The organism is Paenibacillus nicotianae (assembly GCF_042681745.1).
GTDB lineage: Bacteria > Bacillota > Bacilli > Paenibacillales > Paenibacillaceae > Saccharibacillus > Saccharibacillus nicotianae.
Genome location: NZ_JBHUGF010000010.1, coordinates 1,672,469 through 1,730,139, shown reverse-complemented (window position 1 = coordinate 1,730,139; position 57,671 = coordinate 1,672,469). Strand labels below are relative to the sequence as shown.

The window sequence follows — 57,671 nt, the reverse complement described above, 5'->3', positions numbered from 1 at the left end:
GATGAAAGGTGTTGCTTATAAACCAATGAGCTCTACCAAATTGTTACGTCGCAATTTGTTTATCTATGGATTCGGTGGCGTCGTTGTTCCATTTGTCGGTATTAAATGTATTGACTTGATTATGCAGACTTTTTTATAAGAGCGAAATGATGTCTATAAATGCGAATACGTTACTACTCAGAACCGAAGGGAAAGAACAGGTATGAAAATGGTATGGATCACTTTGCGAACAAGCGCGATATTATTTCTGCTCTGCTGTGTTATCTATCAACTAGCAGTCACAGGAATTGCACAAGCTTTTATGTCCAAGCAAGCAGATGGAAGTCTTATTTATAATAGTAATCATCAGGTTGTGGGTTCAGAGTTAGTAGGACAAGCATTTACTGAACCTCAATATTTTCAAGGACGGATATCGAGTATAGATTACAACGCAAATGGATCAGGATCGCCGAACTTTGCTCCATCCAATCCAGAATTGTTGAAACGTCTACAAGAATCTGTCAGCACATGGCAAAAGCAAAATCCAGACGTTCCTGTATCATCGTTACCTGTTGATCTTATTACCAATTCAGGCTCAGGACTTGATCCTGATATCAGCCCTGAAGCAGCAACTGCCCAAATACCAAGAATCAGTAATCTGACCGGGGTATCCGCAGAGCAGCTTCAAACATTGGTGCAACAAAATACAATATCCAGACAATTAGGAATATTCGGTGAACCGGCTGTTAATGTACTAAAATTGAATATGGCTCTTCAAAAAGAGTTGTCTCAATCATGAGTACGTTTCGTCGTAAAACGCCTGAAGAATTGTTACAAATGATCACCAAATTAAAGCAAGGACGTTTGAAGGTATATATCGGAGCCGTAAGTGGCTCCGGTAAAACGTACCATATGCTTCGTGATGGTCAGATGCTCCGTCAAGAAGGGATTGATGTGGTGATATGTGCAGTATCTACATTACAACGCCCGGAAACGATGCAACAATTAGGCGATCTAGAACGCATCCCGAGTATTCATTGGCTTAAAGAAGATAAGCAAGGACAGACATGGGAACAAAAAGACCTGAATCTGGAAAAAATTATTGAGCGCAATCCAGAAGTGGTATTAGTCGATCATCTTGCTCATATCAATCGACCTGAAGCACAGCACCGGACACGCTGGGAAGATATTCGTTATTTATTGGAACATGGAATCAGTGTAATGGTTACTGTCAATGTCTATGAGCTAGAAGGTTCTGCTCAATTGGCGCAACAATATATCGGTCGTGAAGTTGAATGTACTGTACCTTCGGATACGCTACATCAAGCAGATGAAGTTCGATTAATTGATGTTACACCAGAAGTGATTTTGCAACGTTATTCTGCGGGTCTTTTGGATAATAGCAGTGATCGTGCTTTTTTTGAACGTGGAAATCTAGCGGTATTGCGTGAGTTGGCATTACGTACAGTCGCTGAAGGGGTTGGCGGAACACTCGAAAAGCATCGTGCAGAACAAGGGCTTACCGGACCGACAGGAACAGCAGAGCGAATTATGGTGTCTGTACAGTATCACTGGAATGGATCCATTTATATTCGGCGCGGACAACAGATTGCCCGGCGATTAAGTGGAGACTTGTTAGTCGTTTCTTTTCAAAATAAAGCACGCAAACTCAATCGAGAAGAAGAAACATTCAAACGTTCTATTCGCGAGTTATCTACACAAGTAGGAGGAGTATTTGAAGAAGTTGCGATGATCTCCAAGCGTAGATTACCAAGACAGGTTGTTCGTTATGCGAAAGAACATCAGGTTACACGAATTGTGTTAGGACATTCACGTCAAAATCGCTGGCAAGAATGGATCAATCGCTCTGTGATTAATGGAGTATTGTTAATGACACGCGATATTGATATTTTTTTGATGGCAGATCGTGCCGAGCAAGAAGGCGAACGTATTTTACCTGCCAAAACAACCAAAGTACCTCCTATCAAAAAAGAAGACTCCTATCGCCGTTTACCTTCAGAAGAAATTGCTCGTCAAATCGATCATATTCGGCAGGGAACATTCAAAGTCTATGTAGGAGCTGCGCCAGGAGTAGGCAAAACGTACACTATGTTACGGGAAGGTAATGAACTACGCCGTCAAGGGATCGATGTAGTGATTGGATTACTTGAAACGCATGGACGGCAAGAAACCGCAGATCAAGCAGCATCTTTGCCTTTACTTTCCAGACAAATCATCAAATACGGTGATCATCATTTAGAAGAATTGGATGTAGAGCAAATCATCAAACGTAATCCAGAAGTGGTGTTAGTAGACGAACTGGCTCATACCAATGTACCGGGGAGTCGTAATAGCAAACGATATGAAGATATTACAGAGTTACTAGCAGCAGGGATATCTGTAATTTCTACTGTAAATATTCAGCATCTAGAAAGTCTGAACGATGCAGTTGAACAAATCACAGGGATTCGTGTAAGGGAGACGGTACCGGATTCAATTTTGCATTTGGCTGATGAAGTGGAGTTGATTGATGTGACACCACAGACGTTACGCCAGCGACTGCAAGAAGGCAAGATTTACGCCGCATCCAAAGTTGAACAAGCACTAAGTAACTTTTTTAAAATGGGAAATCTAATCGCATTGCGTGAATTGGCTCTGCGAGAAGTAGCAGATGATGTAGATGAACGATTAGAATCGTGGGAACGCAAAGATTCATTACGTGGACCCTGGCAAAGAGAAGAAATTATTTTTGTAGGTGTCAAATTAGATCATGAAGCAGAGCGTCTAATTCGGCGAGGGTTCCGTATTGCTTATCGGCTCAAAGCTAAATTAATTGTTTCCTATATTCATCTGGGTAGCGAGTTCTCACTGGCAGGTGCAATAGCAGACAAAGCAGATAAATTGCATCATTTAACAGTACGTCTAGGCGGGGAATTTGAGATTCGATATCAACCGCTACGTCAACGTCTAGCCCAGTCTATTGTAGAAGAAGCTCAATCGTATCATGCCACACAAATGATTCTTGGACAGACAAGTACCCCACCTTGGAAAAGATGGGGCAGAGATTCGTTATTAAAAAAAGTATTACGACATGCACGCAATATGGATATTCTGGTGGTCGCAGATCGAGAAACTTAACAGCAGAGATAAATACAGATAAATACGTATATAACTAATTTTCCAATCATTTATCTATTATAATAATTGCTACTTACTGAATCTCAATATCACCAGAAGAAGTATTTGCTTTGATGATATACGAACTGTTTGTACGATTTGGTGGAACTTCAACATCGCCCGAGTTGGTATGTGCTTCATAAGAACCTTCAAATTGATTATTGGTATGAATCTCAATATCACCTGATTGAGCAGAAGCTTCTATATTACGTGCTCCTTTTTGAAGAGTGATTAATATATCACCTGATTGCGAATCAATATGACCTTCGCCACCTAATTGCTGAATTTCAATATCGCCTGAACTGGCTGTCGTATTGACATCTCCATCCAAGCGCTGAGCGTAAATTTCGCCAGAGCCTGATGATAAATCTAAAGTAGAACCCTTCCAGTGCTCTAAGCGAATATCGCCTGAAGACGTACTTAATTGTGTTTTTCCTTTTAAATCATAAGCTTTGACATCGCCTGAACTGGTCTGAAGTTGTATGTTAGTAGCTTCTACATTTTTGAGTGTCGTATGAGCAGAAGAGACTTCCATATTGAATTGTTGTAATTGAGCAGGATCGGTTAAAGCAACTGTGATATGTTGAATAGCAGGAGTGATATCCCACTGAAAGAAGTGAAATCCAGAAGTAGCTTCTTCTAAAGAAAGATTGAGCGAGTTGTTCTGAATGGTAGTTTGTTGCAGTTGCTTCAAGATCGGTCGATCTAGCTTACCTTCAAATTGAACAGTATCCTTACCATTTGTACTTGCTACAAAATCCACCTGAACATCATAAGCCGAGTTAATATGTAATGTTTTCAATTGACCTACAGGTAATTCCCACATCTGTTTATGTACGATTGAATCTGGCTTGCCGCCTAATCCTAGATGATTAGCGTTTAAGCCAATAATACCAGCAATAATACAAATCAGACCAATAACGACACGTTTTTTGGTTCTTGTTTTCATATTCTTTTCCTCCATATTCTTCGTTTTGATCCTTTTGCGTATATTCATTGTTGTGTACATGAATAATAATTATGTATAGTTAAATAACTATTTTCCATATATTTACTCGTCCATACAAATAGTACAGTACTTTTTATCAAACAGTCAAAAATTATACATGTAAAAAGTAAATAACACCAAAAGAGCAGAAAAAAACTCCCTATCCGTAGAAGGGAGTTCATTTATTTGTATAAGATTGTATTTAGAAGTATAACTTAGTACGTATTACGAACACCAACATTACTGAACATAGCGTCAGTCCATTGACCTTTTACTGCGTAGTTGATAGAAGTAACGTTTGGAGTGCTTGTACGAATACCACTATAAATATTTTGTACATTAGCTGTATTCAATTCAACATTGAACGAAGGAATAAGAGCTGGTGTCACTTTTTCTTCAGTAGTTGTTTTTGTAGTTGCAGATGTTGTAGCTAATTTAGCTTCTGTAGCTTTCAAAATACCATTATCGCTATATACCCAATCAGCAGAGTAACCTAATGTTTGGAAATCAGCGATAGGAAGAATAAAGTCTACACTATCTTTAAATAATGAAATATCTTGGCTTGTACCTGTTAATGTAGGAGATACAGTGAATACACCAAGTGCTAGATCAGGTTTGATCGTTGCGATATCTTCGTTAACATTTTTTACATAAGTCGCTAGTTGTTCTGCTTTCCAAGTGTTCCAAGTGTTTAATTTGTTACTGTTATTTTTCGTAAAATCAATCGTGTCTGGATCGAATCCATTCGCAGATTGGAATGCGTTACGAGTAGAAGTATTCATATCTACACGATCTGTATCAAAATCAAGACCGCTTAATACAACGCCATCTACATTATAGTTGGTTACCACTTCTTTGATAATAGAACGTTCATACGTTTGTACATCAGGTTCAAAAGGATTTACATAGTACGTACTTCCGTTCATACCTGTGTAAGCGGAAACTCTTCCTTTATCATTGATCGTACGCATTTGCCAAGATGAGTTTTTGTCTATAGCAGCTTTATCTTGGAATTGTGGAACAACCGCATTGACTTTGATGCCGTATTGGTGAGCTTCGTCAATCACATCAGCTAGCGCATTAAATTCTGTAAATCCAGTAGCTTCTTTAACCAATTCACTATTATAGAAAGCATAACCAGATGATCCATTCACATCGCTATCTTGTTTAACTGTCATGTTGATCACAGATACATGATTACGAACCGCTTGTTTGATAAAACTATCCACTGTTGCTGCATTCGTGAAGTTAGCTTCAGTTTGTACAGTAATTTCAGTTGTAAAAGGAGTCACAGGAGCGACAGCTTCTTCAGCACTAGCTGTAGATGCTTGCCAAGGAATAATTGTAAGAGCTAATAAAGCAGCAGATAAAGAATAAGTAATTTTTTTCATAATAATTTAGATCCTCTCTGAAATACATGTGTATTTTTGCTGAAAGTAAGTTATTGTCAGTTATAAATAATGAACAGCTTCTCAATTCAATTATTTTCCTACACGCTCTTATCTTTCGTAACTATACCATTATAATATGAATAACCGATGAACAACACCATGAGAAGTCTATGTCAATTGTCGCAATTAGACGAAAAACAGACATAAAGGTGAAAAACATTCTCTGTTTTCCATGAGAATAATGAATTTTAGCCAAAATTGAAACAATTTGATTAGGTATACTATATAATACGTAACCTACACGTAAAAAGTTTCACATTTTAATGATATTTTTCAAAATAATTTTAGAAATCTTAATTATAGATCCAAATAAGATAGTTTCTACATATAGAAAAGATCATAAATTCAACGCAAAAAAACCTTTATAAGTTCACCGAAGTCTGCAAGCACTTCAATTCTTATAAAGGCTTTTGATAGAAAGACTATAGCGTGGAGATTATTCTTGAATCTCAATAAGCTCCAAATGAACATTAACGGTATCTTCTTCTGTAGTCAGCTTTGGTACAGAAGTGGAATAGTTATGAATACTTCCTTTGAAATGAAGATCGTGAGAAGGCACTTTAACATCAAACGTCTGCCCGTATAAATGGGAAGTGACATCATGATACTCTTGATTGCCAGTAATCACAAAGTCCAACGTAATCAGGTGACGACTCTTTTCTTGAAGAGAGTGACTGACTTGTTCATGCTGGAACTGTAAAGCGTTCAATTGCAATGTGTCTAAATAGACAGGAATCGTTTCTGTAGAACGAATAGTCATAGTGTGCCAATTCCTTTCTAGTAGTTAAGTCTTAAGGTTTAAGAGGATACTCTCCAATACAACAGATAATAAAGTTGAGTGCTAAAAAAGGTTGCATATTATTGTGAGGTTGACCGCCACCTGCATATTGTACCATAAGTGGATCCATAGGAACTGTAGAATTAGGTACACCGTATAGATTAATTTGTGATTGAGAAGGGCCTACTTTTGGAGATTGCGACCAAAGAGCATTACTTGGAGAAGTAGTATTGCCTGGAATAGCTTTTGCTTGTGGAATATGATTATGAATAGGCATTTGTAGAGTTGATAATGTTACTGTTTCAGTACCTACTGTGCTACCAATAGCACGAGGAGTCAGTGTTGGATTAGCACCTGTACCTTGATGCATAGGAACATTGCCTTGCAAATTTGGTAATTTAAAAGTATTTTGGCTACTGCTTACACCATAATTATTGCCTATAATACTATATAGTGCTTGATAAGCCAGTATACTAACTTCTTGTCCCTGACAAAAAAGCCAGTCTTGTGGTGCGAAATTTCCAGCAAACATTCGAATTTCTCCTGTAAATGGATCAGCCATAGTAAATACCTCCATTAATAATATAATGATTGCTTTTGCTAAACGTATACATATTAAACGTTATATCGATGTTAAGGACGAGGAGGATAAAGTCCGGTAGTGGCAATACAGATGGTCAATGCCAAAAAAGGTTGCATATTGTTATGACCTGTTCCTGTTCCTGCGTCACTAAGAGCATTAGGTGGTAGTGTTACGGGTGTTGCACCTGCAGAAGGTTTGTAAGTATTTGGTGCTGGTGCTGACCAAGCATTATTTGTTGGTGTTTTGGAAGAGGCTGTCGCAGAAGATGCATTTACATTATGATTATGTTGAGGCATTTCATTAATAGTGAGTGAATGATTGGCTTCGCCAGCTTTTTGTCCTAATGTATATGTTTTTGTAGATGCTGCCATGCCTGTGCCGAGTGGAACTTGTCCTTGTAAATTAGGTAGACCGAATGTTGTTTTTCCATCTCCGCCATATGTTTGTCCCAATAATGAAGCTAGAGCAGCATTCTGATTGATAGATAATATTTGTCCATTACAAGCTAGCCATCCTTTAGGAATAAAACCATAAGGAAATATTCGAAGTTCACCTAAAAATGGTTCCATAGCATAATCCTCCTCAAAATAGTGAATTAGGGTCTTGGTGGATAAGTTCCGAATAAACTGATAATGAATGAAATAGTGAGAGACGGCATCATATTATTATGTGGTTGACTACCGCCGCTATTAGAGACTACTGTTGAATCCATAGGGGTTAAATCAGTTGTCGTGACATTAGAGTAGAGATTGGTTGCTGTTGAAGCCCATGTATTATTTGCAGGCGTATTGACAGTAGCCGTATCTGATGTAGCTTTGACGGAGTGAGTATGTGCGGGTAATTCACTCGTTTGTAGAGTATTTGTTTCTGAGCCTAATTTTTGTCCTAAAGTGTAGGTAGTACCAGCATTTGTTCCAATATGAATAGGGACACGACCACGTAAATCAGGCACAGCAAAATTAGTCTGTCCATTTCCACCATAAGTTGTTCCTAATAATGTAAATAAAGCTTGATAGTCATTGATACTAAGTAATTGTCCATCGCAAAAAGCCCAATTTTCAGGTGCATAATTGCCAGAAAACATTCGAATTTCACCTACGAAAGCTTCACTCATCGTATTCACTCCTAGCATTTAGATTAGCAAGATATAGTTGATTGAGAAGAAGACGGTATCCATTCCATAGATAGATAAACTTGATCAGATTGATAAATGTTAAATCCTAACCGTTCGTATAAACGTTGTGCTGGATTACCAATAGCTACTTGTAAACGAAGAGGAATCTTTTGTTGTTGTGCTTCTAGTTGTAATTGTTTGAAAAGGAGTGTACCAATACTAAGATTACGGAAAGATGAGGAGATAAGAATATCAATCATGTGTATTTCTTGAGGTGTGTAATGGATCATGCAAGAACCTACAGCTTGTTCTTCATATAAAATAACAAATGTTTGAAGATCAGGAAAGCGATGAAGATAACTTTGATTTTTAGAATTCCATTGCATAGAGATAATACTGTTTTTAAAGTGAATATCTACATTATCTAAGCCTAATTCTGCTGTTTTCTGTGCTTCAAATAATGTAAACAAAAAGCTCGCATCCTGCTCTGTTGCGGCTTTTAAATTCATGTTTTATTCTCTCCTTTCTTCAAGTTATCCTCATTCTAATCAAAAGTTCAAAAATATTCCACTAATCACAGAATATATTTTATTTTTCCACAAAAACCCTATTCTTTTTTTGTTAAAAATAAACTATGTTATATATAAGATTATTTGTGCTTCTGCTATTTAAAATATAGGCACTCATGATTCACACATAGAAGGGGGTAAGACATTGATAAAATCTATTTATTTTAACAGGTATAAAAGATTTTTCTGTACGATGTTATCCTTGATTTTAGTACTGACTTCTATAGGGTTGTCAGGTAACAACGTAGCATCTGCTGCTACGACATGGACTACTGTCACATCTAATACAACTCAACCGATTTATAAAGTCGCCTATGGAAATGGAATGTGGGTAGGTGTAGGATTAGATGGATCAGATACTAACAATATAAAAGGGTTAGTTCTGACTTCTACTGATGGAGCTACATGGACTAAAAGTAATCTTGGAACTCAGTCTCTCAACAATGTTATTTATGCAGGAGGTAAATGGGTAATTATTGGTGATAACCGCAGCACTTTTACATCTAACGATGGTAGTACATGGACAGCACAAACCCTTCCAAGTGATCCAAATAATAATGTTGTTAATTTAAGTGGTATCAGCTATGGAAATTCAAAACATGTAATTGCAGGTAATTTTGGTAATATTTATTATTCTTCAGATGCTATCACATGGACGAATACAAAACCTGCTTCAGATGATTTTTTAGGAGTTGCTTATGGTAATAGCATTTTTGTAGCAGTAGGTGCTAATGGAATAGCCTATAGTTCGCCAGATGGTGCGACTTGGACAAACAGAGGACCTATTGCAGGAAGTAGCTCTGTATATTCGGTCAGATTTTTAAATGGTTCTTTTTATGCAACATCAGATGGGAAAATAGTAACATCTACGAACGGTACAAGTTGGAATACTGCTCAGACGATTTCTGGAGCATCTGGAGCTGTCTTTTATGATATTACTTATAGTGCCGGTAAATATGTAATTGTTGGAGACTTGAATGGTAATTTTACCAACGGAGTTATTTTGGCTTCAACTGATGGTACATCATGGACTACAGAAACACCGAATTCAACGCCAGTTTTGTATGGAATCGCAGCAAATAGCAATCAATTTACAGCTGTAGGTGATTCAGGAGCTATTAGAACGCAAGCTATTGCAGCAGCAAGTACAGATGCAACGCTTAGTGCTCTAACTATCGATCAAGGAACACTATACCCAACCTTTGCTTCAGGCACTACCAGTTATAGCGCAAGTGTTGCTTATACAGTAACAAGCGTTAACATCACTCCAACCGTCAATCAAGCGAACGCTACTGTCAAAGTAAACGGAACGACAACCACAAGCGGAAGTGCTCAAGCAGTATCGCTAAGTGTAGGGAGTAACTCGATTCCAGTGGTCGTTACCGCACAGGATGCTAGTACAACCAAAACATATACTATTAATGTGACACGAGCAGCTGCAAGCACCGATGCCAATTTAAGTAATTTTACAATAAGTGCAGGAACATTATCTCCAACATTTGCCTCGGGAACAACCAGCTATACCGCAAGTGTACCCAATAATGTAACTAGTCTTACCGTTACACCAACGACTTCAAGTACTAATTCTACGGTAACCATAAATGGCACAACAGTTACCAGTGGAAGTGCATCAGGTAGCATTTCATTAGCTGTAGGAAACAATACGATAAGTACAGTCGTCACTGCACAAGATGGATCGACAACCAAGACGTATACACTAACGGTTACTCGTGCAACAGCTTTGAGTACCGATGCTACGCTTAGTAATCTTGCTATCAATCAGGGAACATTAAATCCAACATTTGCTTCAGGAACCACAAGTTACTCTGCAAGTGTAGCGTATACAGTAACTAGCATTAATGTAACGCCAACTGTGAATCAAGCGAATGCTACAGTAACAGTTAATGGAACAACCACCACAAGTGGAAATGCGCAATCTGTGTCTCTGAGCGTAGGAAGTAACTCAATTCCAGTCGTAGTCACTGCGCAAGATGGATCAACGACCAAGACGTATACCCTCGTAGTTACACGTGCAGCAGCAAGTACCGATGCGAATCTAAGTGGACTTGCCATTAGTCAAGGAACGCTTACGCCAACATTTGCTTCAGGAACTACAAGTTATACAGCTAGTGTATCTAATAGTGTAACTAGCCTTACCGTTACACCTACAACTTCAAATAGCAACGCTACAGTTACCGTAAATGGTACAACCGTTACAAGTGGGAGTGCATCAGGTAGTATTGCTCTAGCTGTAGGTGATAATACCATTACAACAAGAGTCACTGCGCAAGATGGATCAACGACTAAAGATTATACAATTACGGTGACTCGTGCTGCCGCAGCAAGTACGAATGCCAATCTAAGCAACTTATCATTAAGTGCAGGGACGTTAGCGCCAACCTTTGCATCAGGAACCACGAGTTATAGCGCTAATGTTTCTAACGCAACCACAAGTATCACCCTAACTCCAACTGTAGCAGATAGCACAGCAACAGTGACTGTGAACGGTATTGCAGTTACAAGCGGGAATGCGTCAGGCAGTATTGCATTGGCAGTAGGAAGTAACACCATTAATACTACAGTGACAGCACAAGATGGTACAACAACTAAAAGTTATGTGGTTACAGTCAATAGAGAAGCTAGTTCTAATGCGAATTTAAGCGACTTGATTATCAGTCAAGGAAAATTAAGTCCAGCATTTGATGCTACAGTAACTTCTTATAATGCATCTGTTGATTATTCAGTAGGCAGCATTGATATTACATCAACAGTTGAAGATTCTAATTCCATATTGACTGTAAACGGTAACGCAGTAACAAGTGGGAATGCGTTCACAGTAGCTTTAAATACAGGAAATAATACGGTCACTATTCAAGTCACTGCTCAAAATGGTTCAACCAAAACGTATACTATTAATATTACCCGTTTACAAAATCCAAACTTGAGTAATTTAACAATAAGTGCAGGCACATTAACACCAGTATTTGATACGAATCAAACACAATATAACGCAACAGTAGATTATTCTTCATCGACTATTCAAGTGACTCCAACTGCAATTGGAACCCCACAAGGAATCACAGTTGCAGGTACAAATGCAACCAATGGAAGTGCGACAACTGTTCCATTATCTGTAGGGAGTAATACGATTCTTATCGTTACAACAATGACAGATGGAGCGACTCAGACGTATAGCATCAAAGTTACTCGTAACGATATTAGTGATCAGGATGCTGTTACTGCAGCGTATGATGCTTTAGTTATTGGTTATGCTACAGGAGATAACAATAATTCTGTTACCCAAAATCTAACTTTACCGCTGACAGGAACGAATGGAACGATAGTGAATTGGGCGACCAGTAATTCAAGTGTTATTCAAAATAATGGGGTAGTTACGCGTCCATCTTATCCTAATCCTGATGTGACCGTCACTCTCAATGCATTAATTCAAAAAAATGCAGCTTTATCGATTAAAACCTTTACCGTAGTGGTCAAATCGCTTCCAATTACAGATGAACAAGCGGTAGCGCAAGATATTGAAGCTTTGCAAATTCAGTATGCAAATGGAGATAGTGCCAATTCAGTCACTCAAAATGTAGGGCTTGCTCAAGCAGGAAGCAACAATACGGTGATTACATGGGAATCAAGCAATCCACAACGAGTGAGTTCAGCAGGTACAGTGACACGTAGCACATATAGTGAAGGCGATCAGGCCGTTCGCTTAACTGCTCAAGTCCAACGTGGAAGTGTTATAAATACCAAAACATTTGATCTGATTATCAAAGCCAAATCAGCTTCAAGTGGAAGTAATCTCAAAGGATTAACTGTCAATGGACTTATATTGAGTCCAGCATTTAATCCAGAAATTAATAATTATAATCTGAGTGTAAGTAATTCCACGAATACCGTTACAGTGACAGCATCGGTATATGATCCAGAGGCAACCATAACTGTGAATGGTAAGCCACTCGCAGATGCGGGTACTTCTGATCCAATCGCATTATCTGTAGGTAATAATGTAGTGACTATTATTGTGACTGCGCAAAATGGAACGACACAAGCTTACACTATCACCATTAAACGTGATAAAAAATCAGATTCAGATTCAGGTAGCGGATCAGGAAATTCTGGTGATGGTACAACCCCGGGTACTACACCTGAAACAACAGAACCTACTACACCTAACACACCTACTACAAGTGGTTTTGAAATTATCGTCAATGGACGACAAGTCGAACAAATTGCTACAGGGGTTCTTAATCAACAAAATGGTCAATCTGTATTCACAGCTACTGTAGATACAGACAAACTGGGTAATCTGTTAGCAAATGAAGGAAATGCACCGCAAGTGATTATTCCTGTAAGAGCAAGTGCAGACAAAGTAAATACAGTGCTCACAGGAGAAGCTGTACAAATCCTGGCAGGTGCACAAGCCACTTTACGGATTGAGACGGTTCTAGGTAATTACACCTTACCTTCTACTCAATTACGTATTCAACAATTAGCAGGAGAGTTAGGCAATGATGCGAATTCAGCTCAGTTGCAAGTGAATATAACGATTAACCGTAGTACAAATGATGTCACAACAGCATTTAGCAATCGCGCTAGTCGTGATGGATTTGCAGTAGCGATGGCTCCAGTAGATTTTAATATTACAGCTTCTTACAATAATCAGACTTCAGCCGTAAATGAATTTACCACTTATGTCAAACGCGAACTACCAATTCCAGCAAATTATGATCCAAATCGGATCACGACAGCAGTTGTTGTGGACGCTCAAGGAAATATACATCATGTACCGACAGCGGTCGCTTTGCAAGGAAATACGTATTATGCAGTGGTGAACAGTTTAACTAATAGTGATTATGGTCTGATCTGGAATCCAAAAGAATTCCCGGATGTAGCTAATCATTGGTCAAAATCAGCTGTCAACGATATGGCTTCCCGTCTCGTTGTTAATGGAGTGGACGCTACTCATTTCAATCCAAATAATAACGTGACAAGAGCAGAATTTGCAGCGATTCTTGTACGTGCTCTCGGTCTATCCGATACAGGTACATCTTCCAAATTCTCTGATGTATCCGCATCTGATTGGTATATGGGAGCGGTAACTGTAGCGAATGAATACAATTTGATTGATGGATATGAAAATGGTACATTCCGTCCTAATCAGACGATTTCTCGTCAAGAAGCATTTGTGATCCTGAATCGTGCGATAGCAATCGTCAAATTGCAACAAGCGACAGGTAGTATGACACTAAGCAGTTATTCTGATCAAAGTAAAGTGGCTACTTGGGCGCAGACAGCAACACAAGCGGTATTGTCATCCGGCGTTGTTCAGGGCAATGGCAAACTGCTACATCCAACAGGTCAAATGAGTAGAGCAGAGACAGCTACAGTGATGCAACGCCTGCTGAAATTAGCTAAATTGATCTAAGATATTCAGACGATCAATCTGTGCAACGTAATATATGTACAAAAAAGAATCCTTTAGGCAATACGCTAAAGGATTCTTTTTCTTTTCCAGATAGATGGATAGACCAGATAGATGGATAGATAAGAAGAGTAGAAAAAAGTTTCAAAAGGAGATTTTTGTTCATTTTGAACAATAGCAATAGATTTGGAATTAGTATCTACTTCAATAATATCTACTTCAACAATATTTACTTGATTAAGACTTATTACTATTTTGCTGATCAATATTTGAAATAATTTCTTCTATAGAAAGAACACCTAGATCTGCGCCACCATGTTGACGAACAGAAGCACTATGAGCATTTTTCTCATTTTCACCAAGTACCAAAATATAAGGTACTTTTTCCATTTGAGCTTCACGCATTTTGTAACCTAATTTTTCATTACGAATATCCATCTGAACGCGAATACCCGCTTGAATCAATTGTTGTTTTACTTGCAATCCATAATCAATATAGTTCTCAGATACAGGCAATAACTTGATCTGTACAGGAGCCAGCCAGACAGGGAAAGCACCGGAGTAATGTTCTGTGAGAATACCTAGAAAACGATCAATCGAACCATAGATCGCACGATGAATTACAACCGGACGATGCTTGAGATTATCTTCACCAATATAAGTCAGATCGAATTTTTCAGGCATTTGAAAATCAAGCTGAATTGTACCGCATTGCCAGCTACGTTTGAGTGCATCCAGAATATGAAAGTCGATTTTGGGACCATAAAAGGCACCATCGCCTTCATTTAGTGTATACTCAATTCCGCGATGATCGAGAACATTGCTTAGTGCTTGTTCAGCCTGATCCCATAACTCATCTGCACCCATATAATCTGCTGGACGAGTCGATAATTCGATTTTGTATTCAAATCCAAATACTTTATACATATCATCAAGAAGTGTCATCGCTTGGTGGATCTCATCTTCTATCTGGTGTGGCATAGCATAAATATGTGCATCATCCTGACAGAAAGTACGTACACGCATCATACCGTTAAGCGCACCAGAGAATTCATGACGATGCACCTGACCAAATTCCATCATCCGAATCGGAAGTTCACGATAAGAATGAAGATCGTTTTTGTAAATCAACATATGTCCCGGACAGTTCATCGGTTTGAGTGCAAATGCTTCTGCATCCACAGGAGCAAAATACATATTGTCTTTGTAGTGATCCCAGTGACCGGATTGTTCCCACAGCCGTTGATTCATCATTAGTGGTGTACGTACTTCTTGATAACCGTTTTTCAATTGCATTTCGCGTGAAAAGTTCTCCAATTCTGTCCGCAAAGCCATTCCTTTGGGTAAATAGAAAGGCATACCTGGCGCTTCTTCTGAAAACATAAACAAATCAAGTTCTTTACCTAATTTGCGGTGATCCCGTTTTTTGGCTTCTTCCAGTACATGTAGATGTTCGTCTAATTGTGCTTTTTTCGGAAAAGCTGTGCCATAGATACGCTGTAGCATTTTCTGATTGGAATCACCACGCCAGTACGCACCGGCAACATGTAGCAATTTGAAAACTTTAATTTTTCCAGTAGAAGGAAGATGAGGGCCACGACAAAGATCGAAAAATTCACCTTGTTCATAAATCGAAATTTCTGCATCTAGCGGTAGATCTTGAATCAGTTCTAACTTATAAGGGTCATCAATCTCTGTAAAAATAGCCAATGCTTCTGCACGACTAACAACTTTACGGATAATAGGCAAGTTCTCATTGATAATCTTGTTCATTTCTTTTTCAATATCACGTAATTGTTCTACAGACAAAGGGTTAGCAATATCAATATCATAATAAAATCCATCTGCAATCACAGGGCCAATGCCTAGCTTCACCTGTTGATCGCCGTATAGACGCTTAATGGCTTGTGCCATAAGGTGAGCAGTACTGTGACGATAAATAGCCACACCTTCTGGATCATCCAGAGTAATAATCTGGGCAGCACTATCTTGATCAATAATAGTATTCAGATCAACCAGCTTGTGATTGATCTTGCCTGCGATCGCTTGTTTGCCAAGACTTGTGCTGATCGAAGAAGCAAGTTCAGCAATTGATACAGGTGAATCTACAGAACGGATTGAACCATCGGGTAAAGAAATGTGAATAGACATAATAGATTCCCTCCAATAATTAGAATGTAAGCGCAAAAAAGCACACTGTCCCAGAAAGGGACGAGTGCGCTTGGCTCGTGGTTCCACCCTAATTTGACCTCTCTGTAGAAATAGCTAATACACTATGATCATGCAGAGAAAAGTCCTCATTGGAATCCATTAACGGGGATTAGGCGGTACTATCTAGTAAGACGATCACAACGTATCATCTGTTCAATACTACGGCTACAAAGGGGTAATTTCACATTTGTCGACTGAAAAAGCTCTCAGCAATCGCTTTTCTCTCTGGGCAGCGCAGAACGTGAATCATGTCTTTGGTCAAAGCCTGATATTTATTTGGGATGTGTTATTGATTCCTGATTATAGGAGCCTAATCGTAAAAGGTCAAGCACAAAATAATAAAAGTAATAGTTTGAGAATAATTTCAGTGATAGTTAGACTACACTTAAAAAAGCTAAATATATAAATGATAATTTATATACATGAAAAATTCATAATAATAAAGTAGAAATATGAATTAGAAAAAGAAAGTCTGAAAAAGGTAGTGGTATGTTATATTAGAAAGAATTAATTTATCTATTCACCTAGCTTATTTTACACAATAAACCATTAACCAAAGGAGCACCTACGATGAAGCTGAACTGTGCCATTCTTGATGATTACCAGCATGTTGCCGAGAAGATGGCAGATTGGTCAGTAATCGAATCGCAAGTCAATATTGATAGTTATCATGAATATTTTGAAGATCGCAATGAATTGATTGAAGCGATTCAGGATTATGAAATTATAGTTATTATGCGTGAACGCACTAAATTTCCAGAAGATGTACTTCGTAAATTACCGAATCTTAAATTACTAATTACTACAGGCATGCGCAATGCTTCGATCGATCTCAAAGCAGCAGGTAAGTTAGGAATTACTGTTTGCGGAACAAGAGGCAAAGGGGCGGCGCCTACTGAATTGACATGGGCACTTATTTTAGGATTATCCCGTCATTTGACCCAAGAAAATGAATCGTTTCGCAACAATGGAGCATGGCAAAGTACGATCGGAATCGGATTGCAAGGGAAAACCTTAGGCTTATTAGGATTGGGTAAAATCGGTCAACAAATGGCTACGATCGGGCAAGCGATGGGGATGAATATTTTGGCATGGAGCGAAAATCTAACAAGCGAGCGAGCAGAAGCTGCCAATGTACAATTGGCGACTTCTAAAGAGCAGTTGTTAGCTGAAAGTGACTTTCTATCGATTCATCTTGTGCTTAGCGATCGCACACGCCGAATCATTGGACAATCAGAATTGGCTTTGATGAAGCCTTCAGCATACCTGATTAATACCTCACGCGCAGGCATTGTGGATCAGACCGCTATGATCGAAGCATTACAACAAGGACTGATCGCAGGCGCTGGATTAGATGTATTCGATACAGAACCTTTACCGCAAGATCATATATTACGCAAATTACCAAATGTATTAGGCACACCACATATCGGTTATGTATCAGATGATAATTACAAATGCTTTTATCAAGATGCTGTAGACAATATTGTAGGATATCTTAATAACGATATACAGCGAGAACTAATCTATGTGCGAACATAATGATATATCAGATCAAAATGTATACCATTTCAAACATGTAGCAAGAAATAGCATGGTTTTAATACTTATTTTATAGCAGAATTTGAGCAATAAACTTATGAATAGCGAATGATGATATATAAAAAGTCTACGATTACAGATATCAATTTGCTCGTTAAAAAGTGATATTTATAATTTTAGGCTTTTTTAGTATGAAAAGATGTACAAAATCAATCAATAACAACTTTATAGGATAAATAACTTGTTTACACATAATTTATATTGTTTCACTATATGAAAAATTCATAATAGAAAGATCAAAATAATACCACCCGAGGTACTTAATATAGGTGAGTTACTATTACACTCCTGCACGTATCAAAAGCTAACTAATCTTAGCGATAAAAGCAAATAAAAAACTGCCACATGATTGATTAATCATAAGTGGCAGTTTTTGGATTAAAAAATATAGCATGAATGACACGTTATATTCTACGATACTCAAAGAATGATTAGTGGAACGTATCACTAAACGTAAAAACGTTAATTATTTAGAGTCGCCGTTCAAATAATTAAAGAAAGGCACATCTACCCAGAACTGATAACTATCGACTTTGAGAGAAGGATCAAGTGCTTTGAAGCCAGCAGCAACCTCAGCAGATTTTTCTTTCAAAGAGAATGATTGTACATAGTAATTGCCTTGAGTGATTTTGTTATTACTAATTACATCATAGTCTTTAATAGCTGTCTGAGAATAGTACAACGGTTGCCACCATGAGCTATAGATCAGACCTTTTTGATCTTCGCTATCTTTTTTAGCATAGGCTAGAATTACTTTTTGAAATTTATTTTTGTCAGCCGTATTCGCAAATTCAAAAGCAAGATCGTATTCTTTAGCATTGGCAATATAGTTACCATTAGCAATCTGAGATACATGATAATCCTCAGTCGATTTAGGCTCGCCCCATTCTTTTAAATAAATAAAAGCAGACGTTTTCGGTTCAAATTGTACTTTGGCAGAGATTCCTTCACTACGCAACAAACCGATCAATTGAACAGCATGCTTGATATCATCATGACCGTAATTTAGTGATAGTGAATCAATAAAATTAGCTTCGTAACGGCTGTCTTTAACATTATAACCAGTCACCAAGTTTTCTTCTAACGCTTTGTTAGCTAGCTCTTGTAATTCTGGTGCTTGAATAAGACGGGAAGTGTTATAAGCATCTTGCAATTTGGCATAAATATCATCATCACTGGTGTAACCGAGATAGTGTTTATATTGTCCTTTGAACTGCAATACCTGTCCAAGCAATGTCTCTATAAATACAGGTGATGGAGCATTAGATTGCGAAGCAGTAAGCGCTGAATATAGGGATTTTGGCAACAAACCACTGTCTACAGCGACAGCCAGTTCTTGACCCGTTTGTGTGGATAAAGAAGCAGGCTTAATATTAAGTTTGGCAAGTGCTGTTTTTACTTTAGCCGGAGGATATGTATACGCAAGTTCTTTCAGTCCGGCTGCTTTGACAGCGAAATAAACAGCGCTACGCGCGTCTAACTTTTGATTAGGATGAACAGTAGTACCGGAGAGGATACCATTCTCATACAAAGCTGTGGCTGCTTTGTACAGCTTATGGCTGGAGGGTACATCGGTAAAGGTAGCATCAGATTTTTCTGGGCTTAATTGAAGTGCTGTAGCCAAGTCTTGGATATACTGACCACGACTAATTCCGTTCGCTACTGAAATGTTGAATTTGGATTGCAAAAATTGCGAGTATTCTGAAGCACTAACGGCATGTTCGGCTACAACTGTGGTAGCTGCATAACTGGTACTGCTGTATAACACAGGTGAAGCCACAACAGATAAGGCAAGTGTCCAGGCAATGACTGACTTACGAACAACTGATTTTTGTAAAAATGCTGTAGAAAATGGTAACATTCTTAATCCCCTCCAATTAATTACATAAATCCTATAGGTTTTATGAGAAATATTATTCTGAATCATAATATGGAGGGTACGAACTGTCAATCAAAATAAATGTGATCTCTTAAATAGAATATCTATATAACCGATAGTAAATGAATAGATATAGATTTATTTGATATCAATGGTAATTGATGTAATAGCAATACATAAGGTGGAAGGGGAACATCATGAACAAAAAGATAATATGGAGTATGCCTGTTGTACTAATTATGTTGACTACTGCATGCAGTCCATTAGTAGATAGACAAGTAGAAGAACCAAGTATCCAAATTGAAGAAGAAACAACAGTTACAGATCGAGGTGAAGATAGAAGTATAGATAAAGGTAGAATTATAATATCACAACAAGAACATGAGAACGTATTAGAATTCATAGATAAAATGATGGTTATAATAGAGTTGCTAGATCAGAATTTATTTGCTGTTCAAGATATCTGGGAAGCTCTCTCTAATAGAGAACTAGGAGAGAATGAATTTATTATAAAATTTCGTCAAAGCGAGAAAAAATTTAAAAATGTAAATGATGAGCTCAGTAAAATACAACCTCTGTATTAGAGTCAAAGATATTGACTAAACAGTTCGAAGATTTTTATAATGATATGTTATTAACCAATGCTACAGGTCAAGATGCTATCAGTGATGTATTGGAAGCAATAAATACAAATGATAAAGATAAATTGCCTCAGGTTGGTGAATCTTGGAAACGTGTATGGGCTTATTATGATGATGTAGATCAAAGTATGTATAATCTTTATGAAAGTATAAAAAAACTAGAAATACAAGCGGAATAAGATAGAAATTTAAAAAAACTCGCTATTCAACCTGAACATTCTTTCACAAAAAGAATTCAGAAGAAAGCGAGTTTTTTGTTTTATAAAATAGGAGAAAGCAGACGAGCAAATGATTCAAGCATGCGTTGATACAACGGACGATTTTCGTAATCAGCCAGTGTAAGAATTTTGCTATCCAAAATATCTTGTAAAAACAGTTCTTCTAGCTTGGTAGCTGTTTGGCTATCATACACAATCGCATTTACTTCAAAGTTCAGCTTATAACTACGAATATCCATATTAGCTGTACCAACCGAAGCAATCGTACCATCAATGACCATCGTTTTGGCATGAAGAAATCCTTTTTCATACAAATAACAACTAACATTCAGTTCTAACAACTCACGTAAATACGAGTATGAAGCCCAGTAGACCATTTGATGATCTGGTTTTTTGGGGATCATTAGATGTACTTGAACACCGGAAAGCATCGCTGCTTTGAGCGCGGTAATCATACTTTCATCCGGTATAAAATAAGGTGTCTGAATCATAATACTTTTTTTAGCTTCATAGATCATTTTGATATACGAATACTTAATCGTTTCCAAACTACTATCCGGGCCGCTCGATACAATCTGCATGCCGATATTACCGGTAAACGGCTTGGTCACAGCGAACAATGAATAATCTTCTGACATCGGTGTATTCAATGCCAGATGCCAATCGCGCAAAAAGTGAGTCTGCATTTGTAAAATAGACGAGCCTTCTACACGTAAATGAGTATCACGCCAGTAGCCAAATCGTTTGACTTTGCCTAGATATTCATCGCCTACATTGAAGCCACCAATATAACCACAATCTCCATCAATAATAACTAATTTGCGATGATTGCGATAATTAAGCTTGAAATTGACTTTGGGAATACTCGGTGGGAAAAAGGCAGCAGCTTGACCGCCAGCTTCGCGTAATTCATGGATAAATTTCTTGTTTACTTTGGAACTACCCCACGCATCATAAATTAGACGTACGGTAACGCCTTCGCGAGCTTTGACTGTGAGTGCATCAATCAACTTGCGACCCAATTCGTCCCGCTGAATAATGTAATACTGAATATGAATATACTGCTTGGCATTCGCAATATCTTCAAACAAAGCATCAAACTTTTCATTGCCATCTGCAAAAATACGAACCTCATTATCCTGTGTGTAAAGGGCATAATTGCTAATTAAATTCATATGCACCAGCTCATGATAACGGCCGATTGAAGGATCATTAAACGAGAAACTTCTGGAATGAAATTCTTGACGTTGATCTTCTACAACAGATTCAATAATCGACCTGAATTCTTTGCGTAATCTAAATTTTTTGACCCGACTCAAATTCTGACCAAAAAATAAATAGACAATAAACCCAACTACCGGTAAAAAGACCAGTATCATTAGCCATGCCCATGTAGCTCCAATATTGCGCCTTTCCAAAAACACAATAAAAAGAGCGAAAAAGATATTAATCGCAATAAAAATCCAGGAAAGATGCGATAAAATAGACATTCACCGTTTCCCACCTTAACTATGTAATAGAGTTCACCATTCAGCATACCAAAAAATAAGATATTACACACTATAAAAAGAAAAACTGCCAACAAAAGCTGTCTATCCAGCGATATTGGCAGTTTTTACAACATCTACACTATAACTATCAAACTAAATTTTGATATGATGATCGGCAGGTTCAGCAGGTTTGCTACGCATATACCAGATTAGCATGATTAATGACAACACAGTCATCGTTAACAACACCACATAATTCATGCGATAAATTCCTGAAGACGACTCAAACGGATTGCGCGCGATTAATAATCCAAAAACAGCCGTTGCTGTAGCCCCACCGAAAAATTGAGTTAATTGAAAAACACCTACACCTGATGATAATTGCTTACGTGGAAGCATACGAGACACTTCATTTTGTAAAGAAGCACCTACGGCTGAGAACGAAGAAGCCAGCAACATATAAGCAGCCATCAATACATAAGGTGACAATGTTAAAAATCCGATCAAGCCTGCAAAAGTCACCACCATAATGATATATCCGATAAACGATAAGCGGTAGTTGCCATACTGATCGATCCATCGACCGATAATAGGGGTCATAATTGCTGATAATATAGCACCCGGGAATATCATTAAACCGCTAAAAGAAGCGGATTGACCGAATACCTGATTAAGCACTAATGGAATAAGAAATACCATTCCTAAATTAATCGCAAAACAGCAAAATGACATAAAGAGCATTTTACGATAAGCGGTATTGCGGAATAGCTCTGGTAAAATAAACGGATTGGACGATCGCCGTAAATGAAAGACCAGTACAATAAAAGCTACAATAGCGATCAATAAGTTAACCCATGATAAGCGTCCGATACTTAATAGTAGAGAAGGGATAACAATCACTAATAATCCTGCACCTACAATATCGAACTTTTGATCTTTTTTGAAAGAGAATTCTTTTTCAGAAGGAAGCATTTTCCAATAGGCAGGTACAAGTAAAACAATCAAACCTGTCACCAAAAATAACGAGTTCCATCCTAGACTATCTGTTAAAAATCCACCCAATACTGGCCCTATACCGAAAGCAAGCGAACCACCGGCTGCAATCAGAGAAATCGATTTGCCTCGTCGATCATTAGGAACATAACGTGTTGCAAGTACAAGCCCTAATCCTTGCATCGGCCCTGCGCCAGCCGCTTGTAAAATACGAGCTAGCATCGCCATCGGAAAATTATTAGCAGTAAATCCGATCACACATGAAGCGACTAAAAGCAGTATTCCTACCATTAATAATTTACGTACAGGATACCAGTCAGACAAGCGACTAAAAATAACAACGGATAAAGCAAATACAATAGAATATCCTGAAATTAGCCAAGAACCTAGAGAAGAACTGATATGTAAATCAGCAAGAATACGCGGTAAAGAAACATTGAACATCGTTGTGTTCATGACCACTAGAAAAATACCAGCTGCCCACAACGGAATAACAACTTTATCTCTCATTCATAAATCCATCCTATCTGTAATCTACTTCTTTATACTTATATACTTACTAGACTATAGCTGAATATTTTTGATATGGCAAAATGGATATAACGATTGTTGTTACGTTTAATCGCTTACAATTCGGCTAACTACCCAAATGTTCACTATTTATTATTTTCAAAAATATTAATCATAAACTTAAAAAATTTAAATGATATCTATTTTCTAGATAATGTTGAAACTGTTCATTTTCTAATCTATAATGATAATCATTATCAATTAAGAAAAGAAAGAATATTTTATCGAATTGGAGAGTGACTGTTTTGACGAATACATTAGATTTATATGATGTAACAATTATAGGCGGTGGCCCCGCAGGATTATACAGTGCTTTTTATAGTGGAATGAGAGATATGAAAACGAAACTTATTGAATACAATCCGCAATTAGGTGGTAAAATTTTGATTTATCCTGAGAAAATGATCTGGGATGTAGGCGGATTACCACCTTTAAGTGGAGCGCAACTGATCGAAAACTTGATTCAACAAGCAATGACTTTTGAGCCAACCGTTGTTCTTAATCAGAAAATAGCGGATATCGAGCGTCTTGAAGACGGCAATTGGTTGCTTACTGCGGCTACCGGAGAACAACATTATAGTAAAACGATTATTTTGGCGATGGGACATGGGATTCCAACGATGCGCAAATTAGAAATAGAAGGCGCAGATCGGTACGAAGTAACCAATCTTCATTATACGGTACAAGAATTGAATATTTTTGCAGGGAAGCATGTGGTGATCTCAGGTGGTGGGGATTCTGCGGTAGATTGGGCAAATGCACTACAGCCGATTGCAGCCAGTCTAACCGTTGTTCATCGTCGTCACGAATTTGGAGGACATGAAAAAAATGTAGTAACGATGAAGCAGACGTGTAAAGAAGTACTAACACCTTATGGTCTAACTGCTGTGCAAAGTCATAATGGTACTCAAATTGATGAGATTACAATCACTCATGTAGAAACAGGAGAAGTACGTCATTTACCTGTAGATGCCGTCATTGTGAATCATGGAATGATGGGTGATCTTAGTCCGCTCCTACGCTGGGGGATAGAAGTCAATGAAAATGGACGTCCTATTATTGATGAGAAGCGTCAGACTACTCAACCAGGTATTTTTACCGCAGGAGATTTGATAGAATATACGAACAAATTATACTTAATTGCAGGTACATTTGTTGAAGGTGCAGCCGCTGTCAATAGTGCCAAAAAATACTTAGAGCCTGAAGCTTACAGTCAAGCTTATGTCTCTTCACATAACAAAAAATTCGAGCAAAAAAATAAAATGCTTGAATCGAAAACGTCAGTAAATGTAACTGTATAATTGTAAAGTACTTTGTAATTTAACTTATATGATGTCCAGATAAATAGACTAGAAAAGACTAAGGCATAAGCTTTAGTCTTTTTGTGTTTTGGAATGATGTAATTGTAGGATTTACAATGAATTATGATTCCTATTTTGATTACTTTATTTTTAAGTATGTTAAAGCGCTTAAACTTCTGGTATATTATGGATATGTGTATAGATCTTACATCTGAGGAGGATACATACTTGTATAACATTCTGATGCTAGATGATGACCAAATGATGATCGAAACAATAAGTCCGTTATTATTACATTCTGGGCTCAATATCCAACATATTTTTTCGGCAAATACATTTTCGCAGGGATTGGATTATATTCGTGACTACGATATCGATCTATTGATTACAGATCTAGAAGTAGAAGGGTTGGATAGAATATATGATATGCAACAGGTGAAAATGATCAACCCTTCTATCGAAATTATAGTTGTTTCTGCACATAATACGTTTGAATATGCACAGGCAGCTATTCGCTTGGGTGTTAAAAATTACTTAATCAAACCGCTTGATCTGGAGCTGTTTGTAGATTCAGTACGAGAAGTGTTGTTACATTCTACTATCTCTAGACCGGTAATAGAACATGTCAACTGGTCTCACTGCAATCATTTTCAAATGCAACGACATCCTATTCAAAAGCATATCAAACTAAATCAGTTATTTGCTTCAAATGGGTATGTACCTCAAGAAGAGTCTGAGTATCGGTCGTTAGGATTGCAAGGCCCTTATTATGCTATGATCAAAATTCAATATCAACCGCTTACTGCTAATCAGATGACTCTTACGGTAGAAGATCAATATTTACTCAATTATGCGGTGATGAATCTGGCAGTCGAATTGGTACACAATCAGTGGAATAGTATTACTTTTGAGACGGATGAGTGTGAAATTAATATGATTATTCAATGGGATGAGACATCGTATCTTCAAGGATGGCATCATAAGATTCGTCAATTAAATCAATTAGGGCAGTTACTGCATAGCCATATAGATCATTATCTGCATATTCCAAATGTTATCGGGATCAGTCAGATTTTGAAAGGGTATGAATTTATCAATCAATTAAATATACAAGCTCACCAAGCGTTAATGTGGCATACTCAATATCCAGATCATCATGTTTTTTATTATGGAAATATGCACTGGAAAAAGCATGAATGGATCGAAGTCAGCGAAAGCAAAGAAGGAAAAAATACGTACAATTTGATCGTTTCTCAAGTCAAAGCCTATATCGAAAAGTGTTATGGACAAAAAGGATTAACTATTCATGATGTAGCCAAAAAAAACCATGTTAGCCCTAATTATTTAAGTTATCTGTTCAAAAAAACGACGGGATTTAATCTATGGGAGTATGTAATCAAGTTACGTATGGAAGAAAGTCGTAACTTGTTGTTAGAAACAGATCTACGTAGATATGAAGTCGCAGAGCGTGTAGGATATGAATCTCCTGAACATTTCAGCAAAATATTTAAACGGTATTACGGAATCAGTCCTAGTGAATTTAAACAGTTACAAGCTTAAAATATCGATTAGTATAACTTACACTATCGTATCTATTTAAATCTATACAATCAATATATGTATCACTAACACGCAATAACCAAGTTAACATGTCAGATTAATTGGCAAAGACCTAGAGAACTGTTATGATTTGTAGTATTGATTTGCAAATTATAACAGGAAGCAGGAATCCATGATGATGTACAGTTATGTTTCTCATTTGGAATGTCCGGTATGTGATACAACGTATGATGCAAATAAAATTCAACAACTTTGTACCTGTGGTTCGCCATTATTAGTACGGTATGATTTAGAACGTATTCGCAATGAAGTGAAACGATCGGCTATTCGGGAGCGCAATCATGATCTATGGCGTTATCATGAATTATTACCTGTACAGCATGAAGATCATGTCATTACGTTAGGAGAAGGAATGACTCCTTTACTTCCTATGCCCAAATTAGGTGAATTTTATGGATTGAATCATTTATATATGAAAGATGAAAGTTTGATCCCGACAGGAAGCTTCAAAGCAAGAGGAGCAGCAGTAGGCATTTCCAAAGCCAAAGAGTTAGGTGTTCAGCAATTTGCGATGCCCACAAATGGTAATGCAGGTGCGGCATGGGCGCTATATGCTGCTCGTGCAGGTATCAAAGCAACGATAGTGATGCCTCAAGATGCTCCTGCTATTACGCGTACTGAAGTGGCGTTGTCTGGTGCAGAATTATTTTTGGTCAATGGATTGATTAGTGATGCAGGCAAAATGGTCGCAGAAAAAGTAAAACATGATCAGATTTATGATGCTTCTACACTCAAAGAACCTTATCGGATTGAAGGCAAAAAAACGATGGGCTTAGAAATAGCAGAACAATTAGGCTGGGCGATGCCAGATGTTATTTTATATCCAACCGGTGGCGGTGTAGGTCTGATCGGTATTTATAAAGCCCTACAAGAACTGAAAGAAATCGGCTGGTTAGCAGGTAAATTACCACGATTGGTCGCTGTCCAGGCAGAAGGATGCGCCCCGATTGTCAAAGCATGGGAAGAAAAGAAAGAGCGTTCTGAATTCTGGGAGCAATCCACTACTGTTGCTTTTGGGATTAATGTACCCAAAGCGCTAGGCGATTTTTTAGTATTGCGTGCTTTGTATGAGACAGATGGTATGGCAATTGCTATTTCAGATCAAGAACTGTTGGAAGAGCAACAACATATTGCTGAATATGAAGGCGCATTTGTATGTCCTGAAGGAGCAGCTACATTTGCTGCGGCTAAACGGTTGGCTGCACAAGGTTGGATTGGTTCTGATGAATCAGTAGTTGTGTTAAATACAGGAGCAGGGATTAAATATCCCGATACAGTGAAAATCGAAGTTCCTGTATTGGAAATTGGAGAATCGATTATATAAGCAGGACTAAATAGATGTACAGAACACAGAAATAGAGTAGAAGCAATAGAACGGAAGCAGTTTTCACGTATTGTGAGAACTGCTTTTTTATTATACAGACTATTTTGGAAAAAGATTTTGAGTGGCATTCATAATCAAAGATTGTCTAATTTATAATAGTACAACTCTAACTGGAAAAATGTTACAATCACCATATTAACAAGTACTTTTTGTTTTTGGTACACTATCTGATCACAAAGGGGATACATGTCTATGAATCCAACTGAAGGACGTCCAACAGACAAAGGTATTGATACCGAAGCGTTATGTGAAGAAAAAGCACTAGAGTTAAAGCAAGCAGGATATCATTTTATTGGTAGATATTACAATCATAATAATCCCCACAAAAATTTAACCAGGACTGAAGCGCAAGCGCTCACTCAAGCAGGGCTGTATATTGTAGCTGTCTGGGAAAATGGATATCCTACATCGGTGTCATATTTCTCGCAAGAAGTAGGAGAAAGCGATGCTAGATCTGCTTACGATTACGCTAAAAATACGATTGGACAACCAAAAGATTCTACGATTTACTTTGCTGTCGATTTCGATGCGTCTCCAAACGATCTAAGCGAGTTTGTTCATCATTATTTTCAAAAAGTGATTGATACGTTTAAAGTATTAGGCAATGAATATCGTATTGGAGTCTACGGGTCAGGGCTTACTTGTGAGTACATCCTTAAAAACTTTTCTGAGATATCGTATACATGGTTAGCAGAATCTTCTGGTTGGAGCAATTCTAGAACTTTTGAACAATGGAATATCAAACAAGTTGGAAGTGGAACAGAAGTTGGCTTCTCTGTAGATTTTAATGAAACTCAAGGAGATGGCGGCGGATTTAAATTGGAATAAACGTCATCACGATTCTATAATATTGCTATGTAAAGTCTTATTCTAATCTGATATAGATTGGGATAAGATTTTTTTAGTTGACCTTAACGTTACGTCAATGTGTATGGTGAGAATAGGGTTACATGATCTTACTATACAGGAGGCAATACAACCATGCGTATCCATATTCGTAACACGACTATTTTGACTATGAATCAAGAAGAAGCTCCTTTTATTGGGGATATTATGATCCACAATGATCGCATTGAGCATATTATTCCTAAAGATGAGCAAGCGATCAATCCTACCATTCTAGAATTGATGAATCACGACAGTGTACAAGAGATTGATGGTACGAATATGGTGACAATGCCTGGCTTAATCAATGCACATCAACATACACCAATGAATTTGTTAAAAGGATTTTCAGATGATCTCAAATTAATGGATTGGTTAGAAAAGAAAATGTTTCCTGCTGAAGCTCGAATGACTCCAGAAGATATGTATTGGGGAAGCAAATTGTCGATGGCGGAAATGATTCGTTCAGGTACAACCGCTTTTGCCGATATGTATATGCATATGAATCAAATTGCTCAAGCAGTAGATGAAGTAGGGATGAGAGCCTCTTTAACACGCGGATTGGTCTTTCAAGAAGATGATCAAGGCGCACGTATTCGAGAAGCGATAGAACTGGTAGAAAATTGGCATGGACAAGCTGATGGACGTATCACTACGATGTTCGGCCCTCATGCTCCATATACGTGCCCACCAGATTCATTAAGAGAAGTGATTAAGCTAGCAGAGCATTATCAGTTGCCGATTCATATCCATCTTGCTGAGACCAAAGAAGAAGTGGTAACTATTCGTGAACATTATGGGCAGACCCCAACACAATATCTATATGAGTTAGGATTATTTGAGCAATTGCATGTAATGCTGGCACACAGTGTTCATCTTACCAAACGAGATATTCAATATCTTAAAGGAATGCGTGGAGGTGTAATTCATAATCCGGTAAGTAATTTGAAATTGGGATGTGGAATTGCACCTGTTACTGAAATGATGCAACAAGGAATTACAGTAGGGTTAGGTACAGATGGAGCAGGAAGTGCTACTACACTGGATATGTTTCAAGAGATCAAAGCAGCCACATGGTTACAAAAGTTAGACCATGGAGATCCAACAGTATTGCCTGCGTATCAGTCATTGCAAATGGCTACTATAGAAAGTGCCAAATTATTAGCGATTGACCATGAGACCGGTACATTAGAAGTGGGCAAAAAAGCAGATATGATTCTTATTGATCTCAATCGCCCTCATTTGCAACCTGTCCATCATATTGTTTCTCTACTTGCTTATAGCGCCAATGGAGCAGATGTAGATACTACGATTGTTAATGGCAAGATTCTGATGCAACACCGTCAATTGTTAACACTGGATGAGCAAGAAGTGATACATGAGGGAAATAGACGAGCCAAACGAATTATAGAAGGTATTTGATAAATAGTTACACATGCGCTCTATGCCACTTTATCTAGTCTCTAGATGAAGTGGTTTTTTACATTGAGTTTACAATAAATTTACACAGAGTTGATAAAAGGAGGGGGTTGCTTTAAAATAATAGGCTGGGATATAAAGGAGGAACAAGAATTGAATTTTTCACAAGTAGACTATGAAGCTTTTCGCTGGATTAATGATGGAGCAGAAGTATTTTCATTTATCAATCCACTGATGTTATTTTTATCGAAATATGCTGTGGTGTTTTTTGTGATTGGAGCATTGATATATTGGTTTACCCGCGCACATGCCAATCGCCGTATGATCACACAAGCTTTATTGTCGGCATTGATCGGATTTACAGCAAGCTGGATATTAGGCAAATTATTTTATCGAGATCGACCCTTTGTAGATCATGAAGTATTTCAGTTGGTTCATCATGAAGCTAATGCTTCTTTTCCAAGTAATCATGCGTTAGGTGCATTTGTGATTGCAATGACAATCTGGTTATTCCGTCGTCGTGATGGTTGGGTATGGTTGATTCTTGCTTCAGGTATAGCGATTGCTAGAGTCTGGACAGGCGTACATTATCCTACAGATGTTCTTGCCGGAGCTTTATTAGGAGTGTTGATTGCTGTTGTAGTACATAGAGTATTTACACGAATATCACTCGCCAAAAGCTTGATGGAGTTAGGCATTTATCATTATGAACAAATCGAACGTAAAGTATGGCGTAGCAAATCAAGTTATCGCAATCGTTAACGATCTCTTATGGATTCCAACAAAAAATCTGCTTTGAAGTCAGAGTGTCTACGATCAGGCACTGATGATTCAGAAGCAGATTTTTTTGATGTATCTATTATTTATCGATAAAAGTAGAATTTTGATAAAGCTATAAATGACAAATTGTTTTATTTGTCTGCTTGAACCATACGCACTAACAAGTGAGCTAGTTTGTGACGTTGGTCTTCGTCGCCGACTTTCCACAATTCATATAGCAATTTCTCTTCACGGTTACGAGGTTCTTCATGAGTAGCCAGGTAATCAGCTACTTTTTGAGCAATTTTAGCTAATTTTTCTTCGCCTAATCCAATAGACTCACCTAGCTGAATACGTTTACCCAAGTAAGATTTGAACGATTCAAAATTGCTTAAAATGTCTTCTTTTTGATCATCACTCAAACGATTAAGTGTAGTTTCCACCTGGCCTGTTGCGATTTCTCCGTCTTTTTTAACGATATGTGATTCTTCTGACATTATGAATTCCTCCTCGTTGTATGTGGTGTACTACGATATATATAACCGCATCCTACAATTCTAATCTTTTGACCATAAACTTCTGCAAAAGGATTAGTTTCAGGTATTAGGACAAGGTATTAATTTTGTTATTCACTTTTAACTTTATTGCAACTTTTGAATGAAATTATTGCAGTATACTGAATATAGAAGTAAAGCATATACGTAGACTTAACCAAACAAAAATTGTGCTTTAATCGATAATTGGAAAAAAGTTACATGTTTCTGCAAGTATGTAATACGGGTAATGAAGGCTACACAACAGTAAAACAGTTACCAATACATTATTGTTGGCGGTCTATTGAGCTGACCGACCATTTTAAGGAGAGATGAAGCGATGTTTAAAACGATGATGGGTATTTTTGGTGCAGGGGCTGCTTCATTGATCCTCTTGACTTCTGGAAGCTTGACTCAGACTTCAGGAACGGTCACAGCCGATGCTGCTACAGTTACACAAAGCGTATATGCAGATACGTATACACCAGAGGCTAATGTACCGGCAGATGGAACTTACACTGTTTTTATTAATAAGATTGAGCGTGACTCCAATGGCAAGTATGAGCTTACAGTAGATCCTATCAACTGGTATCTTGGAGAAGCAGCCAATGTTGAATTTAATAAAGAAAACCCGAACAGTGGAATTGACGGAGCACCTGATGGTTATTATATTACTAACGATGATACACAAACATATAATTACGCAGTAGCCGCTAATCCAAAAGTATTGATGCAAATTTACGATCATACAGGTCAATGGAAAGATATTGATACCAATTGGGATGAGCCTGTTAGTATTCAAAAGCTAAATGCGATCTTCCAAAAACCTGATCTACTTGATCCTACGGTATTCCCGTATCACATTACAGTAAAAGATGGACAAGTGAGCAAAATCGTACAGCAGTATATTCCTTAATATACTGTTCATCAAGATAAATACTTTAGGGGACTGCTGTACTGGCGCAAAGATAGACCAGTATAGCAGTCCCTTTTGTATATAGTAACGAAATGCTAGTCATTTCAAATATGAAGGTGATCTCTACAAAATGACAAAAATTTTGCGGAGTGCTGTCAATCTGGTATGATCTTTATATACGCTTGGATACTGAATAGGTGATCGTTTGCAACTTTTGCCACAGTTATGCGTTACATTACTTGAGGAGGTGCATTTATGATGCAACGAAATATTCAATTACTACTGAAACGGACTCCATTTGCATTAATCTTGTTAGTCGGCATTCTAATGTTGGCGGCATGTGGCAATAAGGAGCAACCAGCAACAGCTCCTGCTGAAAATGGTAGCACTGGTACTACAGAAACTAACACAACGACAGAGGTAACACCACCTGCTACAGGAACGACAGATGATTCTTCGGCTGAAAGTGTAGAGAACAACCCATCTACAGACGATAACACAGCCGGAACCACAGAAGAAAGTGTAGAAGCAGACGATAACAACGAAGCTACAGACACGACTACAGATTCTTCTGCGGCTGAAACGAAAAGTGCAACAGGTACATTTACAGGATTAGCAGACGAACATTCTGCTGAGATTATGGTAAATGGTCAACCTATGGTATTCCAATTAAGTGATGCAGCTCAAACGGTAGCAGGAAGTCTGAAAGAAGAATCTAAAGTAAGCTTCCAGTATACTGAAAAAGCTATTCCTGGTGATGATAAAATCAAATCGATGACAATCACTAAATTAGAAGAAGTAAAATAATCAATCGCTACCTACCATATTGTATAAAAAAGCTCCGAATCCACTGTATGGTGAGTTCGGAGCTTTTTGTGTTTTTATATGTGCCTATTGTTAGTACAAGGATACAAAGGGATGAAGATCATCGATTACACTGATTCAGCTTGTTCAGGACGACGGGAGACCAGGCGTACCAGATCAAGCGTAAGAATAGGAAGCGCCATGCCTGCTGGATACGCTAGATATCTCGCTTGCCATTCAGGAGAAAATTTTTCTTTGTATCGGCGTAATCCTTCAAATCCATACCAGTGCCCACCATATTGGAACACCAGACGTGCTAATTTTTCTTCGCGGTGTGCATTTTGATTTTCGCCTACACTTGAAAGTGGAGACATCCCTAGATTGAAATAAGAATACCCTTGTTCTTTCGCCCATTCGATCAAGCGGACAAACAATACATCCATCGTACCATTAGGAGTATCATTTAAATGACGCATCAGATCGATCGAAATCACTTGATTCTGATCATAAGCAGGAGCCAGTGTTGCAAATGCCAAAATCTGACCTTCGGCATTACGAAGTAAAGCTAATGGAGAACGCTGAATATACGGTTCATTGAACCAGCCTAACGAATAAGCTTTTTCTTTACGATCACCTAACCACTCATTAGAAATCTGGCGTAGCTCTGTTAATAGATCAGCTTGATAAGGTGGAGACAATACTTCAAATGTCTGACCTTCACGATCTGATTTATTTTTGGCTGTTCGCAAATTTTGGTTACTCTTGCCACTTAACGTAAAAGTAGCTAAAGGTACAAGCGCTTCTTCACCAAGCTTAAAGAAGTTATAACCATTTTCATGGTAGATCGATAGATATTCAGGTGCCGCCTGATAAAAGACAACAGTTAAAGCATAATGGTCAGCATAACTTTGGAACTCTTGAATAGCTGCCCCGACCAGATTTTTATTTCCGATCGGATCGCCGAGTACAATTAATTTATCACGTACACGAGAATAAGGAATTAAGATTTGATCATTTTGCGCCCAGTAAAAGTTTTTGTCACCCAGATACAGAAGATGAGTCAGCAGATTGCCGTCTTCTTTATCAATAAAGGCTGTGAATTTTTCAATCTGCGCTTCATCTGGACGAACGCCTGTATAACGATGCGGACGAAGAGTGAAGATAGATGCTATCAAAATCAAAGCACCGATAAATCCAATTACTGCTGTAACCGCATATTCGTGCGGGTCTAAAAACCAGTGTTGTGCACGTAATGGCAAATGTCGCAAAATAGCAGGATGAATATGAGTACCAATCATGTAATACGATAATGCTGAAATAAAAGCAAGTAACGCCCATATCCAGATACTCCGAATCGAAATACTGGTACTTTCACGATTAAAGCGAGCACGTGATACCCATAGTACCAATGCTACGATAAGCAAAATAATCGCTTCTTCGTAATCGAATCCTTTGGCAAAAGTAAAAATAGCTCCTGTTAACAATAACGCTCCTGTCAGCAAATACGCACGCCGAATACGAAGCGAAATACCCCGAGATACAATAATAAGCATAATTCCGATAATGACAGACAATTGTTCAGAAAAACGCATAATAGGTAAAGACAATAGATGTTCCATAAAACGCAAACGATCGATCAAGCCCGGAGTTGCCGCGGACAATAGCAAAATAACGCCGCTGGCAAAAACTAATTTACCCAGCGCCCATGCACCTAGATCACTTAGTAAGCCAAATTGAGAAGGCCATCCCCAAAATTTAACCCATGTGTTGCGTGAAGCATCCAGACTGGTTGTTAGCATTTCACGCATTTGCTTACTGCTTGGACTCATTTCAAAAGCAGCCAATACCAGACCAATCAACCAGGGAACAACAAAGTAGAAAATACGGAACAATAACAAAATCGTTAGCGCGCGTGAAGGATCAACACCTAACGTGTGTAATCCAAGCAAAGCAATCAGGTCAAATGCTCCAATACCACCAGGAGCCATACTGATAATCCCTGCAATCGCAGCTACTACATAGACACCGAATACTGGAGCAAACGGTAAATGATTCAGATCATAAAAAGCGAAAAGCCAGAATAATGTACCTGCACAAGCCCATTCAAGTACAGAAGAGCCAACTGAAGCAGCAATGACTTTCCACGGCAATTTGCCATCACCTTTATGGAACCATTTCGCAAATAATGAAGAACGTTGCATTAACAAAAAGAACGGTAGATATAATGAAACTCCCCATACCCCTAATCGAAGCCACGGATGCTCCTGAAAAATAGGTTCAACAGGAAACACACCGATCAACGTCAAACAGCCTAGTAAAGACAATCCTACTAATACAATAGGAGATAAGAACAATACGGCTGCACCCATCGTTTTCATCGGGACGCCGCTTTTCTTGTACAGTAATGTACGTAAGCCTACACCGGTAAGACCTGCGAATCCGATCATATTATTAAATGTATTCGCGATCCATGCATACCGATAAGTCGTTTTCCAATTGACATCAAGCTTAAACTGCTTTCGTATTAAATAATCGTAAGTACTCATTGCCGATACAGCGATAAAAGAAGCAATGACCAATTGAATCACGATATGAACAGGCATCATACGTAATTCATGAATAATTTTAGCTAAATTGATATTTTGAATCTCATGTCTTCCGTATACAAAAATAATAGTTAGAATAGCTACAGGAATAAGTATCCTTATAATTTTTGCACGATATAAAGCGGTGAATAATTGTAGAATTTTAAGCTTTCGAAGCGATTCTCTCATTGTGTCGTCGACTCCACCTTTAGACAGATTAAACTTATGATTTGTAAGTACAGCATATTAGCTTATCCTATTTTCACATACGATATTCTTTGTAAAGGGATGTAGATCTGGATAGTTTTATATTCCTATCTATCATACTACATCGGTATGTGTAAAACACAATTTGATAGGATTATACACATTGAATGTATATTGTATTTGGAGCGTAATTAAAAATCCCTTCTAGTTGAAGTGTAAAGTTCATTTGAGCATGAACATGTTCTCACTATCTACTACAAGGGGAGAATATAACTATAATAAACAATTATCTTATGATTTTATTTACACTAATGTAACGAATATCAAAAATAGCAAAAACTTCTTACTCGGAAATATTGCCTGCTGCTGGATCAGGATGATACTGCGATTCAAAATCTTCGTAGATGACATCAGTCATCATACCCATAGCTGCATGATGGAGTTCATGACAATGCACCATCCACATGCCCGGATTATTTGCACGAAAAGCAATGACATAAGTGTCACCGGGACGCACATTGATGGTATCTTTCCAGATCGGTGATCCTGTTAATGCTTGTCCATTCTTAGATAATACTTCAAAGGAATGACCATGAAGGTGCATAGGATGATCTTCATTTTTGGATTCATTGATTAATGTTATTTTGACCGCTTCACCTGTTTTAACTTTGAGCTGGCTGACTTGAGGATAAGCCTCTTTATTAATCGTATATGACATTTTACCATCGATAACTCCCATATCCAAATCTAACGTATATTCACGATCAAATGTAGAGGATAATGTAAACTCACTTTTGGTTGGTTGACCGTACGTCGTAAGATCAAGCGATGGTTGGGTGATATCTGGAATAGATGTCATCTGTTTTCGCTGTGCACTAATCTGTTGCTGTATTTCAGTAGAAGTAGGTGTAGTGTTAGCCTTTTTAATTAGAATAGGAATCCGAACAGATTGCGCCAATGTGGATTTTCCGACCATACCTATCCATGCTAGACCTGTCTGGTCTGCTGTAAATTCGATATCATAACGTTCGCCAGGAGCAATAACCAGTAATCCATTATTTAATAGCTGAGGTTGATTGATATCTTGTCCATCTGTTGCTGTTACACGATAAGCAGAAGAATGGATATATAGTGTCTGAGTCATATTACCGGCATGAATCAATCGTAAGCGCACATGATCACCTTGATGAACAACAATAGGCTCAATATCGTCTCCACTTCGTCCATTGACAGTATAGATATTATAAGCACCCATATTGCTATTGATAGCTAATGTATTATTTTCGTTTGCAGGAACAACGGTATTTGGATCTGACCATTCGTCCAATACCAGTGTATGATCAGCGGAAACATTATCTTGCTTTTGCTTGACGATAAAAGAGCCATATAACCCTTTGCCAATCTGATTTAAGCTATCTTGATGAGAATGATACCAGTATGTGCCTGCATGGTTCGCTTTGAATGTATACGTAAAGCTTTCGCCCGGTTGAATCGCATCTTGCGTCATTCCTGGAACACCATCCATATCATTCGGCAACACTACCCCATGTACATGAAGAGAAACAGGCACTTTAAGTTGATTTTTTAAATGAATATTAACGGTATCTCCTTGCATCACTTCGATCTGTGGGCCAGGTACCGAATGATTAAATGTCCATACCGGTAAAAATTTTCCCTTTTCAATTTCTAAATAGGACGTTTGTGCAATTAAGTTGATCGTTTTGCTTTTGATCGTCTGAGGTGTTCTGGTGATCTGAGCAGGGCGCTTGGACACACTACCTTCAGGAGCAATAGCTGTTGTGCCTATATGATCCATCGACATAGAATGTTCGGTATGTATAGATGTACTTGTTGACTCCGCTGGTGGGGTAGATGTTGATTGAGATGTACTACAACCGGTGATTATCACTAAGGCAATCACCAAAGAAGCCATGCTAATAGAATTGCGTAGATTGAGTGTAGATAGATAAGTTACTAATGATTTCACTGGATATTCTCCTCTACCGATGTAAGATTGTTCTATTCTATTATGCCTTTTTTTACCTTCTATCGATTCCATAGGAATTGTCATTTTCTTGACGATTGAAATGATAACGTTGATTATGTACAATGACAAAAATGTTACTTTTTGTTGATTCATGTGTTTAAGCGAAATACTTACTGTTTAATAATCTTTCACGAGGCTCTGTTGTTAGAAGTTGTGTAACCACTATTTCCTAACAATGTATAGAAGAATAAATGCGAAAGGAGGATAGAATATTACTATCATACCAACATAGAAGAATAGAGCCGAATACTTAACAGCATGATGAGACACCAATCATTTTTGCCAAGCAATAATATTTAAAAACAACCATACGGAGGTATACGATTCATGGGAAACACATCTAAAAAAGCTTCACTTATACTTGCTGCTACTATTCTAGGCACAACGGCGGGAAGTTTTCTTGTGGTGCCTAACGTTCATGCCGCAATTGAAAGCAATGTAGTCAAAAACGATATTAACTGGGATACGCCTTCTGCTCCAGCCGCACCTTCTCAAGTCAATGCTCGTGCAGGTTCTGAACAAGTCGTTTTGACATGGGCTCCTGTTGATAATGCTAAAAGTTATAACGTACGACGTTATAATGTAATGAATAATACGTATGACAGTGTCAAAGCAAACGAAACGACTGTTTTGACCACAGGAGTAACAGATGCAGTCTACACTGACACTTCAGTCACAAATGGACAAATCTATGGTTATGTAGTCAATGCAGTATACGGTGATGGACAAATAAGTCAATTGTCGATGCCTGTAATAGCTACACCGATGGAAATGTCTGGAAATGTTAAAGATTCGATCGTTTTGCAATACAAATCAGGTACAACAGCAGGTACAGACAGCAATATCATCCAACCTACATTTAATATTATGAATACTAGCGGTACACCTGTGAACTTGAGTGATATTCGTGTTCGTTACTATTTTAATGGTGGAAAAGATTTAACCGCCAAAAACTTCTCGGCAACTAACGTAAGCTTTGGTTCTAGAAATATCGAGCCTAACTTTGTGAGTCTGGAGAAAACGTACGCGCAAGCAGACAGCTATATCGAATTGCTGTTTAATGCAGAAGCAGGCATTATTAGAGCAGGTGGAGAAACAGGCCCAATGACATTTACAATCCAGAAAAATCAGAGCGGTTCTTCTCAGGCAAATGATTATTCCTACAAAGATACTTCTGAATTAACAGAATGGAATAAAGTAGCGGTGTACTATCAAGGTGATCTTGTATGGGGAACAGAGCCTGATTTGAATAACTAATCGTTAAGCCATGACGTATACTCAATACGTATTGTAAATACTAAAAGTACGACCTAAAGTGATCTTTTCGAAGATCACTTTTTTTATGATCTCTCTTAAATAACGATCTATAATAAACATCTACATATACTCCATTTATATTAACTTATACTTGCATAGTTACTTTCTAAATGGTAACATACTTATATAAAATAACTATTGAAAAGAAAGGGACTTTCCTATGAATACTTCTGTTATCCATCCAGCCCTTCAAATCGGTCTGGTCAAACTTCGTATTAGCCAATTAGAACGTTCATTAACATATTATACCGAGGTTATTGGACTTAAAATATTACGTCAAGACGATACAACAGCAGACTTAACTGCGGACGGACATACGGTACTACTTCAACTAGAAGAAATCGAAAATGCTCAAATTTTACCACGCCAATCTGCTGCTGGACTATACCATTTTGCGATTCTTGTGCCTGATCGTACAAGCTTAGGATTAGTACTTCGTAATTTGGCTATGCGCAATCAACAAATCGGGCAAGGCGATCATCTGGTTAGTGAAGCTTTGTATTTGAATGATCCTGATAACAATGGAATAGAAATCTATGCAGATCGTCCACGTTCTACATGGCAAAAAGACGAACATGGACAATATATTATGGGAACCGATCCTGTTGATGTAGATGGATTACTAGCACTGGCTGAAGGCAAAGAATGGACAGGCTTGCCCGCAGGTACCATCATTGGACATGTTCATTTCCATGTGCCTACATTAGCAGCGGCTCGTCAGTTTTATGTAGATATACTAGGATTTGAAATTATGCTTACAGATAATCGTAGTGTATTGTTTATCTCTGCGGGTGGTTATCATCATCATCTAGGACTCAATGTATGGGCAGGTGTTGGTGCTCCTGTAGCTCCGGCAAATGCGGCAGGTATTAGTTATTACACATTGAAAATGCCAGATCAAGCTTCGATCCAAGAAATAGCTGAACGTGCCAAAGCAGCCGGTATCCCTGTAGAAGAACAAGAAGGGCAATTGTGGTTGACTGATCCTTCAAATATTCAAGTGCGATTTTATAGTGAAGCTTCTTAAACGTGTTGACTTCAATAGATTGGTTTGATCAAAAAAGTGAGTGAATCAACAAAAAACCGATGCGTATCTGCACCGGTTTTTTCATGCTTTTGACTTTATTTTAGTGATTAGTAAAAAGAATCGGTGTTGATATCTGTTTCGACACTATCGTTATAATAAGAATCTTCACTATACGAACCTTCACTTGTTCCATAAGCTAATGCAGCAATAAAAGCAAATACGATAAAAGCAATCATAATCAAATGAATCAGTGTTCCTAAAGCGCCACAGATTAAGCCTGCTATCGCCATACCTTGACCTGCTTGTCTACGTGTTTTTAATTCTTTAAGTGCAAGAATCCCGAAGATAATGCCTAAGATACCAATTACAATTCCTAAGCCAGGTAACATTAACAAAGCAGCTAAAGAAGAAATGCCTAACACCAGTGCTGCAATTGCTTTTCCGTTATTGGTCATCGGATATTGTGGTGGGTAAGGGGCAAATGGGGGAGGATTCTGATTGCCGGGTGGATGGTAAGGTTGATTTGGGTCCATACATGTACCTCCTTTAGATATGTATCATTTAACCGTTTTTAATTCTTATCATACCATTTAATCTCTATATAAAAAACAGGGGTCTTTTCTGGCGGGAAAAGACCCCTGTAGGGTAAACAGATCGTAACATGCGTATTTGATTGTTAGATCGAAGTATGACTTGGAAGTGGACGAGTTAGATTCAAGTACGTCGCTGTTAATTCATCAAACCATGTTTTGTCTTTGCTAATCAAAGCGATATCGATCAAGTTTTTCAATTGTTCAGGCTCTAATGTTACAGCATCTTGAAAAGAAATCTCTGCTGAAGCCGTTACAACACCAAGAGAATCTTGTTGCAAATACACACGAATCGTACTGTCCATATATTCTTGTCTCAAAAAGTAAATAATTTCGCTCATTAGAATAGGACGGGAGTGAGTAGGGTATGTGCACTCCATAACTTTAACCCAGTAATGTTTGTTAGTTAGCTGAACCGATCCTTTTTCATCGATCAAGCGTTGGTCTGCTTCGATGCTATAACGAAGGTCAAATGTTTGTATAGGGAAATTTTTGCTTAATTGTTTATGAAGGACAGCATAAATTTCTTGTTCGTTTAATTTAATCATGCTAATCATTCCTTTGCTTTTATATATTTTTAGAAAGCCGTTTGAATTGTAAGAGTCAGGTCAACTTTTAAGAAGATAAATGAGTAATAGTGAAGCTGTTAAAATATATATCGGTCGATAGACTCATATTTTGTATATATTTTGTCGAAAAAAAGGAAAAAATGTTATAGGAAATGAGGGCTATATATGTCAGAAGTGCAAGATCATTTAAAAAAAGACTTATCGATCTTATTTATCGGGTTTAATCCAAGTCTGCGATCAGGAGAAGTAGGGCATCATTATGCGAATCCACGTAACCGATTTTGGAAAATCCTGCATGAATCTGGTTTGACCGATCGATTGTATAGACCGGATGAAGATCATGATTTATTAGAAATAGGGTATGGATTTACAAATATCGTTTCCCGTCCTACACGCGGAGCCGAAGATATTTTGGCAGAAGAATATGCAACAGGGCGTCAACAATTACGAGAAAAGCTGAAAACATATCAACCTCAGATTGCTTGTTTTGTAGGCAAAGGCGTATATCTGCAATACAGTCAACGTGCCAAAGCGTCATGGGGATTCCAAAAAGAACCTATTATAGAAGGTGTGCGAGAATTTGTAGCTCCATCTTCCAGCAGTCTTGTGCGAATGCCTGTGGACGATATTATTGATATTTATCGACATCTATCTACAGAACGATAAGAATAAATCAAAGTAAATTGTGATGAAAAGAAAGAACAAAATAAACAATTGACAATATGGTCGAAAACCGTTTTAATTATATAGACCGATCGTTATAATGAATTTGAAGGATGTGAACATATGGCTGAAAAGTCTAACTCACGCGATCTGATCGTAGAGACAGCTGCGAGACTTTTCTTTTCACAAGGGTATCATGCTACAGGGTTAAGTCAGATTATCAAAGAAAGTGATACGCCTAAAGGTTCTTTGTATCATTATTTTCCGAATGGTAAAGAAGAATTAGCCTATGTCTGTATTGAGAAAACCAATCATCATGTATTGGAAAAGTTCAAAGATGTTTTTGAACAACATCAAACAACAGGGGACGCGATCCAAGCTTTTATTCGCGATATGGCAGATGATACTGAAAAATCCGGGTTTACTGGCTTTCTGCCTTTTAGTTTCTGGGCAGCAGTAGAAACGTCATGTATAAGTAACAAACTACGATCCGCTTGTCAGGATGTTTTTATAGATTGGCAAGAAGTGATCGCAGAACGTTTGCAACAAGAAGGTGCTTTAGAAGTTCGTGCCAAAGAAGCTGCTTTACTGATGATATCAATGATGGAAGGTGCTTTGATTATTTCTTTAACCAATCAAAGTAAACAACCGATGTTGATTGCCGCAGATTACTTATCTGCGATCATGAAAACGGCTGTATTAACAAAATAAACCATAGATAGAGAAAGTTTTAGGAGGATGGAAACGTGGACGTAAGTATGAATGCAGATGCTATCAAAGGTCAGCCCGAAAGAAAACAGTACAAAGTATTACCTATTATGATTTCATTGCTATTAAGTGGATTTATCGGCTTATTCAGTGAAACTGCATTAAATGTAGCTATCAGTTCTTTGATGGGATTACTTAGTGTAGATGAAGCAACGATTCAATGGCTAACAACAGGATATTTATTGGTATTAGGTATTCTGGTTCCTGTATCTGGATTATTGCTACAGTGGTTCAGTACAAGACAATTATTTATCACTTCTTTAACCTTTTCAATAGTCGGTACGATTGTGGCTGCTTTGTCACCTAACTTTGAAATTTTGTTGATTGCTCGTGTATTACAAGCAGTTGGTACTGGATTATTATTACCATTGCTATTTAATACGATTCTGATTATTTTCCCGATTGAGAAGCGCGGAGCAGCGATGGGCTTGATTGGTCTAGTTATTATGTTTGCACCAGCGATTGGCCCTGCAATCTCAGGTTTGATTTTAGCGAATCTAACTTGGCACTGGATTTTCTGGATTTCGTTGCCGTTTCTAGTGATTGCTTTGATCTTTGGAGTGATGTTCTTAGAAAATGTATCGACAATCACGAAGCCTAAAATAGATATTCTATCGATTGTATTATCTACACTTGGATTCGGTGGTATCGTATTCGGATTCAGTAGTGCAGGAGAAGGATCTGGCGGTTGGGGAAGCCCTGTCGTGATCGGAACTTTATTATTGGGTGTTGTATCTCTATTATTATTTGGCTTCCGTCAGATGAAAATGAAGCAACCCATGATCAACTTGCGAGCATTTAAATTCCCGATGTTTACGATCGGTCTGATTCTTGTATTTATCTGTATGATGATGATCTTATCATCGATGTTGATCTTGCCACTTTATTTGCAACAAGGTATGGCTTTGACTGCATTGGGTGCAGGTCTTGTATTGTTGCCAGGTAGTCTATTGAATGGTTTCTTATCTCCAGTCATGGGTCGTTTATTTGATAAATTTGGTCCAAAATGGTTAGTGATTATCGGTCTATCTATCGCAACGATTGTATTATTCTTATTCACTAGAATTCACTCTACTACTCCAGTAGGTCTAATTATTGGATTACATGCTTCACTAATGGTGGGTATCTCTATGATTATGATGCCAGCACAGACCAATGGTCTGAATCAGTTGCCACGTGAATATTATCCAGATGGTACAGCGATTATGAATACACTTCAACAAGTTGCTGGAGCTATCGGTACAGCACTGGCGGTTAGTATTTTGAGCGCAGGTCGTTCTAACTTCTTGAGTGGAGTTGCTGATCCGAAAGATCCATCGAATATATTAGCAGCATTTACAGTAGGGGTGCAACATGCCTTTATCTTCGCTGTTGTGATTGCAGCAATCGGTCTGGTATGTGCATTGTTTATCAAACGTGTTCATGTCAAACATGGTATGTAATTAGGTGATTAAGCCAACTGAATTCCTGTTCTCAGGAGTTTGGTTGGCTTTTTTCTATCATCATCAAAGATAGTTTTGGTAAGAAAATCGTAATTTAGTTTAAAATATAAAAGTATACTCACTCTTATAAAAGTATGCTTACATCTAATAGAAGAAAAAGGAGAATGATTATGATTACAATCGATCCAACATCTATCACCAATATAGATAATTATAAATTAATTACCGGTTCTGTTATTCCTAGACCGATCGCTTTTGTCACCAGTCAATCAAATACAGGAGTTCTTAATCTAGCTCCATTTAGTTATTTTAATATCGTTGCTTCTGATCCACCGATGCTTTCTATTTCTATTGTACGTAAAAGCGGAGAAATGAAAGATACAGCACGTAATGTGATCGAAAATAAAGAGTTGGTGGTTCATATCGTGCATGAAGAGTTAACCGAGCAAATGAATCATACTGCGGCTTCACTGCCTAGTGATCAAAGTGAACTTGAATTAACGACTCTTCATACAGTTCCTAGCGAAAAAATAAAAGTGCCTGGGCTTGAAGAAGCTTTGATCCGTTTTGAATGTGTATTAGAGCAACATGTACCGATCAGCAATGATAGTGGCGAAATCGTACAAGATTTACTGCTTGTGCGTATTATTTGTTATCATTTCGATGAAAAAGTAGTAGATGCAGAGCATTTCTATATTTGGGCAGATGTACTCAAGCCTGTTGCTCGTCTTGCTGGCAATAATTATGCAGGTCTAGCACAACAATTTACAATAGAACGTCCTAGTTAAGTGAATAGTGGCAAGATATAGATTGAAATAGGTACAACAAAAAGACTGAGCCTTGATGATAAGGTTCAGTCTTTTGATTGTATACTCGGCTTGATCCATAATTTGGATAGATTGATCCATCCGAAGGCATCGGGATACAGTCCTTGAAAAGAAGGATCAAATAGTAACTTTTGATTAGAATGATAAATAGGTATAAATAGAAATGAAGTGTGTAGAAATTGCTCAATCTTTTCCACATGCTTACTATAATCAGGCAAAGGCTCAGCTATAAAAGGAACCAGCAAGTTATCTAATTCTTGCAATTGAGCTGGATTCAATAATTGCCGTACATACGTAGATCGGTTACTAAAAAAGTTCAGCAATCCCCAGACGATATTTTCCTCTAACATTTCTTGTCCCATAAATAAATCAGCTTGTTGCATTACTGCTTTAGAAGCAAATGAATCGCGCGGACATAGATTGATGATCAGACCTATAGAACGTGCACGATCTTGTAACCACACGCAGACGGCATGATTTTCTGCTCGATTCAGATAGTTGAGATTCAACGGTTGTCCTTGATACTCAGTTTGTTGAAGAAGCTGACGTGCTTGTTCTAATGAATACGTAGTGGCATGTGTTTGTTTACTTTTCCACGGAAACAGACTGTAAGCAGGCTTGAGCCAATAATCAGAACACTGCTCTGTTAACAGTACACGATCCAATAACATATCAATCACTTGCCGAAATTTGGGATCATGTTGAATCCCTTCTTTGCAAAAGTTGAACATTATAAAATTACATCCAATCACTTTATAGTTGACCTGCGCAGGATCGGTATAATCTGTCGCTTTATTCTGACGAAATAACTGATAACGTCGATCTGCTTGATAATCAGCCGTTACAAAATAAATATCAACACGATCCAACAACGATCTTCCTTCAAAATAAGCATCAAAAGCATCAAGGACAATATGATGTTCACTGGAAGCTGTCAAACGAAAAGCCCCTGTTCCGATCAATTGCCGACCTTTATTAGCAATATCATGATCATGTGGAAGAATAGCCATACACAGTGAACTAATATAATTCAAGAAAAAAGGATCAGAACGCTGTAAATAAAAGCTGATTGTATAATCGTTATGAATGACTACGGATTCCACATGTGTAAATTGCCAAAAAGCAGGTGAATCCAAATCACGTAGGCGCTCCCATGTATATTTCACATCCTGCGCTGTCAATATTCGTCCATGATGAAATCGAACACCTTTGCGTAAATAAAATGTCCAACAACGATCTGTATCATCGCTTTCCCAAAAATGAGCCAATTGAGGCTTAAAAGTCTGTGATTCTGCTTGATAAGTAATCAATAAGCTACAGATTTGACCGATTAAATGAGATTCAAATGCTGTAAATACGAATGCTGGATCTAATGATTCCAAAATACGACTCTGATTAATCCGCAATACATCCAGTGTCTGAGAACCATGATGTTCAATATGAAGTCCAAACTGCTGTTCCAATCGATATTGAAGTCGCTGAATATAAGGATGAGGCAACTGTGGATGTTGCAACCATTGCGCAGCTTCTTGTAATTTACCCTGCCCCAGCAGTTGTTCAAAATAGAGACTTAATACATGTTCGAGTGTATGCAATATAGTTAGCGTAGAATGATGACCACGTCCGCGCCCGCTTTGCCAGTGAATATATCCTTCTTCTTGAAGCTTGCGTATAATCCATTTCACATTGCGAGTTGTGCAGTGCAGAAGCGATGCTAAATGATCAATAGTTAGTATATGGGTACTATGTATATCTGGATCGTCTAACGACAAAAGAATCGTTATGTAATGCTCTTGATGTTTCATATATTGCTCTCCTTTCTGACAGCTCTTACTTATAGCTATTTTAGCTTATGATCTATAAAAGGGGAAATGATTGATTTAATCTTACTCTTTTTGTTCCTCTTTCTTCAGATGATAATAAGAGGACTGAAAAGGGGGAAATCAATATGGAATTTTTGCAATTACATCGAACAATTCAATTGCGTATTTTGACTACATTTATAACCAGATTAACAGGAACAATGATTTTTCCTTTTATGGCGATTTATTTTGCTGGCTACTTGGGTGAAGGGATTGCTGGTGTGTTATTATTTTCCAGCTTACTTGTTCAACTTGTTGCAGGATTGTATGGTGGATATTTAGCTGATCGCTGGGGACGCAAAAAGATAATGGTCTGGGGGGAAGGGATGCAATGTCTGGCTTTTCTAGGTATGATGCTAGCTAATTCACCTTACTGGCAATCTGCATGGTTTACTTTTGCGATGATGATTGTACATAGTCTTTGCAATGGTCTGATTATACCAGCTTCAGATGCAATGTTAATCGATGTCAGCACACCACAGACACGCACACTCATGTATAGCGTCAATTATTGGTCGATCAATCTTGCGATTACATTCGGAGCATTAATTGGTGGAGCGTTGTTCAGTTCACATCGGATGGAGCTATTTGGACTATTGACGCTTACAGGCTTACTGATCTGGTTGATCACAATCTTTTTAATTACAGAAACTTATGTACCGCAAGCTGATACTCAACAGACCAAGCGATGGAATATCCTTTCTAGCGGAAAATTGATTATTCGCAACTATCATCAAGTCTGGAAAGATCGACTTTTTATTATATTTGTACTTGGTAATATGTTATTGTTATCTACTGAATTTCATTTGACTCAATATATAGGGGTTCGTCTGCAAAAAGAATTTGTTCCACAAACGATAGGGATTTGGAATAATTGGCAACTAGAACTAAATGGTATCAAAATTCTAAGTATGATTCAGATCGAAAATACAACCGGCATTGTACTTCTTTCGCTATTTCTTGCTGGAGTGATACGTCGCTCTAAACGTCAAATGTCTTGGATGAATATAGCTGTTTTGATCTATATTACCGGTTTTGCAGTGATGGCATTTAGCAATACCTTATGGATACTGATTGGAGCGATGTTGTTAGCCACTGTAGGAGAATTAATTCATGTGCCGATTCGGCAATCTCTATTAGCTCAAATTATCAATGATCAATCACGTAGTTCCTATATGGCTGTCAATGGAATGGGTACGCAAGGAGCTAGAGGAATAGCTGCTCTGGGGATCACTTTGGGCGTATGGATTCCTTCATATGGAATGTCGATCACAATCGCTATCGTTGGATTAATAGGATTCTTGTGTATCTCGTATGTTATTCACCGGGTACAAGCTTCAGCAAAAGCAACTTCTACACAAGGGGTTACGAAAAACCAAGTAACATTGTAAGATATAGAAAGTTGAGATAGATCTTATAATAGTAGAAACAGAATGTCTGAGGGGGGATTACTGTGAACAAAGTAGCCAAACCATTAAGTGGAAAAACGATTGTTATTGCTGGTTCTAGAAAATTAGAAGAAATGTCGGTATTGATCGAAAAACAAGGTGGAACAGCGATTGTTCGATCTTTACAAGGAGTAACAACATTTAAAGAGCACGAAATAGAGCAAGAATTACGCCTATTTATCCAAAACCAACCGGAATGGATTATTTTCACAACAGGGATAGGCGCCAAAGCATTATTCGATGCCGCCGATCGTCTAGGGATCAAAGATTCATTTGTTCAAACAGTGCAACAAGCTAAAATTGCGATTCGTGGCTACAAAACATATAATTTTCTCAAAACTCAAGAATTAGCACCTGATATTCGCGATTCCGATGGTACGATGAAAGGTCTGGAAGATCAGTTAGAATCGGTAACTTTTACAAAAGAACAAATATGGATACAACTGCATGGTGAACCTGCTCCAGATTTGGTTCAGTTTTTGGAAGCCAAAGGAGCTTCATCTGTACATACATTGTTACCTTATTTGAATATTGAACCTAAAGTAGAGACATTACAGCAATTACGTCAAGAAATACTGCAAGGTCAAATTCATGCTATCTGCTTCACCACCGCCGTTCAAGTTCGTTATTTATTCAAAAATGCTGCTCAATACGGATACGAAGATGAATTACGATCTGCTCTGAATCAAAACGTATTGGCTGTATCTGTTGGCAAAGTAACATCAGAAGCATTAACTCAAGCCGGCATCACACGTATTGTAGCACCCGAAAATGAACGAATGGGTGCAATGATTGTAGAAATGGCGAAATATTATGAGGAGCAAAAGTAGTATTCATGAATAATTTGTGTACTATAATGAAATTTTTCAGTTTATTTCATTGAAAAAGGTTCATTCTCATGTAAGCTTATGTTAAAATAAACTATTATGTAGTGAAGGAGAAATACAAAGATGACTATACCTAAAACGTTAACTATAGCCGGATCAGATACAAGCGGTGGAGCTGGTATTCAAGCCGATTTAAAAACTTTTCAGGAATTGGGCGTATATGGAATGACCGTTCTTACGACGATTGTTGCTATGGACCCTAAAACATGGGATCATCAAGTATTCCCTATTGATCTGAATGTGGTGGAAGCGCAATTGCGTACAGTGTTAGATGGCATCGGGTTTGATGCTTTAAAAACAGGTATGTTAGGTTCAGTCGACATTATTGAACTGGTAGCGCATCATCTGAATCGTTATCCTATGGATCGCGTAGTTATTGATCCTGTAATGGTATGCAAAGGCACAGATGAAGTTCTTCAACCGGAAAATACAGAAGCGATGTTAGAGTTTTTGATTCCTGGTGCAGATCTAGTGACTCCGAACTTGTTTGAAGCTTCTCAATTGGCTAAAACAGGGCCTATCACCACAGAAGATCAAATGAAGCAAGCAGCAACTATTATCTATGAGCGTGGAGCGAAGCATGTATTGATCAAAACACGCGGTAAGATCAAAGAAGGCAAAGCATTGGATTTATTGTATGATGGCAAAACATTTGACTGGTTCGAAGTTGATGCGATTGCAACGGAATTTACACATGGTGCAGGTTGTACCACTTCCGCAGCCGTAACCGCTGGACTTGCCAAAGGATTGTCGGTCAAAGATGCTTATGCGGACGCGAAAAACTTCATTACTCAAGCAATTGCTAACGGATTCCGTCTGAACGAATTTGTAGGTCCAACCCTGCATGTGGCACACCGTTTGCAATTGAAATAACAGCATCTGGAGCGGAGGATTGCTCAATGAATCGCTTATCCAAATCGTTACTCGGTGGAGCGCTTGTTTTACTTTTTTTGATCATCAGCGCTTGTTCTGGCAATAGTACACAACAACCGTCATCTACGGATAATGGAACCACAGAACAATCAACAACCGAATCTGCTACTCCTTCTACAGAAGGAAGTACAGACCAGCCTGCAACAGGTACAGATTCAGCAACCAGTACAGACGGAACATCGTCCAGTACAGAAGGTTCTAATGGAACAACAGATACCGGTAATGAAAGTGTTCCTGCTGCCAACCCGGAACTAACACCTGCAAATGAAGGTCAAGTCGATATTACGATTGTGCAACAAGGTCCAGGGCAATTTTTTGTACGTTTAAATGAATTTCCTGAAGGATATCTTGTAAGCAATTTAGACTGGACTGGACCAGGTTATAGTGAAGCAGCTACATTTGATGAAGCAGTAAAGAATGGTCAAGAAGGCAATAACGGGTTTTATGCAAGTAGCGATCATCGCAATTTTGGCTTTATTTATGACGGACATATTGCTGGCGAAGAAGGCAAGTTAACATTAACATTCCGCAATCAAGCGGGAGACGAATTAACCTGGTACAAAGATTTAACCTTGCAATAAAATCGCTTGGCATTATAAGCGATGATTCTTCGGGTTCAATAAAAAGTGATTTTTGCAAAGCAAAATATCTTTCGTTAATCGCTTGGCATTATAAGCGATGATTATACGGGTACAGTAAAAAGTGATTTTTGCAGAGCAAAATATCTTTCGTTAATCGCTTGGAAGTATAAGCGATAAAATATTGAACATGCTGTACTAAATACTCAAGCCTCTGCCGATATATGCGGTAGGGGTATTTTGAGGGGATATTTTTGCAAAAAGATGCGCGCATAAGCTTTATGTATGCAAATGATGTAAATTACATGATTATTCAAAAAATAAACTAGAGCACTGCATCGATCAGTGCACGAGAGGAACTATTATAATGAGAATCAATACTTTTAAAACAGAACAAAACTTAGACAGAGGTCATTTAACAGCAATCGCTAACGAAGCTTCACGCTTTGCTTCTGATATTCGTATTTCTTTTGGTAATCCTGACAACCGTAGAGAAGTTGATGTAAAAAGCTTGTTGGGTATGATGTTGATGATTATCCCTGCTGGAACAGAAATCGAATTAACTACTCGTGGTAAAGACGAATTGGAAGCTTTGGAAAGTGTACAAAACTTATTTGAACAAGTGATGTTCGCACCAACAGTTTAATATCTAGATCATCATCTCAATCTATACCATAATAAAAAATGTATAATAAAAAACCTTCAGTCTATCCAAGACTGGAGGTTTTTTTGTTGATAATAACGGGTAAGTACATATAGAAGTTATTCAGTTGCCATTTTACTTAAAATCGTTCTGTACGATACTTTTTAGGCGTGATTCCTGAATGTTTTTTGAACGCTTTGGAGAATGAAAATAAATCAGGATAACCGACAGAGTAAGCAATTTCAGCTAAAGAATAATTGGTTTCGGTCAGTAATTGACGTGCTTTGCTCATTTTGAGACTACGGATATATTCAGCAGGTGGAGTCTGATGCACCTGATGAAATTGTTTACTAAAATGAGTACGATGTACGCCTACCTGACTGGCTACATCTGCCACAGTAATACCGCGATCATAATGACTATGAATATAAGCGATCGCTTCTTCCATCCATGAAGTCGTCGATGATACCACATCAGATACATAATGATTCACATGAGAAGAATGATCAGAAGATAATTCTGCAAAAATGCTATATAACAATTCCAATCGTCGCAATTCACTACTAAACTGATTAGAGTCTTCATTGGTAGCGAGAATCTGTTCAAATTTGGCTTGTAATTGATCAAATAACTCTGCACTAACTTCACTATATCCTTGATGCATACCACTTTGCTCTATAAGTAATCTGGCTTGAGGACCGGTAAAACAAATATAATACGTTTCCAGATCTTCATCCATATTATTAATATATTCAAAAGGCTCGTTAGGGGAAATACACCATACATTATATAAGCCAAGAATATAGCTTTGACCTTTATGAATAATCACTCCGCCATGTCGATTAGCGATCCAAAAGCAATTATCGATGCCTGTAAATAAACGTCTACTATGGGCTTTGAGAAAATAACGACCGGCTTGAGCAATTCTTAATCCTCCAGATTGCGAAAATAAGGAAGGAGAAATAAGAAACCGTTCAACCACTTCACGATTTGTTTCAATAGAACGAAGCATATTGAACTTTCATCCTTTCCAAATGTAATATAACTTCTTTATTATATACTACATAATGACAAAATAATACACGACAAAATGACATTGTTCGTTTACAATCAAATTGCTATGATCTAAATCATGGTATTCCCACTAAAATGATGGGTTTTGAAAACAATAATCATTTTTATTGATGTACCAATAGATTCTAACAGCAGATGGAGGACGCGTAATGAAAAATATCAAAATGAAATCTTCTTTTGTTTTAGCACTGACTTTACTACTGACAGTGGTTCTATCTGCTTGTGGAAATAGCTCTGATAGCTCGGCAGATGGAAAAGTAACAATCAGCTTTTTGCATTGGCGTGGAGAAGATACACAAGCTTTCCAGAAAATTATTGATCAATTTGAAGCCAAAAATCCAACGATCAAAGTAGATATGCAGACTTTAACATCAGATCAATATCAATCTACAGCGCAAGCGAAGTTAACAGATGGTTCTGTAGGCGATGTATTTGCTTCTTTCCCAGGTGCACAATACGCAGCTTTATCCAAAGCAGGTCTATATACAGATTTAACCAATGAGTCCTTTTTGAAAAACTATAATGCTGACTTAATTGATGTAGGCGCAAAAGATGGAAAACAATGGGCAGTTCCTTATCAATTGGTGTACAATCAACCGATTTATAATACTGAAATTTTCAAAAAATATAATTTAACGCCTCCCAACGATTGGGAAGGATTCTTGAAATTATGTGCAACACTCAAACAAAACGGAATTATTCCGATTGCTTTTGCTGGAGCGGATATTGGTCCAGGGCAGTTAATGAATACAATGGTTATGAATAACGAACCAAGCGAAGATATTTTCACCAAAGTTGAAGCCGGTCAAGCCAAATTAACAGATGAGTTCTGGGTCAAAACACTTACTCAATTTAAAGAGTTAAATGATAATGGTTATTTTCAGGATAATTCGCTAGGAACGAAAGATGCAGCAGCAGGTGCTTTATTTATTCAAGGTAAAGCAGCGATGTTAGCAAGTGGTTCTTATCAATTAGCACAAAATGCAAAACAGAATCCAGAACTGAAACAAGCATTATTAGCACCTATTACTGTATCGGCAGATCAAGCTAAATATGAAGGGGTACACACCAGTACATTTATGTTAGGTGTAAATAGTCGCTCTAAACATCCAGCAGAAGCTAAAAAATTCCTTGAATTTTTGAGTCAACCGGATATGGCTAGTCAGTATGCTAATGAAACTGGACAAAATGTAACATTAAAAGATATTACTTATGATAGTCCAGAATTGAAAATTGCTGGTGAATGGGCAAATAAAAAGACATTGTTCCAACCTCGCTTTACTATTTTGAATTCTGAAAATCAAAAAGCGGTAACAAACTCGATTCAATCAGTATTAGGTGGAGCAACACCTGAACAAGCAGCACAAGATGCACAAGCGATTGTAGACCAACAAACGAAGTAAATTACAAGTATAAGTATAAGCAAGAAAACGCGCTTTAAGGTGATAGAGCGCTGAAGGGCAAGGTAATAGGAACTTATGATGAATCGCAAAACACTTTGGTTCTTTATGCTACCCGGACTGTTATTGTATACAGGGCTATTTGTTTATCCAGCCGTATCTGGTTTATTTTATTCGTTTACCAATTGGGATGGCGTATCGACTTCTTATGATTTTGTAGGGATATCGAATTACAAAGATAGCTTTGATAGTATTGTTTTTCGCAAAGCATTTTTTAATAATGTAAAGTTTATGTTGACCGTTGTTATTATTCAGACGATTGTGTCTTTGATTCTTGCACTAATTCTTGCTAAAAATACGCGTACTCGTGTATTTCTGCGTGCATTGTACTTTTTTCCAGCGATCTTATCTTCGGTGTCTGTAGGATTAATCTGGTCGTTTATTTATGATCCTTCTCTAGGATTATTAAATACAGCATTAACAAGTGGCGGACTGGAGCAATTTACAGCTAGCTGGACAGGAGATGCGAATATTGCGCTTTATGCGATAGCATTTGTGCAAATATGGGCGCATGCCGGACAGATGATGATTGTGTTTATTGCTGGTCTGCATGCGATCCCAGAAGAGTTAATGGAAGCAGCACGTATCGATGGAGCGACACGTTTCCAGATTTTCCGTAAAGTCACTTGGCCGTTACTTGCACCATCTGCAACGATTGTTGTCTCGTACACAACGATTCAATCATTCAAAGCGTTTGATCTGATCTTTGTTATGACAGATGGTGGGCCTAACTATGCAACCGAAATTCTGACTACGTATATTTATCATCTTGCGTTCTCGAATTATTCATTTGGTCTAGCATCCGCAGGATCGATGATCTTCCTTGTTCTGCTCGGACTGTTAACGATAGCGCAATTCAAAGCTCTTCGTAGAGGCGGTGCTAACGGATGATAGTATACCGAATAGACAAGCAGCAGGATGGTGAACTGCGATGAAATGGATCGGACGTATCATTATGGTGCTGTATGCTCTGCTTGTAGCAGCACCGTTATACTTTGTAATCACTTCTTCGTTCAAAACAAGTCAGGCATTTTTTGCTAACCCATTAAGCTGGCCTAATCCGTGGACGATTCAAAATTTTGTATCGATTTTTGACGCTCAACCGATGTGGCAGTATTTTTGGAATAGTGCTCGTGTCACACTAAGTACGGTAGCACTTGATCTATTTTTAGGCAGTCTGATTGCGTATGCGATTATCCGTCTCGGTGGACGTATGGGAAGGTATACATTTGTGTACTTTGTAGCTGGCTTAATTATTCCTTCACAGGTTAGTATGTTGCCACTGTATTCATTAGTACGCCAAATCGGCTGGTCTGATAATCTTGGAGCATTGGTTCTTGTGACCGCAGCAGGATTATTGCCTTTGACTGTATTTACACTAACAGGATTTATGGAAATGTTAAGCAAAGAGATGATGGAAGCTGGCAGTATCGATGGAGCAAGTGAATGGAAAATTTACTGGCGTCTAGTCTTGCCATTATCCGGGCCTTCGCTTGCAGCTACCGCAGCATTTCTATTTGTAATGGTCTGGAATGATCTATTAATTCCGATGTTGCTGATTAATAGTACAGACAAATTAACATTACCACTTGCTTTGATGCAGTTCCGCGGTGAGTATGTTACCGACTACACCTTGTTATTAACAGGTGTCGTAATTACAGCAGTACCGATGGTTATTTTATTTGTTTTCTTACAACGATTCTTTGTGACAGGCATGACAGCAGGATCGGTTAAAGGTTAAAGAAGCAAATCTTATCAATCCTAATATAGTAAAAGTCAGTTTACTTTGAGTATGTTCTCTCTCAGTAAACTGACTTTTTTTGTCTATCTATTAATGAATAGATACTAACACTACTATTACTATACGAAAATCTTGCTAGACATATTACTATTTCACCAATTGCTGACGTATTGCAGTGACAACCGCTTGTGTCCGGTCTTTGACACCTAATTTTTGAATAATATTGTGTACATGGGTTTTGATCGTACTTTCGGATACATATAATTCTTCTGCAATCTCAAAATTACGTCTACCATACGCCATCGCTTGCAATACTTCCAGTTCACGATCGGTTAATGGCTCTAACACAGGTGCAGGAATATAAGAAGAGTTAGGTGGATACGCAGACTCACTTTCACCTAACAATTGAATCAGTGCTCCTCCAGCAGTTGTACTATTATAGATTGCACCTCCTGCCAGAATGGAACGTATACCTACAATCATTTCAGTCATATCAATATCTTTGAGTAAATAACCAGAAGCTCCTGCACGTATACCATCAATTACATAATCTTGAACATCGAAGGTAGTCAGTAAAATGATTTTGATTTCTGGATGTACAGATAGAATACGACGGGTAGCATCAATACCTGATAATTCAGGCATCTGGATATCCATAAGGATAAGATGTGGAATATATTGCAACGCTAATTGAATCGCTTCTTGACCTGTTGCGGCTTCAGCAACGACTTGCATATCTGCTTGTAGATCAAGTACATAACGAATCCCTTGACGGATAAGAGCTTGATCATCTGCTAACATAATACGTATAGGCTCTGTTGAACTCATATAGAGATTCTCCTTGATTCATTTAATTTTTAGTTATCATGTGAGTATTGAGAGGCAATGTCACTTTGATCCAAAGCCCACCTTGTGGACGAGCAGCAAATGTACACTGACCATGTATCGTTTCACAACGACGAATCATATTTTGGATACCGAATCCGTATTGTAACGGTTGATCTCTACGATACTTGCCATCATCAGCTATCGATAATTGAACGTGCTGAGAAGTCTCGGTAATCGTAATCTCAACAGTACTTGCTTCGGCATGGCGAATAATATTAGTTAACGACTCTTGCAATACACGATATAACACACTATCTATTAATTCACCCCATATACTAAAAGTACCCTGACCGGTAAAACTTAACTGTAACCCTGCGCGATGAGTGATCTGAGTCGCCAACTCTTGAAGACCTTCTACACCACCTTCATGTACAGACCAGTCTTTAACTACACTGCGTACTTCAGCAAGTCCTTGTCTGGATACGTCTAGCAATTGATCAACAGTCGATTCTGCACGTTCAGGATCTTGTTTGATCATCCATTTCAAAGCTTGCATCTGCACAATAAGGGAAGTGAAATGATGACCTAATCCATCATGAATCTCTCCTGCGATTCGCGTGCGCTCCGTTAGTGCGGCATATCGTATCGATTGTACAGTGCTGTCTTGCAACTCTGCATAGGTTCGTTGTAACTCCATATGAACCTGCTCCAGTTCTTTGAGCTGTTCGCTGTTAATTTTGAGAACACCAATATAACGGCTCAGACTGTGAATCCCAAAATAAATACTTGCAAGCACGATAATAAGACTGTAAGGATAGCCATTGTCCAGTCCAGAAATTAACATCACTATGCCTACGATAATCAATACAACAGTCGC

49 protein-coding genes (2 of these 49 running past the window's edge) are annotated in these 57,671 nt (G+C 38.0%); 29 read left to right on the top strand and 20 right to left on the bottom strand.

Going from position 1 to position 57,671, the window contains the following annotated elements; all coding sequences use genetic code 11:
* The 3 genes from kdpB to ACFSGI_RS11655 form a co-directional block, all read left to right on the top strand.
* Positions 1 to 139: the 3' end of a potassium-transporting ATPase subunit KdpB gene (gene kdpB / locus ACFSGI_RS11665; protein WP_204824296.1), read on the top strand. Its footprint begins 1,889 nt before the window's first position; only the last 139 of its 2,028 coding nucleotides appear in the window; its start codon lies off the left edge, out of view; its stop codon occupies positions 137 to 139.
* A gap of 63 nt (positions 140 to 202) precedes the next feature.
* Entirely contained in the window at positions 203 to 778 is a 576-nt protein-coding gene (gene kdpC, locus ACFSGI_RS11660; RefSeq protein ID WP_204824295.1) for a potassium-transporting ATPase subunit KdpC, read from the top strand.
* Entirely contained in the window at positions 775 to 3,117 is a 2,343-nt protein-coding gene (locus tag ACFSGI_RS11655; RefSeq protein ID WP_204824294.1) for a histidine kinase, read from the top strand. Before kdpC ends, ACFSGI_RS11655 begins: the two co-directional genes overlap by 4 nt.
* Positions 3,118 to 3,190: 73 nt before the next feature.
* On the opposite strand, the gene ACFSGI_RS11650 is transcribed toward ACFSGI_RS11655, so the two are convergent.
* The 7 genes from ACFSGI_RS11650 to ACFSGI_RS11620 form a co-directional block, all read right to left on the bottom strand.
* Positions 3,191 to 4,105: a DUF4097 family beta strand repeat-containing protein gene (locus ACFSGI_RS11650; protein ID WP_204824293.1), complete on the bottom strand. Its 915-nt coding sequence runs from the start codon at positions 4,103 to 4,105 to the stop codon at positions 3,191 to 3,193.
* A gap of 254 nt (positions 4,106 to 4,359) precedes the next feature.
* Positions 4,360 to 5,535, bottom strand: coding sequence for a family 10 glycosylhydrolase (locus ACFSGI_RS11645; RefSeq protein ID WP_204824292.1), 1,176 nt, complete (start codon positions 5,533 to 5,535; stop codon positions 4,360 to 4,362).
* Positions 5,536 to 6,031: 496 nt separating this feature from the next.
* The gene (locus ACFSGI_RS11640) at positions 6,032 to 6,355 is read right to left on the bottom strand and encodes a DUF3219 family protein (RefSeq protein ID WP_204824291.1); all 324 of its coding nucleotides are present in this window, start codon (positions 6,353 to 6,355) and stop codon (positions 6,032 to 6,034) included.
* 31 nt (positions 6,356 to 6,386) lie between these two features.
* Positions 6,387 to 6,935, bottom strand: coding sequence for a phage tail protein (locus ACFSGI_RS11635; RefSeq protein ID WP_204824290.1), 549 nt, complete (start codon positions 6,933 to 6,935; stop codon positions 6,387 to 6,389).
* A gap of 71 nt (positions 6,936 to 7,006) precedes the next feature.
* Positions 7,007 to 7,525, bottom strand: coding sequence for a phage tail protein (locus tag ACFSGI_RS11630; RefSeq protein WP_204824289.1), 519 nt, complete (start codon positions 7,523 to 7,525; stop codon positions 7,007 to 7,009).
* Positions 7,526 to 7,551: 26 nt separating this feature from the next.
* Positions 7,552 to 8,070, bottom strand: a complete 519-nt coding sequence (locus tag ACFSGI_RS11625; protein ID WP_204824288.1) for a phage tail protein — start codon at positions 8,068 to 8,070, stop codon at positions 7,552 to 7,554.
* 23 nt (positions 8,071 to 8,093) lie between these two features.
* Positions 8,094 to 8,579 (bottom strand): GNAT family N-acetyltransferase, encoded by a 486-nt coding sequence (locus ACFSGI_RS11620; RefSeq protein WP_204824287.1) that lies wholly within the window; start codon positions 8,577 to 8,579, stop codon positions 8,094 to 8,096.
* 253 nt (positions 8,580 to 8,832) lie between these two features.
* Between ACFSGI_RS11620 and ACFSGI_RS11615 the strand changes: the two genes are divergently transcribed.
* Positions 8,833 to 14,076, top strand: coding sequence for a cadherin-like beta sandwich domain-containing protein (locus ACFSGI_RS11615; RefSeq protein ID WP_204824286.1), 5,244 nt, complete (start codon positions 8,833 to 8,835; stop codon positions 14,074 to 14,076).
* Positions 14,077 to 14,310: 234 nt separating this feature from the next.
* On the opposite strand, the gene thrS is transcribed toward ACFSGI_RS11615, so the two are convergent.
* Positions 14,311 to 16,224, bottom strand: a complete 1,914-nt coding sequence (thrS, locus tag ACFSGI_RS11610; protein ID WP_204824285.1) for a threonine--tRNA ligase — start codon at positions 16,222 to 16,224, stop codon at positions 14,311 to 14,313.
* Positions 16,225 to 16,854: 630 nt separating this feature from the next.
* On the opposite strand from thrS, the gene ACFSGI_RS11605 reads away from it, so the two are divergent.
* Positions 16,855 to 17,826 (top strand): D-2-hydroxyacid dehydrogenase family protein, encoded by a 972-nt coding sequence (locus tag ACFSGI_RS11605; RefSeq protein WP_204824284.1) that lies wholly within the window; start codon positions 16,855 to 16,857, stop codon positions 17,824 to 17,826.
* 526 nt (positions 17,827 to 18,352) lie between these two features.
* Here the strand turns inward: ACFSGI_RS11605 and ACFSGI_RS11600 are convergent.
* Complete coding sequence (locus ACFSGI_RS11600; protein ID WP_204824283.1) at positions 18,353 to 19,747, bottom strand: S-layer homology domain-containing protein; 1,395 nt, start codon at positions 19,745 to 19,747, stop codon at positions 18,353 to 18,355.
* A 215-nt stretch (positions 19,748 to 19,962) separates the two neighbouring features.
* Between ACFSGI_RS11600 and ACFSGI_RS11595 the strand changes: the two genes are divergently transcribed.
* A complete protein-coding gene (locus ACFSGI_RS11595; protein WP_204824282.1) occupies positions 19,963 to 20,349 on the top strand; it encodes a hypothetical protein in 387 nt (128 codons plus the stop codon).
* A gap of 44 nt (positions 20,350 to 20,393) precedes the next feature.
* On the top strand, positions 20,394 to 20,585 hold the full coding sequence (locus tag ACFSGI_RS11590; RefSeq protein ID WP_379283252.1) for a hypothetical protein: 192 nt from the start codon (positions 20,394 to 20,396) through the stop codon (positions 20,583 to 20,585).
* 80 nt (positions 20,586 to 20,665) lie between these two features.
* Here ACFSGI_RS11590 and cls read toward each other — a convergent pair whose 3' ends face one another.
* Complete coding sequence (gene cls / locus ACFSGI_RS11585; protein WP_204824280.1) at positions 20,666 to 22,114, bottom strand: cardiolipin synthase; 1,449 nt, start codon at positions 22,112 to 22,114, stop codon at positions 20,666 to 20,668.
* A gap of 153 nt (positions 22,115 to 22,267) precedes the next feature.
* Positions 22,268 to 23,617 (bottom strand): MFS transporter, encoded by a 1,350-nt coding sequence (locus tag ACFSGI_RS11580; RefSeq protein ID WP_204824279.1) that lies wholly within the window; start codon positions 23,615 to 23,617, stop codon positions 22,268 to 22,270.
* A 305-nt stretch (positions 23,618 to 23,922) separates the two neighbouring features.
* On the opposite strand from ACFSGI_RS11580, the gene ACFSGI_RS11575 reads away from it, so the two are divergent.
* From ACFSGI_RS11575 to ACFSGI_RS11550, 6 genes are all read left to right on the top strand, one after another.
* The gene (locus tag ACFSGI_RS11575; RefSeq protein WP_204824278.1) at positions 23,923 to 24,978 is read left to right on the top strand and encodes an NAD(P)/FAD-dependent oxidoreductase; all 1,056 of its coding nucleotides are present in this window, start codon (positions 23,923 to 23,925) and stop codon (positions 24,976 to 24,978) included.
* A 228-nt stretch (positions 24,979 to 25,206) separates the two neighbouring features.
* On the top strand, positions 25,207 to 26,538 hold the full coding sequence (locus ACFSGI_RS11570) for a helix-turn-helix domain-containing protein (RefSeq protein ID WP_204824277.1): 1,332 nt from the start codon (positions 25,207 to 25,209) through the stop codon (positions 26,536 to 26,538).
* A 175-nt stretch (positions 26,539 to 26,713) separates the two neighbouring features.
* Positions 26,714 to 27,922, top strand: a complete 1,209-nt coding sequence (locus ACFSGI_RS11565; protein WP_204825000.1) for a threonine synthase — start codon at positions 26,714 to 26,716, stop codon at positions 27,920 to 27,922.
* Between the two features lie 252 nt (positions 27,923 to 28,174).
* Complete coding sequence (locus ACFSGI_RS11560; RefSeq protein WP_204824276.1) at positions 28,175 to 28,810, top strand: DUF1906 domain-containing protein; 636 nt, start codon at positions 28,175 to 28,177, stop codon at positions 28,808 to 28,810.
* 153 nt (positions 28,811 to 28,963) lie between these two features.
* Positions 28,964 to 30,289 carry an amidohydrolase gene (locus tag ACFSGI_RS11555; protein ID WP_204824275.1) on the top strand — a complete coding sequence of 442 codons (1,326 nt, stop codon included), beginning with the start codon at positions 28,964 to 28,966 and terminating at the stop codon, positions 30,287 to 30,289.
* 150 nt (positions 30,290 to 30,439) lie between these two features.
* Entirely contained in the window at positions 30,440 to 31,048 is a 609-nt protein-coding gene (locus ACFSGI_RS11550; RefSeq protein ID WP_379283248.1) for an undecaprenyl-diphosphatase, read from the top strand.
* A 149-nt stretch (positions 31,049 to 31,197) separates the two neighbouring features.
* Here ACFSGI_RS11550 and ACFSGI_RS11545 read toward each other — a convergent pair whose 3' ends face one another.
* A complete protein-coding gene (locus ACFSGI_RS11545; protein WP_204824274.1) occupies positions 31,198 to 31,542 on the bottom strand; it encodes a DUF3243 domain-containing protein in 345 nt (114 codons plus the stop codon).
* Positions 31,543 to 31,918: 376 nt separating this feature from the next.
* On the opposite strand from ACFSGI_RS11545, the gene ACFSGI_RS11540 reads away from it, so the two are divergent.
* On the top strand, positions 31,919 to 32,494 hold the full coding sequence (locus tag ACFSGI_RS11540; protein ID WP_204824273.1) for a hypothetical protein: 576 nt from the start codon (positions 31,919 to 31,921) through the stop codon (positions 32,492 to 32,494).
* Between the two features lie 255 nt (positions 32,495 to 32,749).
* Positions 32,750 to 33,301 (top strand): hypothetical protein, encoded by a 552-nt coding sequence (locus ACFSGI_RS11535; RefSeq protein ID WP_204824272.1) that lies wholly within the window; start codon positions 32,750 to 32,752, stop codon positions 33,299 to 33,301.
* A gap of 125 nt (positions 33,302 to 33,426) precedes the next feature.
* On the opposite strand, the gene mprF is transcribed toward ACFSGI_RS11535, so the two are convergent.
* Together mprF and ACFSGI_RS11525 are read right to left on the bottom strand one after the other, a co-directional pair.
* Positions 33,427 to 36,072 carry a bifunctional lysylphosphatidylglycerol flippase/synthetase MprF gene (gene mprF / locus ACFSGI_RS11530; RefSeq protein ID WP_204824271.1) on the bottom strand — a complete coding sequence of 882 codons (2,646 nt, stop codon included), beginning with the start codon at positions 36,070 to 36,072 and terminating at the stop codon, positions 33,427 to 33,429.
* Positions 36,073 to 36,433: 361 nt separating this feature from the next.
* Positions 36,434 to 38,149: a multicopper oxidase family protein gene (locus ACFSGI_RS11525; RefSeq protein ID WP_379283244.1), complete on the bottom strand. Its 1,716-nt coding sequence runs from the start codon at positions 38,147 to 38,149 to the stop codon at positions 36,434 to 36,436.
* A 315-nt stretch (positions 38,150 to 38,464) separates the two neighbouring features.
* Here ACFSGI_RS11525 and ACFSGI_RS11520 point away from each other — a divergent pair, with 315 nt between their 5' ends.
* Positions 38,465 to 39,394, top strand: a complete 930-nt coding sequence (locus ACFSGI_RS11520) for a cellulose binding domain-containing protein (protein ID WP_204824269.1) — start codon at positions 38,465 to 38,467, stop codon at positions 39,392 to 39,394.
* Positions 39,395 to 39,614: 220 nt separating this feature from the next.
* Positions 39,615 to 40,481, top strand: coding sequence for a VOC family protein (locus ACFSGI_RS11515; protein WP_204824268.1), 867 nt, complete (start codon positions 39,615 to 39,617; stop codon positions 40,479 to 40,481).
* Positions 40,482 to 40,588: 107 nt separating this feature from the next.
* Here the strand turns inward: ACFSGI_RS11515 and ACFSGI_RS11510 are convergent, their stop codons facing one another.
* Together ACFSGI_RS11510 and ACFSGI_RS11505 are read right to left on the bottom strand one after the other, a co-directional pair.
* A complete protein-coding gene (locus ACFSGI_RS11510; RefSeq protein WP_204824267.1) occupies positions 40,589 to 41,014 on the bottom strand; it encodes a DUF4190 domain-containing protein in 426 nt (141 codons plus the stop codon).
* A 143-nt stretch (positions 41,015 to 41,157) separates the two neighbouring features.
* Positions 41,158 to 41,619, bottom strand: coding sequence for an IDEAL domain-containing protein (locus tag ACFSGI_RS11505; protein WP_204824266.1), 462 nt, complete (start codon positions 41,617 to 41,619; stop codon positions 41,158 to 41,160).
* Positions 41,620 to 41,805: 186 nt separating this feature from the next.
* Here ACFSGI_RS11505 and ACFSGI_RS11500 point away from each other — a divergent pair, with 186 nt between their 5' ends.
* The 4 genes from ACFSGI_RS11500 to ACFSGI_RS11485 all read left to right on the top strand — a co-directional run bounded on the left by ACFSGI_RS11500 (position 41,806) and on the right by ACFSGI_RS11485 (position 45,301).
* A complete protein-coding gene (locus tag ACFSGI_RS11500; RefSeq protein WP_204824265.1) occupies positions 41,806 to 42,306 on the top strand; it encodes a mismatch-specific DNA-glycosylase in 501 nt (166 codons plus the stop codon).
* A gap of 120 nt (positions 42,307 to 42,426) precedes the next feature.
* Positions 42,427 to 43,014 (top strand): TetR/AcrR family transcriptional regulator, encoded by a 588-nt coding sequence (locus ACFSGI_RS11495; protein WP_204824264.1) that lies wholly within the window; start codon positions 42,427 to 42,429, stop codon positions 43,012 to 43,014.
* Between the two features lie 47 nt (positions 43,015 to 43,061).
* Positions 43,062 to 44,513: a DHA2 family efflux MFS transporter permease subunit gene (locus ACFSGI_RS11490; RefSeq protein ID WP_204824998.1), complete on the top strand. Its 1,452-nt coding sequence runs from the start codon at positions 43,062 to 43,064 to the stop codon at positions 44,511 to 44,513.
* Between the two features lie 170 nt (positions 44,514 to 44,683).
* Positions 44,684 to 45,301 carry a flavin reductase family protein gene (locus ACFSGI_RS11485; protein WP_204824263.1) on the top strand — a complete coding sequence of 206 codons (618 nt, stop codon included), beginning with the start codon at positions 44,684 to 44,686 and terminating at the stop codon, positions 45,299 to 45,301.
* A 65-nt stretch (positions 45,302 to 45,366) separates the two neighbouring features.
* Here the strand turns inward: ACFSGI_RS11485 and ACFSGI_RS11480 are convergent, their stop codons facing one another.
* Positions 45,367 to 47,145, bottom strand: a complete 1,779-nt coding sequence (locus ACFSGI_RS11480) for an ABC transporter substrate-binding protein (protein WP_204824262.1) — start codon at positions 47,143 to 47,145, stop codon at positions 45,367 to 45,369.
* A gap of 143 nt (positions 47,146 to 47,288) precedes the next feature.
* Between ACFSGI_RS11480 and ACFSGI_RS11475 the strand changes: the two genes are divergently transcribed.
* From ACFSGI_RS11475 to ACFSGI_RS11455, 5 genes are all read left to right on the top strand, one after another.
* Positions 47,289 to 48,593, top strand: a complete 1,305-nt coding sequence (locus ACFSGI_RS11475) for an MDR family MFS transporter (RefSeq protein ID WP_204824261.1) — start codon at positions 47,289 to 47,291, stop codon at positions 48,591 to 48,593.
* Positions 48,594 to 48,655: 62 nt separating this feature from the next.
* Positions 48,656 to 49,480 carry a uroporphyrinogen-III synthase gene (locus ACFSGI_RS11470; RefSeq protein ID WP_204824260.1) on the top strand — a complete coding sequence of 275 codons (825 nt, stop codon included), beginning with the start codon at positions 48,656 to 48,658 and terminating at the stop codon, positions 49,478 to 49,480.
* A gap of 120 nt (positions 49,481 to 49,600) precedes the next feature.
* A complete protein-coding gene (gene pdxK / locus ACFSGI_RS11465) occupies positions 49,601 to 50,410 on the top strand; it encodes a pyridoxine/pyridoxal/pyridoxamine kinase (protein WP_204824259.1) in 810 nt (269 codons plus the stop codon).
* Positions 50,411 to 50,436: 26 nt separating this feature from the next.
* Complete coding sequence (locus ACFSGI_RS11460) at positions 50,437 to 51,051, top strand: hypothetical protein (RefSeq protein ID WP_204824258.1); 615 nt, start codon at positions 50,437 to 50,439, stop codon at positions 51,049 to 51,051.
* A 364-nt stretch (positions 51,052 to 51,415) separates the two neighbouring features.
* Positions 51,416 to 51,694, top strand: coding sequence for an HPr family phosphocarrier protein (locus ACFSGI_RS11455; RefSeq protein WP_204824257.1), 279 nt, complete (start codon positions 51,416 to 51,418; stop codon positions 51,692 to 51,694).
* Between the two features lie 136 nt (positions 51,695 to 51,830).
* On the opposite strand, the gene ACFSGI_RS11450 is transcribed toward ACFSGI_RS11455, so the two are convergent.
* A complete protein-coding gene (locus ACFSGI_RS11450; RefSeq protein ID WP_204824256.1) occupies positions 51,831 to 52,703 on the bottom strand; it encodes an AraC family transcriptional regulator in 873 nt (290 codons plus the stop codon).
* 211 nt (positions 52,704 to 52,914) lie between these two features.
* Here ACFSGI_RS11450 and ACFSGI_RS11445 point away from each other — a divergent pair, with 211 nt between their 5' ends.
* From ACFSGI_RS11445 to ACFSGI_RS11435, 3 genes are all read left to right on the top strand, one after another.
* A complete protein-coding gene (locus tag ACFSGI_RS11445) occupies positions 52,915 to 54,168 on the top strand; it encodes an ABC transporter substrate-binding protein (RefSeq protein WP_204824255.1) in 1,254 nt (417 codons plus the stop codon).
* 75 nt (positions 54,169 to 54,243) lie between these two features.
* Positions 54,244 to 55,116: a carbohydrate ABC transporter permease gene (locus tag ACFSGI_RS11440; RefSeq protein ID WP_204824254.1), complete on the top strand. Its 873-nt coding sequence runs from the start codon at positions 54,244 to 54,246 to the stop codon at positions 55,114 to 55,116.
* 40 nt (positions 55,117 to 55,156) lie between these two features.
* A complete protein-coding gene (locus ACFSGI_RS11435) occupies positions 55,157 to 55,966 on the top strand; it encodes a carbohydrate ABC transporter permease (protein WP_204824253.1) in 810 nt (269 codons plus the stop codon).
* Between the two features lie 147 nt (positions 55,967 to 56,113).
* On the opposite strand, the gene ACFSGI_RS11430 is transcribed toward ACFSGI_RS11435, so the two are convergent.
* Both ACFSGI_RS11430 and ACFSGI_RS11425 read right to left on the bottom strand, forming a co-directional pair.
* Positions 56,114 to 56,794, bottom strand: coding sequence for a response regulator (locus ACFSGI_RS11430; RefSeq protein WP_204824252.1), 681 nt, complete (start codon positions 56,792 to 56,794; stop codon positions 56,114 to 56,116).
* Between the two features lie 22 nt (positions 56,795 to 56,816).
* Positions 56,817 to 57,671, bottom strand: the 3' portion of a protein-coding gene (locus ACFSGI_RS11425; RefSeq protein ID WP_204824251.1) for a sensor histidine kinase. It continues 324 nt past the right edge of the window; only the last 855 of its 1,179 coding nucleotides appear in the window; its start codon lies beyond the right edge, outside the window; the stop codon is at positions 56,817 to 56,819.

Excerpts from the sequence above, each read along its gene's own strand:
- cls (WP_204824280.1), bottom strand. The coding sequence starts at position 22,114 with ATGTCTATTTTATCGCATCTTTCCTGGATTTTTATTGCGATTAATATC.
- ACFSGI_RS11505 (WP_204824266.1), bottom strand. The coding sequence starts at position 41,619 with ATGATTAAATTAAACGAACAAGAAATTTATGCTGTCCTTCATAAACAA.
- ACFSGI_RS11495 (WP_204824264.1), top strand. The coding sequence starts at position 42,427 with ATGGCTGAAAAGTCTAACTCACGCGATCTGATCGTAGAGACAGCTGCG.
- ACFSGI_RS11485 (WP_204824263.1), top strand. The coding sequence starts at position 44,684 with ATGATTACAATCGATCCAACATCTATCACCAATATAGATAATTATAAA.
- ACFSGI_RS11490 (WP_204824998.1), top strand. The coding sequence starts at position 43,062 with ATGAATGCAGATGCTATCAAAGGTCAGCCCGAAAGAAAACAGTACAAA.
- ACFSGI_RS11580 (WP_204824279.1), bottom strand. The coding sequence starts at position 23,617 with ATGAGAGATAAAGTTGTTATTCCGTTGTGGGCAGCTGGTATTTTTCTA.
- ACFSGI_RS11540 (WP_204824273.1), top strand. The coding sequence starts at position 31,919 with ATGTTTAAAACGATGATGGGTATTTTTGGTGCAGGGGCTGCTTCATTG.
- ACFSGI_RS11520 (WP_204824269.1), top strand. The coding sequence starts at position 38,465 with ATGGGAAACACATCTAAAAAAGCTTCACTTATACTTGCTGCTACTATT.
- ACFSGI_RS11545 (WP_204824274.1), bottom strand. The coding sequence starts at position 31,542 with ATGTCAGAAGAATCACATATCGTTAAAAAAGACGGAGAAATCGCAACA.
- ACFSGI_RS11515 (WP_204824268.1), top strand. The coding sequence starts at position 39,615 with ATGAATACTTCTGTTATCCATCCAGCCCTTCAAATCGGTCTGGTCAAA.
- ACFSGI_RS11560 (WP_204824276.1), top strand. The coding sequence starts at position 28,175 with ATGAATCCAACTGAAGGACGTCCAACAGACAAAGGTATTGATACCGAA.
- kdpC (WP_204824295.1), top strand. The coding sequence starts at position 203 with ATGAAAATGGTATGGATCACTTTGCGAACAAGCGCGATATTATTTCTG.
- ACFSGI_RS11460 (WP_204824258.1), top strand. The coding sequence starts at position 50,437 with ATGAATCGCTTATCCAAATCGTTACTCGGTGGAGCGCTTGTTTTACTT.
- thrS (WP_204824285.1), bottom strand. The coding sequence starts at position 16,224 with ATGTCTATTCACATTTCTTTACCCGATGGTTCAATCCGTTCTGTAGAT.
- ACFSGI_RS11630 (WP_204824289.1), bottom strand. The coding sequence starts at position 7,525 with ATGGAACCATTTTTAGGTGAACTTCGAATATTTCCTTATGGTTTTATT.
- ACFSGI_RS11450 (WP_204824256.1), bottom strand. The coding sequence starts at position 52,703 with ATGCTTCGTTCTATTGAAACAAATCGTGAAGTGGTTGAACGGTTTCTT.
- ACFSGI_RS11440 (WP_204824254.1), top strand. The coding sequence starts at position 54,244 with ATGATGAATCGCAAAACACTTTGGTTCTTTATGCTACCCGGACTGTTA.
- ACFSGI_RS11475 (WP_204824261.1), top strand. The coding sequence starts at position 47,289 with ATGGAATTTTTGCAATTACATCGAACAATTCAATTGCGTATTTTGACT.
- ACFSGI_RS11565 (WP_204825000.1), top strand. The coding sequence starts at position 26,714 with ATGATGTACAGTTATGTTTCTCATTTGGAATGTCCGGTATGTGATACA.
- ACFSGI_RS11500 (WP_204824265.1), top strand. The coding sequence starts at position 41,806 with ATGTCAGAAGTGCAAGATCATTTAAAAAAAGACTTATCGATCTTATTT.
- ACFSGI_RS11640 (WP_204824291.1), bottom strand. The coding sequence starts at position 6,355 with ATGACTATTCGTTCTACAGAAACGATTCCTGTCTATTTAGACACATTG.
- ACFSGI_RS11605 (WP_204824284.1), top strand. The coding sequence starts at position 16,855 with ATGAAGCTGAACTGTGCCATTCTTGATGATTACCAGCATGTTGCCGAG.
- ACFSGI_RS11595 (WP_204824282.1), top strand. The coding sequence starts at position 19,963 with ATGAACAAAAAGATAATATGGAGTATGCCTGTTGTACTAATTATGTTG.
- ACFSGI_RS11435 (WP_204824253.1), top strand. The coding sequence starts at position 55,157 with ATGAAATGGATCGGACGTATCATTATGGTGCTGTATGCTCTGCTTGTA.
- ACFSGI_RS11555 (WP_204824275.1), top strand. The coding sequence starts at position 28,964 with ATGCGTATCCATATTCGTAACACGACTATTTTGACTATGAATCAAGAA.
- pdxK (WP_204824259.1), top strand. The coding sequence starts at position 49,601 with ATGACTATACCTAAAACGTTAACTATAGCCGGATCAGATACAAGCGGT.
- ACFSGI_RS11650 (WP_204824293.1), bottom strand. The coding sequence starts at position 4,105 with ATGAAAACAAGAACCAAAAAACGTGTCGTTATTGGTCTGATTTGTATT.
- mprF (WP_204824271.1), bottom strand. The coding sequence starts at position 36,072 with ATGAGAGAATCGCTTCGAAAGCTTAAAATTCTACAATTATTCACCGCT.
- ACFSGI_RS11620 (WP_204824287.1), bottom strand. The coding sequence starts at position 8,579 with ATGAATTTAAAAGCCGCAACAGAGCAGGATGCGAGCTTTTTGTTTACA.
- ACFSGI_RS11645 (WP_204824292.1), bottom strand. The coding sequence starts at position 5,535 with ATGAAAAAAATTACTTATTCTTTATCTGCTGCTTTATTAGCTCTTACA.
- ACFSGI_RS11455 (WP_204824257.1), top strand. The coding sequence starts at position 51,416 with ATGAGAATCAATACTTTTAAAACAGAACAAAACTTAGACAGAGGTCAT.
- ACFSGI_RS11625 (WP_204824288.1), bottom strand. The coding sequence starts at position 8,070 with ATGAGTGAAGCTTTCGTAGGTGAAATTCGAATGTTTTCTGGCAATTAT.
- ACFSGI_RS11445 (WP_204824255.1), top strand. The coding sequence starts at position 52,915 with ATGAAAAATATCAAAATGAAATCTTCTTTTGTTTTAGCACTGACTTTA.
- ACFSGI_RS11655 (WP_204824294.1), top strand. The coding sequence starts at position 775 with ATGAGTACGTTTCGTCGTAAAACGCCTGAAGAATTGTTACAAATGATC.
- ACFSGI_RS11600 (WP_204824283.1), bottom strand. The coding sequence starts at position 19,747 with ATGTTACCATTTTCTACAGCATTTTTACAAAAATCAGTTGTTCGTAAG.
- ACFSGI_RS11615 (WP_204824286.1), top strand. The coding sequence starts at position 8,833 with ATGTTATCCTTGATTTTAGTACTGACTTCTATAGGGTTGTCAGGTAAC.
- ACFSGI_RS11480 (WP_204824262.1), bottom strand. The coding sequence starts at position 47,145 with ATGAAACATCAAGAGCATTACATAACGATTCTTTTGTCGTTAGACGAT.
- ACFSGI_RS11430 (WP_204824252.1), bottom strand. The coding sequence starts at position 56,794 with ATGAGTTCAACAGAGCCTATACGTATTATGTTAGCAGATGATCAAGCT.
- ACFSGI_RS11525 (WP_379283244.1), bottom strand. The coding sequence starts at position 38,149 with ATGGAATCGATAGAAGGTAAAAAAAGGCATAATAGAATAGAACAATCT.
- ACFSGI_RS11590 (WP_379283252.1), top strand. The coding sequence starts at position 20,394 with ATGTTATTAACCAATGCTACAGGTCAAGATGCTATCAGTGATGTATTG.
- ACFSGI_RS11535 (WP_204824272.1), top strand. The coding sequence starts at position 32,750 with ATGATGCAACGAAATATTCAATTACTACTGAAACGGACTCCATTTGCA.
- ACFSGI_RS11635 (WP_204824290.1), bottom strand. The coding sequence starts at position 6,935 with ATGGCTGATCCATTTACAGGAGAAATTCGAATGTTTGCTGGAAATTTC.
- ACFSGI_RS11510 (WP_204824267.1), bottom strand. The coding sequence starts at position 41,014 with ATGGACCCAAATCAACCTTACCATCCACCCGGCAATCAGAATCCTCCC.